At 72.6% G+C, this 41,876-nt stretch carries 39 protein-coding genes and 3 pseudogenes; 13 read left to right on the top strand and 29 right to left on the bottom strand.

What is annotated here, in order from left to right; translation table 11 throughout:
* From MB828_RS34220 to leuA, 5 genes and pseudogenes are all read right to left on the bottom strand, one after another.
* Positions 1 to 420, bottom strand: a pseudogene (locus tag MB828_RS34220) (hypothetical protein); the annotation flags it as partial.
* Positions 417 to 950 (bottom strand): SigE family RNA polymerase sigma factor, encoded by a 534-nt coding sequence (locus MB828_RS34215; RefSeq protein ID WP_301651568.1) that lies wholly within the window; start codon positions 948 to 950, stop codon positions 417 to 419. The gene MB828_RS34215 and the pseudogene MB828_RS34220, both read right to left, overlap by 4 nt.
* A 77-nt stretch (positions 951 to 1,027) precedes the next feature.
* Positions 1,028 to 2,206 (bottom strand): sialidase family protein, encoded by a 1,179-nt coding sequence (locus tag MB828_RS34210; protein ID WP_133022363.1) that lies wholly within the window; start codon positions 2,204 to 2,206, stop codon positions 1,028 to 1,030.
* Positions 2,207 to 2,315: 109 nt separating this feature from the next.
* Positions 2,316 to 3,011 carry a TerB family tellurite resistance protein gene (locus MB828_RS34205; RefSeq protein WP_046729848.1) on the bottom strand — a complete coding sequence of 232 codons (696 nt, stop codon included), beginning with the start codon at positions 3,009 to 3,011 and terminating at the stop codon, positions 2,316 to 2,318.
* 185 nt (positions 3,012 to 3,196) lie between these two features.
* Positions 3,197 to 4,918 carry a 2-isopropylmalate synthase gene (gene leuA, locus MB828_RS34200; protein ID WP_133021991.1) on the bottom strand — a complete coding sequence of 574 codons (1,722 nt, stop codon included), beginning with the start codon at positions 4,916 to 4,918 and terminating at the stop codon, positions 3,197 to 3,199.
* A 320-nt stretch (positions 4,919 to 5,238) separates the two neighbouring features.
* Between leuA and MB828_RS34195 the strand changes: the two genes are divergently transcribed.
* The 4 genes from MB828_RS34195 (at position 5,239) to MB828_RS34180 (ending at position 9,311) form a co-directional block, all read left to right on the top strand.
* On the top strand, positions 5,239 to 6,324 hold the full coding sequence (locus tag MB828_RS34195; RefSeq protein WP_301651567.1) for a M4 family metallopeptidase: 1,086 nt from the start codon (positions 5,239 to 5,241) through the stop codon (positions 6,322 to 6,324).
* Between the two features lie 21 nt (positions 6,325 to 6,345).
* Positions 6,346 to 6,612: a protealysin inhibitor emfourin gene (locus tag MB828_RS34190; protein ID WP_046729845.1), complete on the top strand. Its 267-nt coding sequence runs from the start codon at positions 6,346 to 6,348 to the stop codon at positions 6,610 to 6,612.
* A gap of 90 nt (positions 6,613 to 6,702) precedes the next feature.
* Positions 6,703 to 8,049, top strand: a complete 1,347-nt coding sequence (locus MB828_RS34185; RefSeq protein ID WP_430381470.1) for a GH1 family beta-glucosidase — start codon at positions 6,703 to 6,705, stop codon at positions 8,047 to 8,049.
* Entirely contained in the window at positions 8,046 to 9,311 is a 1,266-nt protein-coding gene (locus MB828_RS34180; protein WP_133021987.1) for an MFS transporter, read from the top strand. The genes MB828_RS34185 and MB828_RS34180 overlap by 4 nt, the downstream gene beginning before the upstream one ends.
* Before the next feature lie 32 nt (positions 9,312 to 9,343).
* Here MB828_RS34180 and MB828_RS34175 read toward each other — a convergent pair whose 3' ends face one another.
* The gene (locus MB828_RS34175; RefSeq protein WP_133021986.1) at positions 9,344 to 10,201 is read right to left on the bottom strand and encodes an NAD-dependent epimerase/dehydratase family protein; all 858 of its coding nucleotides are present in this window, start codon (positions 10,199 to 10,201) and stop codon (positions 9,344 to 9,346) included.
* Between the two features lie 122 nt (positions 10,202 to 10,323).
* Between MB828_RS34175 and MB828_RS34170 the strand changes: the two genes are divergently transcribed.
* Positions 10,324 to 11,172: a helix-turn-helix transcriptional regulator gene (locus tag MB828_RS34170; protein ID WP_301651565.1), complete on the top strand. Its 849-nt coding sequence runs from the start codon at positions 10,324 to 10,326 to the stop codon at positions 11,170 to 11,172.
* 138 nt (positions 11,173 to 11,310) lie between these two features.
* Here the strand turns inward: MB828_RS34170 and era are convergent, their stop codons facing one another.
* A complete protein-coding gene (era, locus tag MB828_RS34165) occupies positions 11,311 to 12,279 on the bottom strand; it encodes a GTPase Era (RefSeq protein WP_301651564.1) in 969 nt (322 codons plus the stop codon).
* Between the two features lie 142 nt (positions 12,280 to 12,421).
* On the opposite strand from era, the gene MB828_RS34160 reads away from it, so the two are divergent.
* The gene (locus tag MB828_RS34160; protein ID WP_301651563.1) at positions 12,422 to 13,732 is read left to right on the top strand and encodes an ammonium transporter; all 1,311 of its coding nucleotides are present in this window, start codon (positions 12,422 to 12,424) and stop codon (positions 13,730 to 13,732) included.
* Positions 13,729 to 14,067, top strand: a complete 339-nt coding sequence (locus MB828_RS34155) for a P-II family nitrogen regulator (protein ID WP_046729838.1) — start codon at positions 13,729 to 13,731, stop codon at positions 14,065 to 14,067. The genes MB828_RS34160 and MB828_RS34155 overlap by 4 nt, the downstream gene beginning before the upstream one ends.
* Here MB828_RS34155 and MB828_RS34150 read toward each other — a convergent pair.
* From MB828_RS34150 to MB828_RS34115, 8 genes are all read right to left on the bottom strand, one after another.
* Positions 13,961 to 15,031, bottom strand: coding sequence for a WxL protein peptidoglycan domain-containing protein (locus tag MB828_RS34150; protein ID WP_301651562.1), 1,071 nt, complete (start codon positions 15,029 to 15,031; stop codon positions 13,961 to 13,963). The genes MB828_RS34155 and MB828_RS34150 overlap by 107 nt on opposite strands.
* Positions 15,032 to 15,149: 118 nt before the next feature.
* Positions 15,150 to 16,484 carry a beta-xylosidase gene (locus MB828_RS34145; protein WP_301651561.1) on the bottom strand — a complete coding sequence of 445 codons (1,335 nt, stop codon included), beginning with the start codon at positions 16,482 to 16,484 and terminating at the stop codon, positions 15,150 to 15,152.
* 156 nt (positions 16,485 to 16,640) lie between these two features.
* Positions 16,641 to 17,108 (bottom strand): hypothetical protein, encoded by a 468-nt coding sequence (locus tag MB828_RS34140; RefSeq protein ID WP_207920470.1) that lies wholly within the window; start codon positions 17,106 to 17,108, stop codon positions 16,641 to 16,643.
* A gap of 578 nt (positions 17,109 to 17,686) precedes the next feature.
* Positions 17,687 to 18,037, bottom strand: coding sequence for a cytidine deaminase (locus tag MB828_RS34135; RefSeq protein ID WP_133021980.1), 351 nt, complete (start codon positions 18,035 to 18,037; stop codon positions 17,687 to 17,689).
* 95 nt (positions 18,038 to 18,132) lie between these two features.
* Positions 18,133 to 18,492: an MmcQ/YjbR family DNA-binding protein gene (locus MB828_RS34130; RefSeq protein ID WP_301651560.1), complete on the bottom strand. Its 360-nt coding sequence runs from the start codon at positions 18,490 to 18,492 to the stop codon at positions 18,133 to 18,135.
* The gene (locus MB828_RS34125; RefSeq protein WP_133021978.1) at positions 18,489 to 19,793 is read right to left on the bottom strand and encodes a hemolysin family protein; all 1,305 of its coding nucleotides are present in this window, start codon (positions 19,791 to 19,793) and stop codon (positions 18,489 to 18,491) included. The genes MB828_RS34130 and MB828_RS34125 overlap by 4 nt, the downstream gene beginning before the upstream one ends.
* 21 nt (positions 19,794 to 19,814) lie before the next feature.
* The gene (gene ybeY / locus MB828_RS34120) at positions 19,815 to 20,312 is read right to left on the bottom strand and encodes an rRNA maturation RNase YbeY (protein WP_046732884.1); all 498 of its coding nucleotides are present in this window, start codon (positions 20,310 to 20,312) and stop codon (positions 19,815 to 19,817) included.
* Positions 20,313 to 20,326: 14 nt separating this feature from the next.
* Positions 20,327 to 21,394, bottom strand: a complete 1,068-nt coding sequence (locus MB828_RS34115; RefSeq protein WP_301651559.1) for a PhoH family protein — start codon at positions 21,392 to 21,394, stop codon at positions 20,327 to 20,329.
* A gap of 275 nt (positions 21,395 to 21,669) precedes the next feature.
* Here MB828_RS34115 and MB828_RS34110 point away from each other — a divergent pair, with 275 nt between their 5' ends.
* Positions 21,670 to 22,359: an FAD binding domain-containing protein gene (locus MB828_RS34110; protein WP_301651558.1), complete on the top strand. Its 690-nt coding sequence runs from the start codon at positions 21,670 to 21,672 to the stop codon at positions 22,357 to 22,359.
* A 373-nt stretch (positions 22,360 to 22,732) separates the two neighbouring features.
* Here MB828_RS34110 and MB828_RS34105 read toward each other — a convergent pair whose 3' ends face one another.
* The 3 genes from MB828_RS34105 to MB828_RS34095 form a co-directional block, all read right to left on the bottom strand.
* The gene (locus MB828_RS34105; RefSeq protein WP_430381469.1) at positions 22,733 to 23,908 is read right to left on the bottom strand and encodes a carbohydrate kinase family protein; all 1,176 of its coding nucleotides are present in this window, start codon (positions 23,906 to 23,908) and stop codon (positions 22,733 to 22,735) included.
* 107 nt (positions 23,909 to 24,015) lie between these two features.
* Entirely contained in the window at positions 24,016 to 25,305 is a 1,290-nt protein-coding gene (locus tag MB828_RS34100) for a glucarate dehydratase family protein (protein ID WP_301651557.1), read from the bottom strand.
* On the bottom strand, positions 25,302 to 26,198 hold the full coding sequence (locus MB828_RS34095; RefSeq protein ID WP_430381471.1) for a 5-dehydro-4-deoxyglucarate dehydratase: 897 nt from the start codon (positions 26,196 to 26,198) through the stop codon (positions 25,302 to 25,304). Before MB828_RS34095 ends, MB828_RS34100 begins: the two co-directional genes overlap by 4 nt.
* A gap of 154 nt (positions 26,199 to 26,352) precedes the next feature.
* Here MB828_RS34095 and MB828_RS34090 point away from each other — a divergent pair, with 154 nt between their 5' ends.
* Positions 26,353 to 27,129: an IclR family transcriptional regulator gene (locus MB828_RS34090; protein WP_301651555.1), complete on the top strand. Its 777-nt coding sequence runs from the start codon at positions 26,353 to 26,355 to the stop codon at positions 27,127 to 27,129.
* Positions 27,130 to 27,417: 288 nt separating this feature from the next.
* The gene (locus tag MB828_RS34085) at positions 27,418 to 28,608 is read left to right on the top strand and encodes an MFS transporter (protein WP_301651554.1); all 1,191 of its coding nucleotides are present in this window, start codon (positions 27,418 to 27,420) and stop codon (positions 28,606 to 28,608) included.
* 18 nt (positions 28,609 to 28,626) lie between these two features.
* Here MB828_RS34085 and MB828_RS34080 read toward each other — a convergent pair whose 3' ends face one another.
* The 10 genes from MB828_RS34080 to hrcA all read right to left on the bottom strand — a co-directional run bounded on the left by MB828_RS34080 (position 28,627) and on the right by hrcA (position 39,496).
* Positions 28,627 to 29,631, bottom strand: a complete 1,005-nt coding sequence (locus MB828_RS34080) for an adenosine deaminase (protein ID WP_301651553.1) — start codon at positions 29,629 to 29,631, stop codon at positions 28,627 to 28,629.
* A 20-nt stretch (positions 29,632 to 29,651) separates the two neighbouring features.
* The gene (locus MB828_RS34075; RefSeq protein ID WP_301651552.1) at positions 29,652 to 30,566 is read right to left on the bottom strand and encodes a ribonuclease Z; all 915 of its coding nucleotides are present in this window, start codon (positions 30,564 to 30,566) and stop codon (positions 29,652 to 29,654) included.
* Between the two features lie 6 nt (positions 30,567 to 30,572).
* Positions 30,573 to 30,926: a histidine triad nucleotide-binding protein gene (locus MB828_RS34070; RefSeq protein ID WP_133021969.1), complete on the bottom strand. Its 354-nt coding sequence runs from the start codon at positions 30,924 to 30,926 to the stop codon at positions 30,573 to 30,575.
* A gap of 141 nt (positions 30,927 to 31,067) precedes the next feature.
* Positions 31,068 to 34,277, bottom strand: a complete 3,210-nt coding sequence (locus tag MB828_RS34065; protein ID WP_301651551.1) for a S41 family peptidase — start codon at positions 34,275 to 34,277, stop codon at positions 31,068 to 31,070.
* Between the two features lie 46 nt (positions 34,278 to 34,323).
* A complete protein-coding gene (locus tag MB828_RS34060; RefSeq protein WP_301651550.1) occupies positions 34,324 to 34,914 on the bottom strand; it encodes a hypothetical protein in 591 nt (196 codons plus the stop codon).
* Positions 34,915 to 34,990: 76 nt separating this feature from the next.
* Positions 34,991 to 35,383 carry a VOC family protein gene (locus tag MB828_RS34055; protein ID WP_301651549.1) on the bottom strand — a complete coding sequence of 131 codons (393 nt, stop codon included), beginning with the start codon at positions 35,381 to 35,383 and terminating at the stop codon, positions 34,991 to 34,993.
* Between the two features lie 39 nt (positions 35,384 to 35,422).
* On the bottom strand, positions 35,423 to 36,172 hold the full coding sequence (locus MB828_RS34050) for a 16S rRNA (uracil(1498)-N(3))-methyltransferase (protein ID WP_301651548.1): 750 nt from the start codon (positions 36,170 to 36,172) through the stop codon (positions 35,423 to 35,425).
* Positions 36,169 to 37,245 carry a nitronate monooxygenase gene (locus MB828_RS34045; protein WP_301651547.1) on the bottom strand — a complete coding sequence of 359 codons (1,077 nt, stop codon included), beginning with the start codon at positions 37,243 to 37,245 and terminating at the stop codon, positions 36,169 to 36,171. The genes MB828_RS34050 and MB828_RS34045 overlap by 4 nt, the downstream gene beginning before the upstream one ends.
* Before the next feature lie 97 nt (positions 37,246 to 37,342).
* Positions 37,343 to 38,479: a molecular chaperone DnaJ gene (gene dnaJ, locus MB828_RS34040; protein ID WP_133021964.1), complete on the bottom strand. Its 1,137-nt coding sequence runs from the start codon at positions 38,477 to 38,479 to the stop codon at positions 37,343 to 37,345.
* Positions 38,480 to 39,496 (bottom strand): heat-inducible transcriptional repressor HrcA, encoded by a 1,017-nt coding sequence (gene hrcA, locus MB828_RS34035; protein WP_046733195.1) that lies wholly within the window; start codon positions 39,494 to 39,496, stop codon positions 38,480 to 38,482.
* 191 nt (positions 39,497 to 39,687) lie between these two features.
* Between hrcA and MB828_RS34030 the strand changes: the two genes are divergently transcribed.
* Both MB828_RS34030 and MB828_RS34025 read left to right on the top strand, forming a co-directional pair.
* Positions 39,688 to 40,410: an MBL fold metallo-hydrolase gene (locus MB828_RS34030; RefSeq protein ID WP_301651546.1), complete on the top strand. Its 723-nt coding sequence runs from the start codon at positions 39,688 to 39,690 to the stop codon at positions 40,408 to 40,410.
* 34 nt (positions 40,411 to 40,444) lie between these two features.
* A complete protein-coding gene (locus MB828_RS34025; protein ID WP_301651545.1) occupies positions 40,445 to 41,260 on the top strand; it encodes a DUF3097 domain-containing protein in 816 nt (271 codons plus the stop codon).
* 266 nt (positions 41,261 to 41,526) lie between these two features.
* Here MB828_RS34025 and MB828_RS34020 read toward each other — a convergent pair.
* Positions 41,527 to 41,781: pseudogene (locus MB828_RS34020) on the bottom strand (radical SAM family heme chaperone HemW); the annotation flags it as partial.
* On the opposite strand from MB828_RS34020, the pseudogene MB828_RS34015 reads away from it, so the two are divergent.
* Positions 41,774 to 41,876, top strand: a pseudogene (locus MB828_RS34015) (serine hydrolase); the annotation flags it as partial. The pseudogenes MB828_RS34020 and MB828_RS34015 sit on opposite strands and share 8 nt — an antisense overlap.

Raw genomic sequence — 41,876 nt, 5'->3', positions numbered from 1 at the left:
GTCCAGCAGCTGGTGTGCCGCGGACGCCGGGCGGGCGGGGTTTGTCGGGGTCGCCACCGGTGCCGAGGTGGTCGGGGCCGGGGCGGTCGGGGTCGAGGCCGACGCGGTGGCCGGGCCGGTCGGGGTGGCCTGGCCGGTCGGGGCGGGGCGGGCGCTGGAGAGCACGGTGGGGGCGGGGCCGGCCGGGCCCGGAGCGGCGGTGCCGCCCAGCGCGTACGCGCCGACCGGGACCGCCGCCAGCGCCGCCAGCGCCGCCCCGGTCACGCCCCTCCGGCGGCGCCGCTCCACCAGGCCCCGCCGGCGGATCTCCGGGTACGGCACCGGCGACGGCCGTACCCGCGCCGCGTCCCCGGCCAGCAACCCCCGCAGGCGCTCCTCGAAGTCCGGCTCCGCTCCGCCGCCCTGCGTCTCTTCGCTCACCTGGTGCCTCCCTGCGCGGGCGTCGCGTGGCTCATGGCCTGCGCGAGCCCCGGAATCGTACGCAACTTGGCCAGGCCCTTGGACGCCTGGCTCTTCACGGTGCCCGGGGAGCAGCCGAGCACGTCGGCGACCTCCGCCTCGGACAGGTCCTCCCAGTACCGCAGCACCACCACCGCACGCTGCCTGGGCGGCAGTTGGGCCAGCGCGGCGAGCAGGGTGCCGCGCTCGTCGGCGCGGGTCACGGCGTCGTCGTACTGCGCGCGCTCCGGTGGCGCGGCGGTCAGCGCCTCGGTGACCCGGCGTTTGCGGAACCTGTCGCTGTTGCAGCTGACCAACATGCGGCGGACGTAGGCCTCCGGGCGGTCGGTCCGTGAGACGCGGCGCCATGACCGGTACGCCTTCGCCAGCGCGGTCTGCGTGAGGTCCTCCGCGTGGTGTGGATCTCCGGTGAGCAGATAGGCGGTCCGGACCAGATGGGTCCACCTCGCTCTGACGAATTCCTGGAACTGGGCCTCTAGTTCGGCCTGCATCGGGCCACCCCCTCGCCCTCCAGACCACCGGAGGCCCCGATTCGGTTGCCCTGCGGGCGGGGTGGCGCGGGCCGCCCCTAGGCGGGGGTTCTGAGCCGGCGGAACTCGATGGTGTCGTACGCCGTTCGCGTGCCCGTCTCGTACAGCACCCCCACCGTGCCCTTGGCCACCTCCACCAGGTCCGAGTAGGCCGCCTTGAGGCCGGAGAGGGTGGTGACCCGGTCGAAGGTGATGCCCTCGTCCGTGCTGGTCCACAGGGCCATGGCCTTGCGGGCCGTCGGCACCGAAGGGGCCGAGAACAGCAACGGTGCGTCGGTGCCCGGCAGTTGCAGGACCGATCCCTCGACCACGGGGACCTGCCGGAGCGTCGGCTGCACGGTGAACCCGGCGTCCAGGGTCTCGGCGCCGTCGCTGGACCAGGCGTTGAGCCGGTTGCCGGGGCTGGAGCCGTTCTGGTCACGGGCGTTGAAGTAGAGGCGGCCGTCGGGCAGCTCGGCGGCGGTGGTCTCGTTGGCGTTGTCGTGACCGCTGTAGGAGTCGTCGACGAACCCGAGGTGCCAGCTGCGGCCGTGGTCGTCGCTGTAGAGGGCGTGGCCGCCGTAGTACCTGGCCTCCCGGCCGGTGTCCGGGGAGCCGGCGCGCGGGGCGGCGGAGTGGTCGGCGGCGACCACCAGGCGGCCGCGGTGCGGTCCCCGGGTGAGTGCGACGGCGTGGCCGGGGCCGGTGGCGTACCAGCGCCAGCCGGCCGGTTTCACCTGGGCGGTGATCTCGTGCGGGCCGGTGAAGTGGCGTCCGTCGTCCCGGCTGCGCTGCACGAACACCCGGCGGCTCTGCTCCCTGGTGACCTGGCCGCGCATGATCTGGTCCTCGCTCACCGAGCCGTCGTTGTAGGAGGTCACGAGGACGACGTCGCCGCTGACCGGGTCGACGACGGGCGCCGGGTTGCCGCGGGTGTTCCCCTTGCCGTCGGCCACCACCCGCAGCGGGTCCCAGGTGCAGCCGCCGTCGGTGGAGCGTCTCAGTACGACGTCGATGTCACCGCTGTCACCGGTGGTGGAGTGCCGGCCCTCGGCGAAGGCGAGCAGGGTGCCGTGCCAGGTGCGGACGACGGCCGGGATGCGGTACTGGGCGTAGCCGTTCTCGCCGGAGACGTAGGGCACGGAGGACTCGCAGGTGGCCGCCCAGGCCCTGGGCCCGGCCGTGAACGCCCCGAGAAGCAGGGAGCCGGCCAGGGCGATTCGGCCGGCGCGGGTCACAGGAGACACATGGGTCACTCTTCCATGTTCCGCCCGCCCGCCTTCCCCGCACTCCCACAACGACCGAACGGGTCACGCGGTTTGGCGGCCCGTCAGGTCCGCCCGCCGGTCAGGAGGGGGTGCGGGCGGCGGCCAGCAGCCGGGTGACGTCGTCCGCGCAGATGGTGAGGGCCGCGCCGACCGTGCCGAGGACCTCGCGCTCCGGGTGGGTGTAGGGGCCGTCGGCGAGGGCGATCCGGGCGCCCTGGAGGAGCAGGGACTCGCGTCCCGCGGGGGCGAGATGCGGGGCCAGCGGGTCGAGTGCCTCGTGCAGCTCTATGGCGAGGCTCGCGCCGCCCGGCTGCTCGAAGACCCGGCCGGTGTCCGCGGCGAGGGCGTCCACGAGGGCGCCGAGCTGGTCCTCCGTGGCGTCCTCGAAACCGGCGGCGCGCACCGCGACCGCCGCCGCCTCCAGGGACGCACGGGAGCAGGTGCCGCCCGCGGCGAGCACGGCGAGGGCGACGGTGTGCACGGCGTCGCGGAGCATCGCCGAGAAGCGGGAGGTGGTGGGGTGGTCGAGGACGTCGGTGCCGTAGTGGTGGCGGCAGGCGGCGCACTCCACGACCGGGCCGGTGGTGCCGCGGGGCAGCACGGGCACGCCGAGCAGGGTGAAGCGGCGGCGGCCGGTGAGCCGCTGGTAGTTGCGGTCGCCCCCGCAGCCCGGGCAGAAGAACTCGCCGTCGCCCACGGGTGTCCATGCGGTGCGGGTGCCCAGAATGCGGGCAGGCCTGACGTCTCGGCCGTCTCGTCCCCGTACTGGCAGCACGTCGCACCTCCGTAACGCCGTGGCAACATCGCCACCGCTGGCGTGATGTTAGCCACAGGGAGGAGGTGGAGTCAGTACCGCGTACGAGACCTTTCCGTGATCTTCATGGCCGGATGGCCGAGAAACAGCGGGACCCTGATCGCCGTATGCGGTGATCAGGGTCCCTAAACCGCCGGTCAGGGGGGTTATCGTGCCGCGCGGTTGACGGCGGAGACGACCGCCTTCAGCGACGCACGCGTCGTGTTCGCGTCGATGCCGATTCCCCACAGAACCTTGCCGTCGATCGCGCATTCGATGTACGAGGCGGCCTGCGCGGAGGCGCCCTCGCTCATCGTGTGCTCCTGGTAGTCCAGCAGCCGTACGTCGATGCCCAGACCCTGCAACGCGTCGAAGAACGCGGAGATCGGGCCGTTGCCGGAGCCGGCCAGGACGGTGTCCTCGCCGTCGACGGTGGCCTCGACGGTCAGGGTGTCCACGCCGTCGGTGTCGGTGGTCGACTGGCCCGTCCTCACCTGGACCCGGCCCCAGGGGTTCTCCGGGTTGGGCAGGTACTCGTCCTGGAAGACCGACCAGATGTCGGAGCCGGTGACCTCGCCGCCCTCGGCGTCCGTCTTGGCCTGGATGATCTTCGAGAACTCGATCTGCATCCGGCGCGGCAGGTCCAGCTTGTGGTCGTTCTTCAGGACGTACGCGATACCGCCCTTGCCGGACTGCGAGTTGACCCGGATGACCGCCTCGTAGGAGCGGCCGACGTCCTTCGGGTCGATCGGCAGGTACGGCACCGCCCACTCGATGTCGTCGACGGTGACGCCCTTGGCGGCCGCGTCGGCCTCCATGGCGTCGAAGCCCTTCTTGATGGCGTCCTGGTGGGAGCCGGAGAAGGACGTGTAGACCAGGTCGCCCACGTACGGGTGGCGCGGGTGGACCTCCATCTGGTTGCAGTACTCCCACACCCGGCGGATCTCGTCGATGTCGGAGAAGTCGATCTGCGGGTCGACGCCCTGCGAGAACAGGTTCATGCCCAGCGTGACCAGGTCGACGTTGCCGGTGCGCTCACCCTGTCCGAACAGGCAGCCCTCGACGCGGTCGGCGCCGGCCATCAGCGCCAGCTCGGCGGCGGCGACGGCGGTGCCGCGGTCGTTGTGCGGGTGGACGGAGATGCAGACGTGCTCGCGGCGCGACAGGTTGCGGCCCATCCACTCGAAGCGGTCGGCGTGCGTGGACGGCGTCGAACGCTCCACCGTGGCCGGCAGGTTGAGGATGATCTCGCGGCCCGGACCCGGCTGGTAGACGTCCATGACCGCCTCGCAGACCTCCAGCGCGAAGTCCAGCTCGGTGTCGGTGAAGATCTCGGGGCTGTACTGGTAGCCGAACTCGGTCTCCGGACCCAGCAGCTTCTCCGCGTACTCCATCACCAGGCGGGTGCCGTCGACGGCGATCTGCTTGATGTCGTCCTTGGAGCCACGGAAGACCACCCGGCGGAAGACCGGGGCGGTGGCGTTGTACAGGTGCACGGTGGCCCGCCGGGCGCCCTTCAGCGACTCCACGGTCCGCTCGATCAGGTCCTCGCGGGCCTGGGTCAGTACGGAGATCGTCACGTCGTCCGGGATCGCGCCCTCTTCCTCGATGATCGAGCGCACGAAGTCGAAGTCGGTCTGGCCGGAGGCGGGGAAGCCGACCTCGATCTCCTTGTAGCCCATCTTGACCAGCTGGTCGAACATCCGGCGCTTGCGCTCGGGCGACATCGGGTCGATCAGGGCCTGGTTGCCGTCGCGCAGGTCGGTGGAGAGCCAGCGGGGAGCCTGGGTGATCCGCTTCCCGGGCCAGGTGCGGTCCGGGATGTCCACCTGCTCGTAGCGGCCGTACTTGTGGATCGGCATGGTGCTGGGCTGCTGGCGGTTCGCCATGATTGCGGGGCTCCTAGTGGGTGTCCGGAAGGACGGCCGACGACGCAACACGAAGCTCCGCGGGGAGGGAGTCGACCTGGACTACAGGCCCTCGCCGCGGCAGCTAAGAAGAAGCAGCCCGAAACGCATGATGCTCCGCATGCTAGTCGAGCCCCTTCGGACGCGGGGCGCCGTATCAGTATGCGGGACCGTGCGGAGAAATAGGACAAAACGTGCGCCATACCACCCTCCCTCACGGAGCGTGGTCAATTGTCACGGTATTTCACCAATCATGGTTGCAGGTAGTGACAGCCGTGTGACCCGGTGCGAAGGTGCGGTGCATGACGACCAACGGGGGCTCTGAGCCCGTCATCCGCCGCACGCCCGTCTTCTGCGGGATCGTGCCGCCGCACATCCTGGACCACCTCGCCCAGCACGAGGACCAGTCGCTCTCCGACGCGGCGCTGCGCACCCTGCAGCACGACGCCGCCGCCCGCACCCGCCGCCGCGTGACCGCGGTCCGCACCCTGGCGGCCGCCGCCGCCCCGGCTGCCGCCGACAGCACGCCCCACCGCACGATCTACGACGCCGGCCACCGCACCGACCTCCCCGGCACCGAGGTCCGCGCGGAGGGCTCCGAGCCCGGCCAGGACGCCACGGTCAACCGCGCCTACGCGGGCCTCGGCGCCACCTTCGACCTGTACCTGAAGGCGTACGCGCGCGACTCCATCGACGGCGAGGGCCTGCCGCTGAACGCGAGCGTCCACTACGACGTCGACTACGACAACGCCTTCTGGAACGGCGAACAGATGGTGTTCGGCGACGGCGACGGCGAGATCTTCACCGACTTCACCAGCTCCGTGGACGTCATCGGCCACGAGCTCACGCACGGCGTCACCCAGTACACCGCCAACCTGGAGTACTACGGGCAGTCCGGCGCCCTCAACGAGTCGGTCTCCGACGTCTTCGGCTCGCTCATCAAGCAGTACTCCCTCGGGCAGACCGCCGACCAGGCGGACTGGCTGATCGGCGAGGGCCTGCTCGCGCCCGGCGTGCACGGCGTGGCGCTGCGCTCGATGAAGGCCCCGGGCACGGCGTACGACGACCCGCGCCTCGGCAAGGACCCGCAGCCCGCGACCATGCGGCACTACGTGCGGACCAGCCGGGACAACGGCGGCGTGCACATCAACTCCGGCATCCCCAACCACGCCTTCTACCTGGTCGCCACCGCCCTCGGCGGCAACGCGTGGGAGAAGGCCGGGCAGATCTGGTACGACGTGCTCACGGGCGGCGAACTCGCCTCGGACGCCGACTTCGCGGACTTCGCGAAGCTCACCGTGGCGGCGGCCAAGGCCCGCTACCAGGACGGCGCGGAGACCAAGGCGGTGCTCGGCGCCTGGGCACAGGTGGGGGTGCCGACCGCCTGAATCCGTACTACACAGGGACCCATGCGTATTCAGGTGAGGCGTACGGGCGGGTTCGCGGGCATCGAGCGCCGGGCCGAGGTGGACACCTCCGGCCGGCCCGACGCCCATGAGTGGCAGGCCCTGGCCGAGCAGGCGCTCGCGGCCGGCCGGGGCACGCCACCGCCCGGGGTGCCGGACGGGTTCGCGTACGAGATCACGGTGGACGGGCGGACGGTGTACGCGGCCGACCCGCGGCTGACGGACGGACAACGCGAACTGATCTCACGGGTGCTGAAGGAAGGCGCGTGAACCGGTCGGGTAACGGGTAGGTCCCGCGCGGGTGTTGGCAGCATGCGACAGTTCACGCCAGGGCGTTGACTTCTGTTACCGGGGGTAAGGATGATCCCGGCCATGGCGACTGACGCGGTCCATCCGACCCCCTCCCTCCCCCGCTTCCCGGACGGCTTCCTCTGGGGTGTGTCGACCTCGGCCCATCAGATCGAGGGCGCGGCCGACGAACGCGAGCCGTCCGTGTGGGACGCGTTCGAGGCGGAGCCCGGCCGGATCAAGGACGGCTCGACGGCGGCGGTGGCCTGCGACCACGTCCACCGCCACCGCGAGGACGTGGCCCTGCTGGCCGGCCTCGGCGTGGACGCGTACCGCTTCTCCTTCTCCTGGCCCCGGGTGCGGACGGCGGGCGGCCTGGACTTCTACGACCGGCTCGTCGACGACCTGTGCGCGGCGGGCGTACGGCCGGTCCCCACCCTCTTCCACTGGGACCTGCCGTCCGCCCTGGAGGAGAAGGGCGGCTGGCTGGAACGGGACACCGCCGCCCGCTTCGCCGACCACGTCTCGACGGTCGCGGACCGGCTCGGCGACCGGGTCAAGAAGTGGATCACCCTCAACGAGCCCGCCGAACACACCTTGTTCGGCCACGCGCTGGGCGCCCACGCCCCCGGCAGGCGGCTGATGTTCGACGCCCTGCCGGTCGCCCACCACCAGCTTCTCGCGCACGGTCTGGCGGTACGGGCGCTGCGCGCGGCCGGCGCCGGCGACATCGGCATCGCCAACTCGCACGGCCCGACCTGGCCGGCCTCGCGGGAGCAGCCGGACCTGGAGGCGGCCGCCTTCTACGACCTCCTCCTCAACCGCCTGTTCGCCGAGCCGGTCCTGCTCGGCGAGTACCCCGACGGCATGGGCGACCTGATGCCCGGCGACGTCGCGGCCGACCTGAAGGTGATCGCCGAACCGCTGGACTGGTACGGCGTCAACTACTACTCCCCCACCAAGGTGGGCGCCCCGCAGGGCACCGAGATCGAGTTCGGCGGGCTCACCCTCCCCGCCGAACTCCCCTTCTCCGTACAGGACATCGAGGGCGTCCCGGTGACGGACTTCGGCTGGCCGGTGGTCCCCGAGGGCCTCACCGAACTCCTCACCGGCTTCCGCGACCGCTACGGCGACCGGCTCCCGCCCGTCGTCATCACCGAGAACGGCTGCTCGTACGAAGGCCTCGACGACCAGGACCGGATCGCCTACCTGGACGGCCACATCCGGGCGCTGCACAAGGCGATCGAGGCCGGGGTGGACGTGCGCGGCTACTTCGTCTGGTCGCTCCTCGACAACTTCGAGTGGGCGGAGGGCTACGAGCGCCGCTTCGGCCTGGTGCACGTCGACTACGCGACCCGGACGCGGACGCCGAAGTCGTCGTACGGCTGGTTCCGGGACGCGCTGCGGGCACAGAGATGACGACGACCCGCGACCCGGCCGGGGAGCCGGCCGCCCTGGCGGAGCCGGTGGCGCGGGTCGGCCGGTCCTGGACCTGGGCGCTGTGTCTCGCCAACGGGGCGATCTGGGTGGGCTGGTACGGCCCCCTGCAGATCCTGCTCGCCTCCCAGGCCGAGGACTTCGCGCCCGGCACGGGGATGTCCAAGGAGACGGTGCTGGCCTGGGTGACGGGCGCCGGCGCCGTGGTCTCCCTGCTGGCGAACCCGCTGTTCGGGGCGCTGTCGGACCGGACGACGTCCCGGTGGGGCCGGCGCACCCCGTGGATCGTCGCCGGTACGGCGGGCGGGGCGCTGTCCCTGCTGCTGCTCGCGGGCGCCGGCGGCACGGGGACGATGGTGCTCGGCTGGTGCCTGGTCCAGCTGACGCTGAACGCGGCGTTCGCGGCGGTGACGGCCGCGGTGCCGGACCGGGTGCCGCGGCTCCAGCGCGGCTCGGTGGGCGGCTGGCTGGGCGCCGCGCAGATCCTCGGGGTGGTCGGCGGCACCGGTCTCGCGACGGCCGCCGGAGGTGTCGCGGCGGGCTATGCGGCGTGCGCGGTGTTCACGGCGGTGGGCGTCCTGCCGTACGTGCTGCGCCACCCGGATCTGCGGCTGGCGCCGGCGGACCGGCCGCCCTGGTCCTGGCGGGGCTTCCTCACGGGCTTCTGGCTGAGCCCGCGCCGCCACCCGGACCTGGGCTGGGCCTGGCTGACCCGTTTCCTGATCAACCTCAGCAACGCGCTGGTGCTGCTGTACCTCCTGTACTACCTGCGGGACCGGCTGCACCACCACGACCCCGAACAGGGCGTGCTGGTCCTGACCGCGGTGAACGGGCTGACGCTGCTGGCGACCGTCGTGGTCGGCGGGGTCTGGTCGGACCGGGTGGGGCGGCGCAAGCCGTTCGTGGTCTGGTCGGGGATGCTGATGGCGGCGGCGACCGCGCTGCTGGCCGCATGGCAGACCTGGCCGGGCGCGATCGTCGCCGCGGCGCTGCTCGGCATCGGCTTCGGGGTGTTCACCTCCGTGGACTTCGCGCTGATGACGGACGTCCTGCCGAAGGCCCTGGACCGCGGCAAGGACCTCGGCGTGATCAACGTCGCCAACGCCCTGCCGCAGGTGGCGGCGCCCGCCCTCGCCGCGCCGATCGTGACGTACCTGGGCGGCTACCGGATGCTGTACTTGGTGGCGGCGGTGATCGGGCTGGCGGGGGCGGGACTGGTGGGGCGGATACGGGGGGTCGACTAGCCCCGAATACGGAGGGCGACCAGCCGCGAGTCCTACAGGGCTCCGGCGTCCCGGGCGGTCCAGACGCTGGGATAGATCGGCCGGAAGCCGAGGTCCCGGCGGATCCGCTGGTTCGACATGATCCCGAACCAGGGGTCGGGGTCGGTGCGGCCGTACAGGGCGGCGGGCACCTCGACGCCGTTGAGCCGGTGCAGCTCCACCGTCGTGACCGGGGCGTCGTCGGCGATGTTGTACACCGGGCCGTTCACCGCGGGCGCGTACAGCAGCCGCAGCAGCCCCTGCGCGACATCCGCGTGGTGGGCCATCTGGAGCCGCTGCGCGGGCGCCCAGTGCGCGGCCCAGTGCATGACGTTCGCGAGGTGCGGGTCGCCCTCGCCGTAGACGAAGGGCAGCCGTCCGATCCGTACCTCCATCTCCCCGCCGAGCGCGAGCAGTTCCCGCTCGGCGCTGATCTTGGACTCGGCGTAGGCGCCCCACATCTCGCCGCCGGGCCGGCTCTCGTCGTCCTCGGTCAGCGGACGGCCGCGTCCGGTGCCGTACACGTTCCCGGTGCTGACCTGCACGAACCGTCGTACCCCGGCGGCCCGGGCGGCCCGCCCCAGGGCCACGGCCGCGTCCCGGTTGACCGCCCAGGCCTCCTCGTCGGGAACGCCCCGGAAGGCGGCCGCCACGTTCACGACGGCGTCGGCCCCGGCCACCGCCTTGCCCAGCGCCTCCTCGTCCCGCAGGTCCCCGGCGACGACCTCGGCGCCCAGTGCCGCGAACGGCTCCCCGCGGGCCGCGTCCCGGACGAGGACCCGCACCTCCTCGCCCGGCTGCCGCTGTGCCAGCAGCCGGGGCACGAGCCGCCGCCCGACCTGTCCGGTGACACCGGTGACGAGAGTGATCATGGCCATCTCCTTCGTTCTGGTGCCACCACCCTCCGCCGCGCCGGCGGCCACCGGGAGAGACCTCCTGATCAGGGGATCGACGGTCCCTGGATAAGCCGGGCGCCCCGGGTCACCCTGGAGAGGTGAACCGTCCCGAACTCGCCGACTTCCTGCGCCGCGCCCGCACCCGCCTGGACCCCGCCGACGTGGGCCTCGCGCCCGGCGCCCGGCGGCGCACCCCCGGGCTGCGGCGCGAGGAGGTGGCCTCGCTGGCCGGCATGTCGGCCGACTACTACGCCCGTCTCGAACAGTCCCGGGGCCCGCGACCGTCCCGTCAGATGCTGACGGCACTGGCCCGCGCGCTGCGGCTGACCGAGGACGAACGGGACCACCTGTTCCACCTGGCCGGCGAGGAGCCACCGCGCCGGGCGGCGGCGAGCACCCATGTCGGCCCCGGTCTCCTCCTGGTCCTGGACCGGCTGCACGACACCCCGGCGCTGGTGACGACCGACTGCGGGGAGGTCCTGGCCCAGAACGCGCTGTCGCGGGCGCTGAGCGGGGACGTCCTGGCCCGGCCGCCGCGCGAGCGCAACCTGCTCCGCCGCTACTTCCTGGACCCGGCCTCCCGTGACCTCTTCCCGCCGGAGGACCGCCCGGCCCGGGCCCGCGAACACGTGGCGAACCTCCGCGCGGTGGCCGCGGCCCGCCCCACCGACCCCGCCCCGGCCGCCCTGGTCGCCGAACTCCGCTCCGGCAGCGAGGAGTTCGCGGAGCTCTGGGCCGCACACGAGGTGGCGGTGCGCCGCGCGACCAGGAAACGCTTCCTGCACCCCGCCGTCGGCCTCCTGGAACTCGACTGCGAGGTACTCCTCAACGCCGAGACCCACCAGCAACTCGTCATCCACACCGCCCGCCCGGGCACGGAGTCGCACGAACGCCTGCAACTGCTCAGGGTGATAGGCCTCCAGAACCTGACCCCCAGCCCCACCTGAAGGCAGCGAGGAGGCGGTACCCCGTGGGGACGCGTGGGGACGCAGGTGGACCGTGACCGGCAGATCCGCATCCGGGTCGGCGCCCCGTTCCGGGAGCCGTGACCGTCCGGACCGCGGGGCTGCCGGTCGGAGCCGTTCTCAGAACCCCAGGCGGCGCAGTTGCTTGGGGTCGCGCTGCCAGTCCTTGGCCACCTTCACGTGGAGGTCGAGGAAGACCGGGGTGCCGAGCAGGGCCTCGATCTGCTTGCGGCTCTTGATGCCGACCTCCTTCAGGCGCTTGCCCTTGGGGCCGATGATGATGCCCTTCTGGCTGGGGCGCTCGATGAACAGGTTGGCGTGGATGTCCAGGAGGGGCTTGTCCGCGGGGCGGTCCTCGCGCGGGAGCATCTCCTCGACGACGACGGCGATGGAGTGCGGGAGCTCGTCGCGGACGCCTTCGAGGGCCGCCTCGCGGATCAGCTCCGCGATCATGACCTGTTCGGGCTCGTCGGTGAGGTCGCCCTCCGGGTAGAGGGCCGGGCCCTCGGGCAGGAGCGGGACGAGCAGGTCGGCCAGCAGGCTCACCTGCTTGTCGCCGACCGCCGACACGGGGACGATCTCGGCCCACTCGAAGCCCAGCTCCTTGCCGAGCTGGTCGATCGCGATCAGCTGTTCGGCGAGGGTCTTGGAGTCGACGAGGTCGGTCTTGGTGACGACGGCGACCTTGGGGGTCTTCTTGATCCCCGCGAGTTCCTTCGCGATGAAACGGTCACCGGGACCGATCTTCTCGTTCGCCGGCAGGCAGAAGCCGATCACGTCGACCTCGGCCCAGGTGGTGCGGACCACGTCGTTCAGCCGCTCGCCGAGCAGCGTGCGCGGCTTGTGCAGGCCCGGGGTGTCCACGAGGATCAGCTGGGCGTCCTCCCGGTGCACGATCCCCCGGACCGTGTGCCGCGTGGTCTGCGGCTGGTTCGCGGTGATCGCCACCTTCTGCCCGACCAGAGCGTTCGTGAGGGTGGACTTGCCCGCGTTGGGGCGCCCGACGAAACAGGCGAAGCCCGCCCGGTGGACGGTCTCCGACGATTCCGACGGCTCGGCTGACTGGCTGCGAACGCTCATGCCCCCCATTCTCCCTGATCCACGACACCCCGCCGCACCGTGAGATCCCGGTAACCCGGACGCAACGAAACGTCACGGAAACACAGCCGTACGCGACCGGAAACGGGAACCGGTGACCCTCTGACGAGCCCCCACGACGTTGGAGACGCCCGTGTACCTCGCCGCCGCGCATGCCGACACCGGTGACACCGCCTGGCTGCTCGCCGCCACCGCCCTGGTCCTGCTGATGACCCCGGGCCTGGCCCTGTTCTACGGCGGTATGGTCCGCACCAAGAGCGTCCTCAACATGCTGATGATGAGCTTCGTGTCGATCGCCCTGGTCACGGTGGTGTGGCTGGCGGGCGGCTACTCGCTGGCCTTCGGGGACGACGCCTGGGCGGGGCTGATCGGCGGCCTGCGGCACGCGGGGATGAGCGGTCTCGGTCCTGACAGCGTCCAGGGCAGCGTCCCCACCCTCCTCTTCGCCACCTTCCAGCTCACCTTCGCGATCGTCACGGCCGCGCTGATCAGCGGCGCGGTCGCGGACCGGGCGAAGTTCGGGGCGTGGCTGGTGTTCGTGCCGGTGTGGGCGGTGCTCGTATACGTTCCCGTCGCGCACTGGGTGTGGGGCCCCGGCGGCTGGATCGTGCACCACCTGGGCGCCCTGGACTTCGCGGGCGGCCTGCCCGTCGAGATCACCTCGGGCGCCTCGGGTCTCGCGCTCTGCCTGGTCCTCGGCCCGCGGCTCGGGTTCAAGAAGGACGCGATGCGCCCGCACAACCTGCCGATGGTGATCCTGGGCGCCGGGCTGCTCTGGTTCGGCTGGTTCGGCTTCAACGCGGGCAGCGCGCTCGGCGCGAACGGTCTCGCCGCCGCCGCGTTCCTCAACACCATGGCGGCCGGCTGCACGGGCCTGCTGGGCTGGCTCTTCGTCGAGCAGAAGCGCGACGGCCACCCCACCACCCTGGGCGCGGCCTCCGGCGCGGTCGCGGGGCTGGTCGCGATCACCCCGTCCTGCGGCTCGGTCTCCCTGCTCGGCGCGCTCGTCGTCGGCCTCGCCGCGGGCGTGGTCTGCTCGTACGCCGTGTCCTGGAAGTTCAAGCTGGACTACGACGACTCGCTCGACGTCGTCGGCGTCCACCTGGTCGGCGGCGTCATCGGCACCCTCCTGATCGGCCTGTTCGCCGAGAAGGCGATGACCGGCGGCACCGAGGGTCTCCTCTACGGCGGCGGGCTCGCCCAGCTGGGCAGGCAGGCGGTGGCCGTCGTGGTCGTGGCCGGGTACGCCTTCACGGTGACGTACGGCATCGGCAGGCTGCTGGACCGGACGATGGGTTTCCGGGCCAGCCAGGAGCAGGAGCACACCGGCCTCGACCTTACGGTGCACGCCGAGACGGCTTACGATCACGGGGTCCTGGGCCATGGCGCCCCGGTCTCCCACTCCGTCCTCCCCGCCGCTCAGAAGGTCAGCACCCAGCCATGAAGCTCATCACCGCGATCGTCAAGCCCTACCGCCTCGACGCGGTGAAGACCGCGCTCCAGGAGCTCGGTGTGCACGGTCTGACCGTGACCGAGGCCAGCGGGTACGGCCGGCAGCGCGGCCACACCGAGGTGTACCGCGGCGCCGAGTACCGGGTCGACCTGGTGCCCAAGGTCCGCATCGAGGTCGTCGTCGAGGACGCCGACGCCGAACCGGTCATCGAGGCGGTGGTCAGGGCCGCGCAGACGGGGAAGATCGGGGACGGGAAGGTGTGGGCGCTGCCGGTGGAGACGGTCGTACGGGTGCGGACGGGCGAACGCGGCCCCGACGCGCTCTGAGACACCGGGCGGGCGACGGGAGGCCGCGGCCCCGGCGCAGCCGGGCGAAGAGCGTGCCCCCTGCCACCCCGGCGACGAACACCAGCGCCAGCACCAGCCACGGCAGGGCCAGGAAGGACGCGCTCGCCGACTCCGTGGTGCCGGTCGCGCTGGCCGTCAACGTCACCTTCCCCCAGTCCAGTTGGGGTGCGTCCGGCCAGGTGGCGGTGAGCCGGACCCGCTCCCCCGGCAGCAGTTCGGAGGGGACCTTGGTGAGGGTGCGGCTGAGCAGCGTACGGCCGAACAGTCCCTCCGCGCGCAGCCGCACCTTGGGGTTCAGGGTGACGTTCCCGGTGTTGTGCAGCGTGTAGGTGATGGTCGCCGTGCTGTCGCCGAGGCCGGGGACCAGCGGCTGGTGATGGCCGACGTGCACGTTCTCGACGGCGACGGCGGGCAGCGTCGGACCGTTCACCCGCAGGTAGACCCGGGCGCCGACGGCCCGCCGCACGCCGAGCGCGAGCGTGCCCGCGCCCGGGTCGACACGCTCGTCCAGGGCCACGATCGCACCCGGGTGGTCGCCGGGCTCCGCTCCCCGCGGCACCCGCAGCGTGAAGGGAACCGTCACCGTCCGGTGCGGGGGCACGGTGACCCGTGCCTTGGAGAGCTTCGCCCAGGCCCCCACCCCCCGCATCCTCTCCGTCACCGTGCGGACGGCGAAGCCACCGTCCCGCGCGGTGTTGTAGGCGTCGGCCGCGTACAGCCGGAAGGTCAGCGGCCTGCCGGTCTTGTTGGCGACGGCCACCTTGTCGGTGAGGGTCTGCCCGGGGTCGAGGGAGAGATAGAAGTACGGCCGCGCCGCGATCTTCGAGGCGACCGGGTAGACGGACCAGCTGCCGTTGTCGGCGGCGCGCGCGGGGGACGCCGTGAGGAGGGCGCCAAGGAGCAGGCTCAGGAGGAGGACATACGGCTTGGCGCGACGACGCATGGGTGCGGACCCCCGGTCGGAAGCGGTCGGAAGCGGCCGGAACGGCTGTGAGCGGGCGGTGGCCGGGTGGGTGGTGGCCGGGCGGGTGCGCGTCCGGCCATCACACGGTGGAGTCGGCTCAGGTGAGCGTCAGGGTGAGGACTCCGGAGTACGACCCCGGAGGCGTGAACGCCGGTACGTCCAGGGAGAGTCCGGCGTCGACGGTGAACTGGCCGCCGGTGAGCGCCCCGTCCGGGGCCGACGCGAGGGTCGCTCCGGAACCGCCGACGGTGCCCGCCGAACCGGCCGCGCAGGTGCTGGGGCTGCCCGCCTTGGTCGCGCAGGCGGGGGTCCAGCTGAGCCTGCCCGCGTCGATCTTGGCGCCGGGACCGGTGAAGTCGGTGACCTTGCCGGTGAGCGACCAGCCGGCCGGACCGCCACGGAAGTCCTTGACGGTGACGGTCCGCAACGCGCCGGTGGAGGCCCCGCCCTGACCGAAGTCGACCGCCGACAGCGCGACGGAGTCCCCGGCCTGGGACATGGACAGCGTCCCCGCCTTGACGGTGGTGGTCAGCTTCTGGCTGCCGTCCGGCACGGGGGTGGTGTCGTTCACGACGTAGGCGGCCGGCCCGGCCCCCAGGTCGTCGCTCCAGGCACTGCCCTCGTACGCCACGATCCCGGTCGTCGTCCTGTCGTTGACGACGAGGGGAGCGCTGAAACTGCCGTCGCTGCCCGCGGTGGCGGTCGCCGTGTCCGCGGTCTGGCCGGCGCCGGACCGCCCGGCGAGCGTCACGGTGGCGCCCGGGGTGAAGTTCTGCCCGCTGACGGTCACGCTGTCACCGGGGTTCCCGGAGGCCGAACCAAGGCTGATGGCACGGTTGTTGACCGGGGTGGTGGAGGTCGCCGTGACGGTCTCGGACACCGGGGCGGGCGGGTTGGTGACCGTGCACGGGGTGTCCAGCTCCAGGATGTAGCTGGTGTGGATGTTGTAGTCGCCGGGCGAGAGCGTGATGGCGCCCGGCGAGGTCACGGTGAACGTCCCGGTCATCGAGAACGACGGGAAGGTCCCGTAGCCGGGTACCGGGTCGTTCTTCTTCGGCCCGGTCACCGTCACGTCGCCCGTCTGCGCGCCGCCCAGGGTCACCTTGCCCGTCGGCGTCATGATGTCGGCCGGCAGGGCGAGGGCGGTGGGGTTGTTGGCGGCGGGCGTGACCACGGTGTAGGTCACGGTGACCGTGTCGCCGACCTTCGGGGCGGTGTTGTCCACCGCGATACTGGCGGTGGTGGTGCCGTCGATCGGCGGGAGGCCCGCGACGGCCGGCGGGATGCAGTGCGTGGCGAAGTCGACGTTCGTCCCGGCGGCACCGGCCGGGCAGGCCAGCGCGCCGCCCGCCGTGACCGCGAGCGCGGTCGCCCCGAACAGTGAGATCCAGCGCCACCGTCGGGATCTTCGTGATCCTGGGGGTGAACCCATCTTTGCCCCCTCCTGAGGGTTGCGGGCGCAGCGGCTCCTCTGCGCCGACAGGGGGCCATTGATGTGGAGGGCGCGTGAGAAGTCAATGGAGATGCCGCAGAAAACTGACGGTTCATCAGCTTCTGCGGCATCCGGAACGAACCCGTCAGCCGGCCGTCAGAAGACGAAGGGGCCGGGTGACTGGGCGGCGCTGGACGTACAGGTTACCGTCACGCCGAAGATGACCATCTTGAGCGAGCCGCCGTAGAAGTCGAGGCTGTCGCCGGAGGCCACGGTGCCGGGGAGCGGGCCGACGGTGACCGCGGAGCCGGCGGCCATGGCCGGGTTCACGGTGCCGCTGAAGACCCTGCTGGCTCCGGCCGAGTTGGACATGGTGAGCGTGGAGGCGATGGAGTTCGCCGACAGGGCCAGCGGGGTGGTGATCGCGCTGGAGGTGAGCGTGAGGGTGGCGGAGGTGCCGCTCTGGGTGGCCGTGAGGGTGGCCGCGCCACCGCCGAAGATGCCGCAGCTGGCGGTGACGGTCGCGGTGGTCGGGGTGACGGCGGCGGCCGAGGGCGCGAAGGCCAGCGCCGTTGCGGCGAGGGCCCCCGCCGCGAGTGCCGCACCGGTGGTGATTCGCTTCATGGGGACAGTGCTCCCTTCCCGTTGCAGGTTGCGTGGGAATGCCATGTGGGGATGGCGACGCCCCCGATTCGGGTGGATGCGGGCACACCGCGGGACGCCGTGTCCGACGCCCCGCCCAGATCTGACGGTCCGTCGGAACGTACGGTCCCCATTGATGCCCCAGCGCCACAGACCGACAAGGTTGAATTCCGGCCGACCTTTCCCCAGGGGGTGACCGAAGGGCACCGGGGCGCTGCGCGAAGGGGGGCGGCCGGAAGGGAGCGGCGGCGCCTTTACGGAGGGGCGGTTGCGGCGGTGGCGCGGCTGCGGGTGGGTGGGGGCTGGTCGCGCAGTTCCCCGCGCCCCTTGAGGTGGGACCAGTCGGAGTGGTTCGCAAACCGCTTGAGGTGGGACCAGTCGGAGTGGTTCGCAAGGGCTGCCGTCGGAGCGCGCGTGAGGGTCGAGCGACCACGACGGCGCCGCACCCGCCCGACACACCCTCACCCACCGGAGTCAACGAAGTCCCGCCCCTCCCCCGACGGAGTCAGCCGAGACCTCGCTGCCCGGCGGACCGAGTCGGGTGGGCGGGTGGAAAAGGACTAGGCAGGGACAGTGCGCCGAACCTCCCCGTCGGCCCCCGCCAGCAGCACCGGCGTCCCCGGCCCCCCGAGATCCCGCACCGCGGCCAGGTCCTCGGCGTCGATCTCCCCGGCCCCCGAGACGACCGCCGCCGCCTCCAGCGACTCCGCCCCCGACGCCACCGCCATCGCCACCGCCGTCCGCAGCGCGCTCAGCTTCAGCGAGGCCAACTCCACGGTCCCCGCCACATACGTACGGCCCGTGGAGTCCCGTACCGCCGCCCCCTCGGGCACCCCGTTGCGGGCCCGGGCCGAGCGGGCCAGGGTGACGATCTTGCGGTCCTCGGGGTCAAGCGCGTTGCTGTCGGTCATGCCCCCGAGCATACGAACCCCCCACTTGACCCGGTCAACCCGGAACCGACCCAGCCCGATCCGGTCCGCCCCTGTCCGACCCGGCCCGGTCCCGTTCACGGCCGGTCGAGACGCAGTCGCTCGGACCTCGGCAGTCCGGCCACGACGAGGTCGTATGAGTCCTCGATCAGTTCCCTCACCAGACGGTCGGGAAGCCCGCCGTCCACGGTCACCGTGTTCCAGTGCCGTTTGTTCATGTGGTAGCCGGGCGCGATCAGCCCCTCGTGGTCGGCGCGCAGCCGTACCGCGTCCTCGGGGTCGCACTTGAGGTTGACCTTGAGGGGCTTCGCGTCGATCCAGCTCAGCGCGAACATCTTGCCGAGCACCTTGAACACGGAGATGTCCGGGTTGAAGGGGAAGTCCTCCACGGCCGCGTTGAAGGACAGGCAGTGGGCGCGCAACTGGTCCGGGGTCACTCGGTGCCGTCCCCCTCCGGGTCGTCGGCCGCGGGCACCGGCTCCACCAGCACCGTCACGATCTTGTTCCGGCGGCCGGCGGCCGACTCCGCGGTCAGCGCCAGCTTGCGGCCGTCGGGGAGTTCGACCTGGGCGGAGGCCCCGGCGATCGGCACCCGGCCGAGCGCCTTGGCGAGCAGCCCGCCGACGGTCTCCACGTCCTCGTCGTCGTACTCGTCGAGCCCGTACAGCTCCCCGAGGTCGGTGATGTCGAGGCGGGCGGTGACCCGGTAGCGGTCCTCGCCGAGGTCGGTGACCGGCGGGAGCTCACGGTCGTACTCGTCGGTGATCTCGCCGACGATCTCCTCCAGGATGTCCTCGATGGTGACGATCCCGGCCGTGCCGCCGTACTCGTCGATGACGACGGCGACGTGGTTGCGTTCCTTCTGCATCTCGCGCAGCAGGTCGCCGGCGTTCTTGGTGTCGGGCACGAAGAACGCCGGCCGCATGGCGGTGGAGACCAGGTCGGACTCGGCGTCCCGGCTGATGTGCGTCTTGCGGACCAGGTCCTTCAGGTACACGATCCCGACGATGTCGTCCTCGCTCTCCCCGGTGACGGGGATCCGGGAGAACCCGGACCTGAGGGCGAGGGTGAGGGCCTGCCGGATGGTCTTGTACCGCTCGATGACGACGAGGTCGGTACGCGGCACCATGACCTCCCGCACCAGCGTGTCGCCCAGTTCGAAGACCGAGTGCACCATCCGGCGCTCGTCGTCCTCGATCAGCGACTCCTTCTCGGCGAGGTCGACCAGCGCGCGCAGTTCGGCCTCGGAGGCGAACGGCCCGCGCCGGAACCCCTTGCCGGGGGTGAGCGCGTTGCCGAGCAGGATGAGGAGATACGGGACCGGGCCCATGATCCTGGCCAGCGGCAGCAGCACGTACGCGGCGGCCGTGGCCGTGTTCAGCGGGTGCTGGCGGCCGATGGTGCGCGGCGAGACGCCGACGGCGACGTACGACACCAGGACCATCACGCCGATCGCGGCGAGCAGCGCCTGCCAGGTGGCGGGGATCTCCTGGAGGCAGGCGTAGGTGACGAGGGCCGCCGCCGCCATCTCGCAGGCGACCCGGACCAGCAGGGCCACGTTGAGGTAGCGGGTGGGGTCGGCGGCGACCTGGGCGAGCTTGGCGCTGCCGCGCCGCCCGGACTTCACCGCCTCCTCGGCGCGGAAGCTGGAGACACGGGCGATACCGGCCTCCGCGCAGGCGGCCAGCCAGGCCACGACGACCAGCGCGATCGCGCCGAGGACGATCTGCGGACTCATATGGATACGACCCGGCCCCGGTCAGGAGACGGTCGGCGCCGGGGACGGGCCGGTCAGGCCCTGCTCCGCGCGCCAGCCGTCCACGATGGCCGCCTGGAGGCCGAACATCTCGGCCTTCTCGTCGGGCTCCTCGTGGTCGTAGCCCAGCAGGTGCAGCACTCCGTGGACGGTGAGCAGCTGGAGCTCCTCGTCCATGGAGTGCTGGGTGTCGGCCTCGGCCCCCTGCTTGGCGGCGACCTCCGGGCAGAGCACGATGTCGCCGAGCAGCCCCTGCGGCGGCTCGTCGTCGTCCTTCGACGGCGGCCGCAGCTCGTCCATCGGGAACGACATCACGTCGGTCGGACCCGGCAGGTCCATCCACTGGATGTGCAGCTGCTCCATGGCGTCGGCGTCCACGACGATCACCGAGAGCTCGGAGAGCGGGTGGATGCGCATCCGTGCGAGTGCGTAGCGGGCGATGTCGAGGATCGCCTGCTCGTCGACCTCGGTTCCGGACTCGTTGTTGACGTCGATCGACATGGCGCGGTGCTTGTCTACTTCCCCTTGTGCCCGGACCTCGAGCGGCCGCCCTGGTGCGCGCCGTTCTCCGTGCCGTGCTTGCTGTCGTACTTCTCGTACGCGTCGACGATACGGCCCACCAGCTTGTGCCGTACGACATCGTGGGACGTGAGGCGGGAGAAGTGCACGTCCTCCAGGCCCTCCAGGATGTCCTGCACCTGGCGCAGACCGGACTTGGTGCCGTTCGGCAGGTCGACCTGGGTGACGTCACCCGTGATCACGATCTTCGATTCGAAGCCGAGGCGGGTCAGGAACATCTTCATCTGCTCGGGCGAGGTGTTCTGGGCCTCGTCGAGAATGATGAAGGCGTCGTTGAGGGTGCGGCCGCGCATGTAGGCGAGCGGCGCGACCTCGATCGTCCCGGCCGCCATCAGGCGCGGGATCGAGTCCGGGTCGAGCATGTCGTGCAGCGCGTCGTACAGGGGGCGCAGGTACGGGTCGATCTTCTCGTAGAGCGTGCCCGGCAGGAAGCCGAGCCGCTCCCCCGCCTCCACGGCCGGCCGGGTCAGGATGATGCGGTTGACCTGCTTGGACTGCAGGGCCTGCACCGCCTTCGCCATGGCCAGATACGTCTTGCCGGTACCGGCGGGGCCGATGCCGAAGACGATCGTGTGCTTGTCGATCGCGTCGACGTACCGCTTCTGGTTGAGGGTCTTGGGGCGGATGGTGCGGCCGCGCGAGGACAGGATGTTCTGGGTCAGAACCTGGGCCGGGGTCTCCTCCGGGCCCTCCCCGTTCTCACTCGCCCGCAGCATGGCGATCGAGCGTTCCACTGCGTCCTCCGTCATCGGCTGCCCGGTGCGGAGCACCAGCATCATCTCGTCGAACAGGCGCTGGACGAGGGCGACTTCGTGCGCCTCGCCGACCGCACTGATCTCATTGCCCCGGACGTGTATGTCGGCCGCCGGGAAGGCCTTCTCGATCACACGCAGCAGGGAGTCGCCGGATCCCAGCACGGTGACCATGGGGTGCTGGGCGGGAACCTCGAACTGAGCTCGGGCCTGCTGCTGCGCGGGAGAGTGAGCTGTGGGTGTCTGAGTCATGGGCCGGCGCTTAAGGCCTGCGGTTCCTCCTCATCACGGCCGCGTAGCTGAGGGCGGCCTCGCGGTATCAAGCGTACGACGCGGGACTGACAACGCCGTAGGCCTTTTCGCCGGGAAGGGCGCCCCCGTTGCCGCGATGAGCCCTGCATGCGCTCCGGCCCCCCAGGGCAGAATCCGAACGGCCGTCCGTATGTCCTGACAGATCCCTTCGGTGTTCTTCAGCGTTCTGGCGTGTTCTTCGGTGTTCTCCAGTGTTCTCAAGAAAGCAGGGAGCCGTGCAGCTGCGTCTGCCCACGTCGGTGTCCGAGGCCCGGGAGTGCCTGGCGGAGGGGGCGATACCCGTCGGCGGTGCGACCCTCGTGTGGGCCGCGTGGCAACGGGACGGCTTCCCGGAACAGGCGGTGTCCCTGCGGAAGGTGCCGGAGGCGACGGCGGTCGGGGGCGGGGTGCTGGGCGGCGCGGTGCTGCTGGGCCAGGTGGACGACCGGGTTCCGCGGGTGCTGCGGCAGGCGGCGAAGGGGGTCGGGACGGGGGCGGTGCGCCGGGCGGCGACGGTCGGTGGGAACATCGCCGGGTCCAGCCTGCGGGACCTGCTGCCGGCCGCGATGGTGCTGGACGCGCGGGCCGACGTGCTCACCGCGGACGGGGTGTACGAGGTGGAGCTGGCGGAGGTGGTGGCGAAGTCGCCGGTGCTGCTGGCGCTGCGCTGGCGGGAGCCGGTGGCCGGGGCGTACGCGAAGGTGCCGGACCCGGCGGGCGGGGAGGTGCCGAGCATCGTGGCGGCGGCGCTGGACACGGAGGGTGTGCTGCGGGTGGCGGTGCGCGAGGGGTACGCGGTGAGCGGGGGGAGTGTGGGGGCCGACGGGGGCGGGTTGGAGGAACTGTTCGCCGGTGAACTGTCGGGGGTGTCGGAGGCGGGGCGGCAGCTGGTGCGCGAGCAGGTCTCCAGGGTGCGGGGAGAGTAGGCAGGGGCGGCAAGGTCGTCACTCGGCTGCGGGCGGGTGGGGGCCGCCCGCGCAGTTCCCCGCGCCCCTGACGGGGCCCGTCCCACCCGCCCCACCTTTCAGCCCCCGTAGCTGCCGGCAGCCGTACCGCAGCACCTTCTCAGTCGCCGTGGCCGCGGTGCCTCCCCAGTCCGCGTAGCCGCGTGCCGGGGTGCCTTTTCAGTTGCCGTCGCCGCGGTGCCTCTGCGGTTCGCGTAGCCGCGGTCGCTTTCCAGTCGTCGTAGCCGCGGGCATGCGTGCCGCTGGGGGCGGCACGGGTGGGCGCGGCGGCACCCTGCCAGCGCCGGTAAGTGAAACCCCGCCCCCGCTCACCCGCACCCGCACCCGGCCCCGCTCACCCCGTTCCGCCGAAGCCGATCGTCGGTACCGCTCTTCGGAGGGGCCAGGGCCGTACCTGGTCCTCCTCGGGCACCAGGCCCTCCAGGAACGCGTACCGCCGCAGCGCCGCCGGGTCCTGCCCTGCCACCGACTGGACCTTCCGCCACCACGCCCCGATCTCCGACCAGCCCGGCGCGGACAGGGAACCGCCGAACTCCTGGACGGACAGCGCCGCCGTGAGGCCCGCGAAGGCGAGGCGGTCGGCGAGCGGCCAGTCGGCCAGCGTGCCGGTGACGAACCCGGCGACGAAGACATCGCCCGCGCCGGTCGGGTCGAGGGCCTCCACGGCGATCGCCGGGACCTGCGCGGACTCGCCGGTACGGCCGTCGACGGCGTACGCGCCCTCCGCGCCGAGGGTGACGACCGCGAGGGGCACGTACGCGGTGAGGGCGTGCGCGGCGGCCCGCGGGCAGTCGGCGCCGGTGTACCGCATCGCCTCCTCCGCGTTCGGCAGGAACGCCTCGCAGTGTTCGAGGTCGGCGAGCGCGCCCAGGTCCCACTCCCCGGTGTCGTCCCAGCCCACGTCGCCGAAGATGCGGGTGCCCTCGGCGGCGGCACGGGCGATCCACGGGTTGCGTTTGCCGGGCGTGAGGGAGGCGACCGCGGCACGCGCGTGCGCGGGGTGGCCGGGTGCGTTCTGCTGCCGGAACAGGGTGTCGGCGGGCGGCTCGTGCCCGTGGGAGACCATGGTCCGCTCCCCCTCGTAGGCCATGGAGACCGTCACCGGCGAGTGCCAGCCGCGCACCGTGCGGGACGGCGAGAGGTCGATGCCCTCGCCCTGGGCGAGCGTGTTCCAGCAGTACTCGCCGTAGTGGTCGTCGCCGAAGGCCGCCGCGAGGGACGTCTTCAGGCCGAGGCGGGCGAGGGCGGTGGCCATGTTGGCGATGCCGCCGGGGCTGGAACCCATCCCCCGGGCCCAGGACTCGGTGCCCCGGACCGGGGCGGAGCCCAGGCCGGTGAAGATGATGTCGAGGAAGACGGTGCCGGTGAGGTAGACGTCCCAGGGCGGGTCGCCGGGCGTGCGCAGGCCGGCCAGCGGGTCGACCTGTGCGGCGCAGTGCGGTGCTGTTGCTCCCCTGTCGTCGTCGAGGTACTCCGGTTCCTCTCCGGCGAACGCGTTGGACGCGGTCACGGTGCGCTCCCTGACGTGGTGCGGATCCGGCCAGTGTGCACCATGTCACGGGAGCGGCGGCCGTCCTCGTCGTACGCGCGCCCGAACGAGCACCCCGGTCCGCGCCGCTACCAGCGGGGCACGGCCGGTGTCGTCCACCCCGGTTCGGCCACCCGCATCGCCGCTGCGTCGTCGCGGTCGCGGAGCGTCCCGTCGTCGTCCAGCCAGCGCCGGTGCAGCCGTCGTACCTTCTCGTGGTCGAGTTCGACGCCCAGGCCGGGCGCGTCGGAGACGGTGACCCGGCCGGCGTCGAAGGTGAGGCGTTCGGTGAGGACGTCCTCGGTTTGCCAGGGGTAGTGGGAGTCGCAGGCGTGGTGCAGGTCGGGGACGGTCGCGGCCACGTGGGTCATCGCGGCGAGGCTGATCCCGAGGTGGGTGTTGGAGTGCATGGAGACACCGACGCCGAAGGTCCGGCAGACGGCGGCGAGTTGCTGGGTGTTGCGCAGCCCGCCCCAGTAGTGGTGGTCGGAGAGCACGACCTGGACGGCGCCCCGTGTGAACGCCTCCCGGATCTCGCCGAACGTCGTCACGCACATGTTGGTGGCGAGCGGGACGTCCGTGCCGGCGGCCACCTCGGCCATCGCCGGGGTGCCGAGCGCCGGGTCCTCCAGGTACTCGAGGACGTCCCCGAGTTCCTTCGCGACCTTCAGCGAGGTCTCCACCGACCAGGCGCCGTTCGGGTCCAGGCGCAGCGGGTGGCCGGGGAACGCCTCGGCGAGGGCCCGTACGGCCGCGATCTCCTCGTCGGGCGGGAAGACCCCGCCCTTGAGCTTGAAGGAGGTGAAGCCGTGGCGCTCGGTGAGGCGGCGGGCCTGTGCGACGACGCCCGCCGGGTCGAGCGCGGCCCCCCAGTCGTCGGTCTCGGCCGGCCGGCCCGCCGGATGCGCGGCCCACTTGTAGAACAGGTAGGCGCTGTACTCGACCGAGTCGCGGACCTTGCCGCCGAGCAGGGCGTGCACGGGCAGGCCGAGGGTCTTGCCGAGGGCGTCCAGGCAGGCCACCTCGAAGCCGGAGACCACGGACAGCCGCAGTTTGTCGGCGGTCTGCACGCCGCGCAGCCCGCCGACGTCGACCTGCCCGGAGACCCGGGCCGTGTCCACGGCGACCTCGTCGGCGACGGTGAACAGCCCGTTCAGGTCGCCGGCCTGACGCCCGCGCAGCCGCTCCGCGAACGGCCGGGCCAGCTCCAGGTACTTGGTGTCGCCGTAGGTCTCGCCGACGCCGACCACCCCGTCCGCGGTCTCCACCTCCACGATCAGGCGGGGCGTGTACGGCTGGTGGACGCCCTGGGTGTTCAGCAGCGGCGGGTCGGCGACCAGGACCGGGGTGAGCCGGACGTCGGTGATCGTGAGGTTCACAGGGAGGCTCCTACGAGGTCGAGTCCGGCGCCGAGCAGGGCCCCGAGGTCGGCGAGGTCGGCGGGCGAGGGGTCGGTGAGCGGGGCGCGCACCGGTCCCACCGGCCGGCCGCGCAGCCGGGCCGCGGCCTTCACGAGTGACACGGCGTACCCGGGGACCCGGTCACGGAGTTCGACGAACGGCACGTAGAAGTCGCGCAGCAGCTTGTCGACCGTGCCGTGCTCGCCGTCGCGGAGGGCGGCGAAGAAGGCGCCGGCGATCTCGGGGGCGAAGGCGTGCACGGCGGAGGAGTAGGCGGGGACGCCGACGGTGGCGTAGGCGCGGGCCTGGATCTCGGCGGTGGCGGCGCCGTTGAAGAAGAGGAAGCCGTCCGGGGCGGCGAGGGTGAGCCGCTGGAGCCGGTCGAGGTCGCTGTGCCCGTCCTTGAGCCCGATGACGCCGGGGATCCGGGCGATCCGCGTCAACGAGGCCGCCGTGTAGGCGACCTGGCCGCGCTGGTAGGCGACGAGCGGGAGCGGGGTCAGGGCCGCCAGCCGCTCCAGTTGCGCGACCAGTCCGTCCTGCGGGGCGGCCACGAGGTAGTGCGGCAGCACGAGCAGGGCGTCGGCGCCGGCCTCCTCGGCGACGCGCGCGAACCGGGCGGCCTGCGCCCAGCCGTACCCCACGCCGGCGACCACCGGCATCCGCCCCGCGGCCTCCTCGACCGCGACGGTCACGACCCGCCGGTACTCGTCCTCGTCCAGCGAGAAGAACTCCCCGGTGCCGCAGGCCGGGAAGAGGGCACCGGGCCCGGCGGCCAGCTGCCCGGCGACGTACTCCCGGAACCCCTCCACGTCGAGGGTCCCGTCGGGGTGGAACGAGGTGAGCGGGAACGACAGCACCCCGCCCGCCATCCCGTCCCGCAGCCCCCGCACCACGCTCTCCGGCTGTCCGGCCACCGCGTCCATCTCCCCATGTAGACGTCATACACGTATGAAGACAGAGACTAGATATGCGAACGCACCCCCGTCAACGGCGCACCCCGCCCCGCCCCCTTACGATCTGCACATGTCCGAGACAGCAGGCGTCCGCGAGGTGAAGTCCGCGGCGCGCACGGTGGAGCTGCTGGAGCTGCTCGCGGCCCGCGCCGACCGCCCGGCCCGCCTCCAGGAACTCGCCGACGAACTCGGCGTCCCGCGCAGCTCGATGTACGCGCTGCTGCAGACCCTGATCGCACGCGGCTGGGTCCGCACCGACAGCACCGGTTCCCTCTACGGCATCGGCATCCGCACCCTGCTGACCGGCACCAGCTACCTGGACTCCGACCCGCGCGTCCGCCTGGTCCGCCCCTATCTGGACGAGGCCTCCGAGGCGCTCGGCGAGACCATCCACCTGGCCCGCCTTGACGGCCGCGACGTGGCGTACCTGGCGACCCGGGAGTCCCACGAGTACCTGCGCACGATCAGCAGGGTGGGCCGCCGGCTCCCGGCCCACGCGGGCGCCCTCGGCAAGGCCCTGCTGGCGGAACGCCCCGACGCCGGCCTCCCCGAGGGCCCGTACGAGTCCCTGACCCCCCACACCCGTACGACCCGGGCCGCCCTCGCCGCCGACCTCGCCGGGGTCCGCGCCCGCGGCTACTCGGTCGACCGCGAGGAAGGCGTCACCGGCATCACCGGCTTCGGCTTCGCCCTGCGCTACGACACCCCACCCCAGGACGCCATCAGCTGCTCGGTACCGGTGACCCGCCTGACCCCGGAACACGAGGCCAGGATCGTCGAAGTGATGCAGGAAACCCGCACAAGAATCGAGTCAGCGACACCAGGCGGCACAGTCAACTGGCGCTGACAAAGCGCCCCGAAGGGGGCGCTGGGGGTACCCCCGGCCGAAGGCTGGGGGAGGAACTGCGCGAGCAACCACACCCAACCCGCACCCGCCAACGCACCGTCCCCGCACGGCGCGCGGCGCTCCTACCCCACCACCCGCCCCCGAAACAGAACATGACCCACATCACACCCCCCGCGCTTCTTCGATCCCCCCTCGCTTGATACAAATTGCCCGCGCGTTCCTGTCCCTCGACGGCCTGCGCCCAACCCCCTTTCTCCACCGCTCCTTTCGCATGCCCTGGGAACGCCCGTGTCCGCCCCCCGCACCACCCCCTGGCCCCTCGTCGCCCTTTTCACGGCCGGGTACCTCGCCCCGTACCTCCTGCCGACCACCGTCGGCAGACTCGACTCGGGGCTCCCCCTCACCCCCACCGAGGCCGGCGCCATCGGCAGCGCCCTGCTCCTGGCCTCCGCGGCCGCCGGCTTCCTGCTGGCGTCCCGCGTGGACCGCGTCGGCCCCCGCGCCCTCGCCCGGACCGGCCTGCTGCTCGCCGCCCTCGGCTACGGCGGCGCCGCCCTCACCCCCCACGTCCCCGCGGTCGTCGCCGGCGCGCTCGTCGGCGGCTTCGGCTCCGGCACGGTCACCGCCGTCGCCGCCACCGGGATCGCCGCCCAGAAGGACCCGCACCGCGTCACCACCCTCGGCCTGCTCGCCGTCTCCGCCCTGGCCGGTGCCGTCTACCTGACGGTCCCGCACCTCGGTCCTGGCCACGCGCAGCCCCTCGCCGCGATCGCGCTCACCGCACTCGCCGTCTGGCCGCTCACCGCGCGGCTCACCTCCCGTACCGCCCGGACCGTCGCCGTCACCGCCGGTCCACGCCTGCCCCACCTGCGGTCGGGTCTGCTGCTGGCCGCCGCGATGCCCTGCTGGTCGGCCGCGCAGAACTCGCTGTGGGGTGTGAGCGGCCGGATCGGCCTGTCCCAGGCGCACCTGAGCGAGGCGACCGTCGGCGCGGTGTTCGCCGTCGCGCTCGGCTTGGGCCTGCTGGGCGTGGTCGGCGCGGGTGCGCTCGGCCCGCGTCTCGGCCAGGCCCTGCCGATCGGCCTGGGCACCGTACTGATCGCGGGCTGTATCGCGCTGAGCGCGTCCGCCACCGACCTGACGACGTTCGCGTCCGGCGAGATCGCCTGGAACCTGCTCTACCCGGTGGTCCTGTCGTACGTCATCGGCCTGGCCGCCGCCCTGGACCCGCGGGGCCGCTGGGCCGTCCTGGTCGGCTCGGCGTCGTCGCTGGGGACGGCCGTCGGCCCGATGACCGGCAGCCTGCTGGCGGCCCGGGCGGGTTTCCCGGCGATGGGGGCGGTCCTCGCGGTGGGCCTGCTGGCGGTCGCGGTACCGCTGACGGCGGTGGCGCTGCGGCGCAGGACCACCACCGTCGCGGCCGGCCCGGCGCTCACCGACGCCGGCGAGGCGACGGTCCGGCTGGACGTGGCGGCCTAGAACAGCGCCCGGCGGACCCTACGCGGGTCCGGTGCCGAACTCGTAGGCGTCGACCTCGGCGAGGTAGCGGGCCCGCAGTTCCTCGTCGTCCTCCAGGAAGGACGCCAGGAAGGAGTTGCGGGCCAGCTCCCGCATCTGCTCCCGGGACAGGCCCAGGGTGTCGCGCACCGCGTGGTAGTTGTCGGCGACGTACCCGCCGAAGTACGCCGGGTCGTCGGAGTTGACCGTGCACAGCAGCCCGGCCTCGATCATGGCCGGAAGCGGGTGCTCGGCCAGCGCGTCGACCGCGCGCAGCCGCACGTTGGACAGCGGGCACAGGGTCAGCGGGATCCGCTCCCGCACCAGCCGCGCCACCAGTTCGGGGTCCTCCATGCAACGCAGCCCGTGGTCGACGCGTTCCACACCGAGCAGGTCCAGCGCCTCGGTGATGTAGGCCGGCGGCCCCTCCTCACCGGCGTGCGCCACCCGCCGCAGCCCGAGTGCGGCGGCGGCCTCGTACACCTCGCGGAACTTGACGGGCGGGTTCCCGACCTCGGCCGAGTCCAGTCCGACACCGGTGATCCGGTCGAGGTACGGCTTCGCCGCCTCCAGCGTCGCCATCGCCGACTCCGCGGACTCGTCCCGCAGGAAGCACATGATCAGGCGGGTGGAGATCCCGTGGTTCTCGGCGCTCCGGCCGAGCGCCCGCCACAGGCCCTCGACGACCGTCCCCATGTCCACGCCCCGCGCGAGGTGCGCCTGCGGGTCGAAGAAGATCTCGGCGTGCCGCACGCCCTGCGCGGCGGCCCGCGAGAGGTACGCGTCGGCGAGGTCGTCGAAGTCCCGCTCGGTGCGCAGGACGGCCATGAGCTCGTAGTACAGGTTCAGGAAGGACTGCAGGTCCTCGAACTGGTAGGCCTCGCGCAGCGCTTCGCTGTCCGCGTAGGGCAGCTCGACGCCGTTGCGCGCGGCCAGCATGAACGCCAGCTCGGGCTCCAGGGTGCCTTCGATGTGGAGGTGCAGTTCTGCTTTCGGGAGGGGCATCAAAGCATCGTACGGCCGCTTCACCTGCGCTTCGGTACCGGCACTCGGAGCAGGTCGTGGGCGACGGTCAGCTCGCCCTCGTAGCCGGCGGCCCGTGCCTGCCGTTCGAACTCCTCGGGGTTCGCGGGTTCGGGATAGCGCTGGCTGAAGTGGGTCAGCACCAGGTGCCGTACGCCCGCGTCCCGGGCGACGGCCGCCGCCTGCCCGGCGGTCAGGTGGCCGTGTTCCTCGGCGAGCCGGGCGTCCTCGTCGAGGAAGGTGGACTCGATGACGAGCAGGTCGCAGTCCGCCGCGAGGGCGTGCACGCCCTCGCACAGCCGGGTGTCCATGACGAACGCGAACCGCTGGCCGCGCCGCACCTCACTGACCTCCTCCAGAGTGACGTCCCCGAGGACGCCCGCGCGCTGGATCCGGCCGACGTCGGGGCCCTTGATGCCGTGCGCGGCGAGCAGTCCGGGCAGCATGCGGCGGCTGTCGGGTTCGACGAGCCGGTAGCCGTAGGACTCCACCGGGTGGGAGAGCCGGCGGGCCTGGAGCGTGTACGACCGGGTGGCGGCGACCTCGCCGTCCGCGTCGACGGGGACCTCGGTGATGCCGACGGTCTCGCGGTAGGCGGTGGCGTGGCGGAGCCGCTCGAAGAAGTGCTGCCCGGACCTCGGGTAGTGCGCGGTGACCGGGTGCGGGACCTTGTCGAGGTTGATCCGCTGGATCACGCCGGCGAGACCGAGGGAGTGGTCGCCGTGGAAGTGGGTGACACAGATCCGGTTCAGGTCGTGCGCGGCGACCCCGGCCCGCAGCATCTGCCGCTGGGTGCCCTCGCCGGGGTCGAAGAGGATGCCCTCGCCGTCCCACCGCAGCAGGTAGCCGTTGTGGTTGCGGTGCCGGGTGGGCACCTGGCTGGCCGTGCCGAGGACCACCAGTTCACGTACGGACACGGTGGCCTAGCCGGGCGGCCACTGGAGGCCGCGGCCGCCGAGGATGTGGGCATGGGTGTGCCAGACGGTCTGGCCCGCGCCGCTGCCGGTGTTGAAGACGATGCGGTAGCTCTCCAGCTTCTCGTCGTCGGCGACGGCCTGGGCCTCACGCAGTATGTCGGCGGCGATCGTGGGTTCGCCCTCGGCGAGTTCGGCCGCGTTCTTGTAGTGGACCCGGGGGATCACCAGGACGTGGGTGGGGGCCTGGGGGTTGATGTCCCGGAAGGCGACGGTGGTGTCCGTCTCCCGGACGATCGTCGCGGGGACGTGACCTGCGACGATCTTGCAGAAGAGGCAGTCGTCCTGGGGTTCCCCTGGCATGTTTTCTCCTCGCCCGGTGATCAGTTTCGGGGGCATCGTATCGTCGTCGGGCGCGGGTGCGTGGGGGTTGATCGCGCCCCCGCGGCGGAGCCGCATATCAAACGCAGCCCCGCGCCCCTGGACGGGACCCGGCGCCCCTTCCTACAGCGGCAACGTCGGCGGAGCCTTGGCCGGAGTCGTCTCAAGCGCCTCCAGCGCTATCCGCACCGCCTCGTCCAGTTGGGGGTCCCGGCCCGCGCCCCAGTCCTGCGGGGTCTGTACGACCTCCACGTCCGGGTCGACGCCGTGGTTCTCCACGCCCCAGCCGTAACCCTCCAGCCAGAACGCGTACTTCGGCTGGGTGACCAGCGTGCCGTCGACCAGGCGGTAGCGGCTGTCGATGCCGATGACGCCGCCCCAGGTGCGGGTGCCGACCACCGGGCCGATGCCCAGCGCCTTGATCGCCGCGTTGACGATGTCGCCGTCCGAACCGGAGAACTCGTTCGCCACGACGACCACCGGGCCCCGGGGCGCGTCCTTCGGGTAGCTGAGCGGGCGCATGCCGCGCGGCAGGTCCCAGCCGACGATACGGCGGGCCAGTTTCTCCACCACGAGCTGCGAGGTGTGCCCGCCGCGGTTCTCGCGGACGTCCACGACGATGCCCTCGCGGGCCATCTCCACGTTCAGGTCGCGGTGGATCTGGGCCCAGCCCGGCGCCTGCATGTCGGGCACGTGGAGGTAGCCGAGCCGGCCGCCGGACGCCGCGTGCACGTGGGCGCGGCGGTCGGCGACCCAGGCGTGGTAGCGCAGCGGTTCCTCGTCGGAGACCGGTACCACCACGGGGTGGCGTAGGTCGCCGCCGCCGGCCGGGGACACGGTCAGCTCGACCGCCTTGCCGGCGGTGCCGACGAGCAGCGGGCCGGGACCGGTCACCGGGTCGACGGGCCGGCCGGCGACGGCCACGATCGCGTCGCCGGGGCGTACCGCGGCGCCGGGTGCCGCCAGCGGGGAGCGGGCGCCGGGGTCGGACGTCTCGGTGGGCAGGATCCGGTCGATGCGCCAGCTGCCGTCCTCGTGACGGGAGATGTCGGCGCCGAGCAGTCCCTGGCGGGCGCCGCCGCCGTAGCCGCTGCGCGGGGTGACGTAGGCGTGCGAGGTGCCGAGTTCGCCCTGCACCTCCCAGAGCAGGTCGACGAGGTCGTCGTGGGTGGCGCACCGGTCGACGAGCGGACGGTAGCGGTCGAGGACGCCGGCCCAGTCGACGCCGCCGAGGTCGGGCCGCCAGAACTGGTCGCGCATGATGCGGCCGGTCTCGTCGAACATCTGCCGCCACTCGGCGGCCGGGTCGACGGTCCCCCGGACCCGGGACAGGTCGACGGTGATGTTGCTGTCGCTGTCGTCGTCGCCGGAGGCGCGGCGGTCGCTGGGTACCACCCTGAGCTTGCCGTCGGCCCACAGCAGGACGCGTTTGCCGTCGCCGCTGACCTCGAAGTGGTCGGCGTCGGAGGCGAGGTACTCGATGCGCTGCTGGGCGAGGTCGTAGCGCTCCAGCTCGGTCTTGGGCGCCGGGTCCTCGGGGTGGGCGCGGGAGGCGCCGAGCACGCCGCGCACCGGGTGGCGCAGCCACAGCACACCGTCCTTGGCGGCGCGCAGTCCGGAGTAGCGGCCGGCCTCCACGGGGAACGGCACGATCCGGTCGGCGAGGCCCTCCAGGTCGACGCGGGTGGCGGGGGTGCCCTCGGCGTCCGGGGTCTCGTCCTTGTCGGGGGTCTCGAAGGGGCGGCCGTGGCGCTGCGGGCCGAACGGCGACGGGGTGGTGGCCGCGAGCGTGATCAGGTGCGGGCGGTCGCCGACCACGAACGCCAGGTCGAAGACGTGCTCGTCGTAGACCGGGTCGAAGGAGCGGGTGGAGAGGAAGGCGAGGTGTTTGCCGTCGCGGGTGAAGACGGGGTCGTAGTCCCGGAACCGCAGGGGGGTGGCCTCGGTGACGGTGAGGTCGGTGGTGTGGGCGACGCGGAGCTGGCAGAGGCCGCCGGCGCCGGGGTGGGACCAGGCCAGCCAGCCCGAGTCCGGGGAGAAGGCGAGGCCCGACACGTCGCCGTCCTCGCTGCGGTCGACCTCGCGGACCTCGCCCGTCTCGCGTTCCACGAGGAGCAGCCGTCCGTCGTGCGCGGCGACCGCGACCCGGCCGCCGTCGGGGGCGACGGCGAGGTCCAGGACCCGGCCGAGCTGTCCGGCGGCGATCCGGCGCGGGGTCGAGCCGGGGGCGAGGCCGGTGGCGGGGGCGAACTCCAGGGCGTCCTCGCCCTCGGCGTCCGTCACCCACACCACCCATTCCTCCGCGTCCGCGCGGAAGGTGACGGGCAGCCGGGCCCGCACCCCGGGCCGGGCGGCGAGGGCGCGCGCCGGCCCGGACCGGTGGGTCACCCAGTGCACGCCGCCACGCACCAGGACGGCGCTGCCGCGCGCGGTGTGGTCGGGCGAGGCCGAGCCGAACCAGCGGGCCGCGTTGACCGGGTACGGCTGCCGGTCCACCCGCTGCCCGCCGAGCCGGACGTCCAGCGGGCGCGGCTCGGCGCCCTCCAGGTCGTCCAGGAGCCAGAGTTCACCGGCCGAGGCGTAGACGACCCGGGTGCCGTCGGTCGCCGCGTGCCGGGCGTAGAAACCGGCGAGCGGCGTGTGCCGGCGCAGGTCGGAGCCGTCGGCGAGGGAGGAGTACAGCGCTCCGGTGCCCTCGTGGTCGGAGAGGAACGAGATCCGGTCGCCGACCCACCCGGGGTACTCCAGGTTCCCGTCGAGTTCCTCGTGCAGCCGTACGAACTCGCCGTCCCCGGCCCGGTCGATCCACAGCTTCCCGGCGGTACCGCCCCGGTACCGCTTCCACCAGGCCGCCTCCCGTCCCATCGGCGCGGACAGCAGCACGGTGGCCGGGCCGTGGGCGACATGGCCGACGGGGCCGTACGGCAGGACGGTGGAGGGGCCGCCGTCGAGCGGGACCGTGTGCGCCCAGCTGCGCCGGAGGCTGGACTGGCCGTGGGTGGTGATCGCGAGGACCTGTCCGTCGTCGGTCCAGCCGCGCACCTGGGTACGGGAACTCCCCCAGTGCGTCAGGCGGGTCGAGGGGCCGCCGTCGACGGGGGCGATGTGGATCTCGGGCGCGCCGTCGCGGGTGGACGTCCAGGCGACGGTGGTGCCGTCGGGCGAGATCCGCGGCAGGGCCACCGGCATGTTGTCGGCGCTGACCCGCCAGGCCCGGCCGCCGTCGAGGGGCGCGAGCCACACGTCGTCCTCGGCGGTGAAGGCGATCAGATCGCCGTGGACGTGGGGAAATCGGAGGTAGGACCGCGGTCCTGTCGCTGCACCCTGAGTCACCCGCTCAGCCTATGCACCACGGCCCGTGCGCGGCGGCCGATTTCGATCACTTTCCCTGCACGGGGCGGCACCTGGGGTCGCTCTCGCACCAGATCGTCCTCGTCACGGTCACGGTGGGACCGGGCTGCTGCCCGTAGGTGGGCGGCCGGTAGGTGCTGTACGCGGGTCCGGGCGTGGCGTCGCAGTTCCCGAGGCCGTTCACCCGGAACCACTCCTTGCCGCCGACCTTCGCGACCAGGTTCCCGCGCACACAGGCCCCGCTGACCGCCTTGGTGACCCGCCCGGTGACGGTGATCGCCCGCCCGTCCTTGGTCCTGCCGTTGCAGTCGACGGAGACGACGGTGGTCTCGGTCGCCGAGGGCGTCTTCTGCGACGAGCCCGCCGAGCGGGTCGTGGCGGCCGAGCCGTAGCTGCCGTTGCAGGTGAGCCAACTGACGTCCACGTGCTGCCGTTTCAGCTCGGCGGTGGCCGTCTGGTCGGTGGTGTACGCGACGGTCGCGGTGTTCAGGTCGCCGGGCCGGCAGCCGGCCAGGCCGCCGGCGGCGACCACCGCGAGCGCCGCCACGGCCGCCGCCCTGCTGCCGAGCGGCCGGCTGCTGCCGAGCGGCCGGCGCCAAATCCGCCTCAATGCCCCCATGGAGGGCAGCCTGCCACCGTACCGGCCGTGGCGGTAGAGGGCTTACGGCCACTCACGTGTTCGGAACCGTCACCCGTCAGGTGCGCAGCAGCAGCCACTCCTGGAGTTCCACCAGGTTGCCCTCCGGGTCCTTGAGGTGGGCGACCCGCATCCGCTGCGTCATGGGCTCGGGCCCGTGCACCAGGACGGCGCCGCGTCCGGTGATCTGCTCGCAGTAGGCGTCGAGGTCGTCGACGCGGAGCACCACCAGCGAACGGTGCCCGGTGGCCACGTCGCCCAGTTCGCCCAGTATCTCGGCCATCATCGCCCGGTCCTGAAGGGCGATCCCGGCGGACCCGGCGTGCGGACTGAACTTCTCGTACGGTCCCTCGCCCGTCCCCGACTGCGGCCTGAGCCCGAGCACTTCGGCGTAGAAGCGGTAGCAGGCGGCGAAGTCGGTGACCAGGAGCCGGACTTGGGCGAGTTCCACGGCGCGTTCCCCCAGGGTGCGGTGCGGGTGTCGGGCGGGTCAGGACCAGCGGCCGGTGCGGCCCAGCAGCAGGGCCGCCGCCACGGTGCCGGCCGTCGACGTACGCATCACCGTAGGCCCCAGGGTGTACGCCCGCGCACCCGCCTCCTCGAACAACGCCAACTCGTCCCGGGCGACGCCCCCTTCGGGCCCGACGACCAGCACGATCTCGCCCCCGGCGGGCAGGTGGGCGGTGGCGAGCGGCGCGCTGTCGTGCTCGAAGTCCGAGTGGAGCACGGCGGCGAAGTCCGCTCCGGCGAGCAGAGCCGCGACCTGCTTGGTGGTCGCGGCGTCCGCGACCTCGGGGAAGCGCACCCGGCGGGACTGCTTCCCGGCCTCGCGGGCGGTGGCCCGCCACTTGGCGAGCGACCTGAGCCCCCGGTCGCCCTTCCACTGGGTGATGCAGCGGGCGGCCTGCCAGGGCACCACACCGTCGACGCCGACTTCGGTCATGGTCTCCACGGCGACCTCCCCGCGGTCGCCCTTGGGCAGTGCCTGCACCACGGTGATCCGGGGCGCGGGCACCGGCTCCTCGGCCACCGTGCCCAGGTGCACGACCAGCCGGTCCTTGCCCTCGGCGGCGATCACCTCGCACACGGCGTAGCGGCCGGCGCCGTCGGTGAGCACGACCTCCTCACCGGCCTCGAGCCGTTTCACGGAGACCGCGTGCCGCCCCTCGGGGCCGTCCAGCACGTACTGGCCGCCGCTTGCGGCAGGCAGCTGCTCCACGACGAACACGGGAGCTGTCATCGCCCCTCCTCCTTGGCGGACAACGCTGTCGAAGCGGCCGCGAGTTCTGCCACCAGAGTCTCCACCAGCCGGGCCGCGGGCAGTTCCCGGGCCAGCCGGTGGCCCTGCCCGGCCCACAGGGCCATGCCCTGGGCGTCCCCGGCACGGGCGGCGGCCTTGCGCAGCGGGGCGGTGAGGTGGTGGACCTCCGGGTAGGCGGCGGGCGCGTACGGGCCGTGCTCGCGCAGGAAACGGTTGACGAGACCGCGGGCGGGCCGCCCGGAGAACGCCCGGGTCAGCTCGGTGCGGGCGAACAGGGGATCGGTCAGGGCCTGCTTGTGCGGGCCGGCGGCGCCGGACTCCGGGGTGGCCAGGAAGGCCGTGCCCAGCTGCGCCGCGGTCGCCCCCGCCGCGAGCACGGCGGCCAGCTGACTGCCCCGCATGATCCCGCCCGCGGCCACCACCGGCAGGCTCACGGTCTCCCGTATCTGCGCGAGCAGCGCGAGCAGCCCGATCCCGGCGCCGTCGTTCTCGGGGACGTCCCGGTGGGTGCCCTGGTGTCCGCCGGCCTCGACGCCCTGCGCGATCACCGCGTCCGCGCCGGCCCGCTCGACGGCGCGGGCCTCCTCCGCGGTGGTCGCGGTGACCAGGGTGAAGGTGCCGGCCCGGCGCAGCGAGTCCAGCACCTCGGGGGTCGGCACGCCGAAGTGGAAGGAGACCGCGGCCACCGGGTCGTCGAGGAGCACGGCCAGCTTGGCGTCGTACCCGTCGTCCCGGCCGCTGTCCGGATCACCGAGCTCGGTCCCGTACCAGGAGGCCTCACCGGCCAGCTGGTGCGCGTAGAGGTCCACGGCCCCGGACTCCGCGTGCTCCGGCTGCGGCATGAACAGGTTGACCCCGAAGGGACGGCCGGTCAGCCCCCGCATCTGCTTGATCTCCTGGTACATCCCGTCGGCGGTCTTGTACCCGGCGGCCAGGAACCCCAGCGCGCCCGCCTCGGACACGGCGGCGGCGAGCTGCGGCACGGAGACCCCGCCCGCCATGGGGGCCTGCACGATCGGAAAGCGGCAGAGATCGGTCAGTGCGGAGGACATGACGGCATGTTGTCACGTCCTCCGAACAAGACCGAATCGGCCGCCCCTTTGGCACATGCCAGAAATGTCGCGCGCGGCCAGCGCCCGTCGAACGCGGTCAGCGCCCGTTGAACGCGTCCTTCAACCGGCTGAACAGACCCTGCTGACCGGGCTGGAACTGCCCCGTCGGCCGTTCCTCCCCGCGCAGCTTCGCCAGCTCCCGCAGCAACCGCTCCTGCTCGGGGTCGAGCTTCGTGGGAGTGGTCACCTCGACGTGCACGATCAGGTCGCCCCGGCCGCCGCCCCGCAGGTGCGTGACCCCGCGCCCGTGCAGCGGGATCGACTGCCCCGACTGGGTGCCCGGCCTGATGTCGACCTCCTCCATCCCGTCCAGCGTCTCCAGCGGCACCTTCGTACCGAGGGAAGCCGCCGTCATCGGGATGGTCACCGTGCAGTGCAGGTCGTCACCGCGCCGCTGGAACGTGGAGTGCGGCAACTCGTGGATCTCGACGTACAGGTCACCGGCGGGACCGCCGCCGGGCCCGACCTCGCCCTCACCGGCGAGCTGGATCCGCGTGCCGTTGTCGACGCCCGCCGGGATCTTCACGGTCAGCGTCCGCCGCGACCGCACCCGCCCGTCACCGGCGCACTCGGGGCACGGCGTCGGTACGACCGTCCCGAAGCCCTGGCACTGCGGACACGGCCGGGACGTCATGACCTGGCCCAGGAACGACCGCGTCACCTGCGAGACCTCACCACGGCCCCGGCACATGTCACACGTCTGGGCGGTGGTGCCCGGCGCCGCGCCCTCACCGTTGCAGGTGTTGCAGACGACCGCCGTGTCGACCTGGATGTCCTTGGTCGTACCGAAGGCCGCCTCGTCGAGCTCCACCTCGATCCGGATCATCGCGTCCTGGCCGCGCCGCGTCCGCGACCTCGGCCCACGCTGCGACGCCGTACCGAAGAACGCGTCCATGATGTCCGAGAAGTTCCCGAACCCGCCGGCGCCGAAGCCGCCCGCGCCCCCGCCGCCGCTCTGCGACAGCGGATCCCCGCCGAGGTCGTAGACCTGCTTCTTCTGCGGGTCGGAGAGCACCTCGTAAGCGGCGTTGATCTCCTTGAACCGCTCCTGGGTCTTCGGATCCGGGTTGACGTCCGGGTGCAGCTCGCGCGCGAGCCGACGGAAGGCCTTCTTGATCTCTTCCTGCGACGCGTCGCGGCGCACGCCGAGAACGGCGTAGTAGTCCGTGGCCACTTACGACTCCGCCAGGATCTGTCCGACGTACCGTGCCACCGCTCGTACCGCTCCCATCGTTCCCGGGTAATCCATGCGGGTCGGTCCGACCACGCCGAGCTTGGCGAGTGCCTCGCCGCCCGAACCGTAACCGACCGACACCACGGACGTGGAGTTGAGTCCCTCGTGGGCGTTCTCGTGACCGATGCGTACGGTCATGCCCGAATCCCCTGCCTCGCCCATGAGTTTGAGGAGGACGACATGCTCCTCCAGAGCCTCCAGGACGGGCCGGATCATGAGGGGGAAGTCATGCCCGAAGCGGGTGAGATTGGCGGTGCCGCCGATCACCAGCCGCTCCTCGTTCTCCTCGACGAGCGTCTCCAGCAGGGTGGAGAGCACCGCCGAGACCGCGCCGCGGTCCTCGGCCTCGAAGGCGTCCGGCAGGTCCTCCACCAGCCTGGGCACGTCCGAGAACCGGCGCCCCGCGACCCGGCTGTTCAGCCGCGCCCGCAGATCCGCCAGCGACGTCTCCCCGAACGGCGCCGGGCAGTCCACCAGCCGCTGCTCGACCCGCCCGGTGTCGGTGATCAGCACCAGCATCAGCCGCGCGGGGGCGAGCGCGAGCAGTTCCACGTGCCGCACGGTCGACCGTGTCAGCGACGGGTACTGCACCACGGCCACCTGCCGCGTCAGCTGGGCCAGCAGCCGGACCGTCCGCGCCACGACGTCGTCGAGGTCGACGGCGCCGTCGAGGAAGTTCTGGATGGCCCGCCGCTCGGGCGCGCTCATCGGTTTGACACCGGCCAGCTTGTCCACGAACAGCCGGTAGCCCTTGTCGGTGGGGATCCGCCCCGCACTGGTGTGCGGCTGGGCGATGTACCCCTCGTCCTCCAGGGCGGCCATGTCGTTGCGCACCGTCGCCGGCGAGACGCCGAGGTTGTGCCGCTCGGTCAGCGCCTTCGACCCGACCGGCTCCTCGGTCCCGACATAGTCCTGGACGATGGCGCGCAACACCTGGAGCCTGCGTTCACTCAGCATCCGCGCCACACCTCCAGAGAGTCGTCCCCGTGGCCTTTCGGGCCCTTCGAGTCTTTCGAGTCTTTCGTCTGGCACTCTGCGAGCCCGAGTGCCAGCGTCCCCGGCCCAGTGTACGGCCGTCGGGTACTGACTGGGCAAGGTCGGTACGGGGACGGTACGGACCCGCCGCGTGCTACGGCTAGCGTCGCGGTATGACGGTGACTTGGGAAGAGCTGGGCTGGGAGCGGCTGGCCGAGGGCGTCGGCCGGTGCCGGCTGCCCGGCTGGGACTGCACGGCGGGGCTGGTTCTCAGGCCGGGCACGGCCCTCATGGTGGACGCCGGATCGAGCCTCGCGGAGGGCGCGCGGTTGCGCACCGAGGCGCAGACACTCGCCGGCCGCCGTGTGACCCATCTCGCGCTCACCCACCCCCACTTCGATCACGTCCTCGGCGCGGCGGCCTTCGCGGGCACGGACCTGTACGCGGCGGTCGGCACGGAAACCGTCCTCGCCCACGGCCGTGAGGACCTGCGCCTGGACGCCGTCCGCAACGGCCTCCCAGCCCCCGAGGCGGAGGAGGCCGCCGACGCCCTCCCCCTCCCCCGGCACCTGGTCTCCGGCGAGTGGACCCTCGACCTCGGCGACGGCCGCCAGGCCCTGCTCGCCAACGTGGGCCCCGGCCACACCGCCCACGACCTCGCGGTCCTCGTCCCCGGCGACCCCGAGGTGGTCTTCTGCGGCGACCTGGTGGAGGAGTCCGGCGACCCGCAGGCCGGCCCCGACGCCGTACCGTCACGGTGGCCGGCCGCCCTGGACCGGCTGCTGGCGCTCGGCGGCGACCGCGCCCGGTACGTACCCGGTCACGGAGCGGTGGTGGACGCCGCGTTCGTACGGGCCCAGCGCGACGCCCTGGCAGCACGTTTCGGCGTGTCGTAGGCGCGCCGGATCCGCTTCTCCTATCGTCATCCGAATGCGCCAGTACTCGCCCGACCTGACTCCGCCCTGGAAGAAGCCGAAGCCGGTGCCCGAGGTGGCCGCCGAACCCGGCCTGGTCGTCGAGGAACCCGGCACCGGATTCTGCGGCGCGGTGATCCGCTGCGAGGCGGGCACGGTCACCCTGGAGGACCGCTTCGGCAAACACCGGGTCTTCCCGCTGGAGCCGCGCGGCTTCCTCCTGGAGGGCCGGGTGGTCACCCTCGTACGGCCCGCGTCCGCAGGCCCGGCACGCCCCTCCCGCACCGCCTCCGGCTCGGTCGCGGTCCCCGGCGCCCGCGCGCGTGTCGCCCGCGCCGGCCGTATCTACGTGGAGGGCCGCCACGACGCGGAACTCGTCGAGAAGGTGTGGGGCGACGACCTGCGCATCGAGGGCGTGGTCGTGGAGTACCTGGGAGGCGTCGACGACCTGCCGTCGATCGTGGCCGACTTCGCACCGGGCCCGGACGCCCGGCTCGGCGTACTGGTGGACCACCTGGTGCCGGGCACCAAGGAGTGGCGCATCGCGCGGTCCGTGACCGGCGACCACGCGCTGGTGGTCGGCCACCCGTACATCGACATCTGGGAGGCGGTGAAACCGTCGTCCGTGGGGATCGACGCCTGGCCCCGCGTCCCACACGGCCAGGACTGGAAGACGGGCGTCTGCAAGGCACTCGGCTGGCCCTCGGACAACACGGGCGCGGTGTGGCAGGCGATCCTCGCGCGCGTGAACTCCTACAAGGACCTGGAACCGGAACTGCTGGGACGCGTGGAAGAACTGATCGACTTCGTCACGGGCAACGGCGGGGCCTGACGTTCCCACAGGCGGCACCGGAACCGCCGAAGGGCCTCCCGGCCGGGGCGGGTGCCGCGCTCGGCCACCACGAGGGCAGGCCGAGCGCCGGTCTCGGCCGCCCCGAGATCAGGCCGAGCACCGGTCTCGGCCGGCCCGAGATCAGGCCGAGCGCCGGTCTCGGCCGCCTCGAGATCAGGCCGAGCGCCGCGCTCGGCCGCCCCGAGATCAGGCCGAGCGCCGCGCTCGGCCGCCTCGAGATCAGGCCGATTCACCCGCCCAAGTGATCAGTCCACCAGATCCCTGACCACCGCGTCCGCCAGCAGCCGTCCCCGCAGCGTCAGCACGGCCCGCCCCTCGTCGTACGCACCGCTCTCCAGCAGCCCCTCCCCGAGGGCCCGCCGCGAAGCCGCGAGGCCCGCCTCCTTCAGCAGCCCCAGTGGCACCCCCTCGCGCAGCCGCAGCTCCAGCAGGATCCGCTCCACCCGCCTGTCCTCGTCCGACAGGACCTCGCGCCCGGCCCCCGGCGACCGCCCGGGCGCCCGCACCACGCTGCCCTCCCCGCACGGCCGCGCCTACGCGACCGACGGCTCCGACGTGACCGAGCTGGACCCGCGCGTGGCCGGCGCGGCGGGTG

Origin of the sequence: Streptomyces arenae, from assembly GCF_022343545.1 — a bacterium.
GTDB classification, from domain to species: domain Bacteria; phylum Actinomycetota; class Actinomycetes; order Streptomycetales; family Streptomycetaceae; genus Streptomyces; species Streptomyces humi.
This window is presented reverse-complemented; position numbering and strand designations above follow the sequence as displayed.

Coding starts and splice junctions, on each gene's coding strand:
- MB828_RS34215 (WP_301651568.1), bottom strand. CDS start 950: ATGCAGGCCGAACTAGAGGCCCAGTTCCAGGAATTCGTCAGAGCGAGG.
- leuA (WP_133021991.1), bottom strand. CDS start 4,918: ATGGCGAACCGCCAGCAGCCCAGCACCATGCCGATCCACAAGTACGGC.
- MB828_RS34195 (WP_301651567.1), top strand. CDS start 5,239: ATGACGACCAACGGGGGCTCTGAGCCCGTCATCCGCCGCACGCCCGTC.
- MB828_RS34190 (WP_046729845.1), top strand. CDS start 6,346: ATGCGTATTCAGGTGAGGCGTACGGGCGGGTTCGCGGGCATCGAGCGC.
- MB828_RS34185 (WP_430381470.1), top strand. CDS start 6,703: ATGATCCCGGCCATGGCGACTGACGCGGTCCATCCGACCCCCTCCCTC.
- MB828_RS34180 (WP_133021987.1), top strand. CDS start 8,046: ATGACGACGACCCGCGACCCGGCCGGGGAGCCGGCCGCCCTGGCGGAG.
- MB828_RS34175 (WP_133021986.1), bottom strand. CDS start 10,201: ATGATCACTCTCGTCACCGGTGTCACCGGACAGGTCGGGCGGCGGCTC.
- era (WP_301651564.1), bottom strand. CDS start 12,279: ATGGGGGGCATGAGCGTTCGCAGCCAGTCAGCCGAGCCGTCGGAATCG.
- MB828_RS34155 (WP_046729838.1), top strand. CDS start 13,729: ATGAAGCTCATCACCGCGATCGTCAAGCCCTACCGCCTCGACGCGGTG.
- MB828_RS34150 (WP_301651562.1), bottom strand. CDS start 15,031: ATGCGTCGTCGCGCCAAGCCGTATGTCCTCCTCCTGAGCCTGCTCCTT.
- MB828_RS34145 (WP_301651561.1), bottom strand. CDS start 16,484: ATGGGTTCACCCCCAGGATCACGAAGATCCCGACGGTGGCGCTGGATC.
- MB828_RS34140 (WP_207920470.1), bottom strand. CDS start 17,108: ATGAAGCGAATCACCACCGGTGCGGCACTCGCGGCGGGGGCCCTCGCC.
- MB828_RS34135 (WP_133021980.1), bottom strand. CDS start 18,037: ATGACCGACAGCAACGCGCTTGACCCCGAGGACCGCAAGATCGTCACC.
- MB828_RS34125 (WP_133021978.1), bottom strand. CDS start 19,793: ATGAGTCCGCAGATCGTCCTCGGCGCGATCGCGCTGGTCGTCGTGGCC.
- ybeY (WP_046732884.1), bottom strand. CDS start 20,312: ATGTCGATCGACGTCAACAACGAGTCCGGAACCGAGGTCGACGAGCAG.
- MB828_RS34115 (WP_301651559.1), bottom strand. CDS start 21,394: ATGACTCAGACACCCACAGCTCACTCTCCCGCGCAGCAGCAGGCCCGA.
- MB828_RS34095 (WP_430381471.1), bottom strand. CDS start 26,198: ATGGCGGGCGGGGTGCTGTCGTTCCCGCTCACCTCGTTCCACCCCGAC.
- MB828_RS34090 (WP_301651555.1), top strand. CDS start 26,353: ATGTCCGAGACAGCAGGCGTCCGCGAGGTGAAGTCCGCGGCGCGCACG.
- MB828_RS34080 (WP_301651553.1), bottom strand. CDS start 29,631: ATGCCCCTCCCGAAAGCAGAACTGCACCTCCACATCGAAGGCACCCTG.
- MB828_RS34070 (WP_133021969.1), bottom strand. CDS start 30,926: ATGCCAGGGGAACCCCAGGACGACTGCCTCTTCTGCAAGATCGTCGCA.
- MB828_RS34060 (WP_301651550.1), bottom strand. CDS start 34,914: ATGGGGGCATTGAGGCGGATTTGGCGCCGGCCGCTCGGCAGCAGCCGG.
- MB828_RS34050 (WP_301651548.1), bottom strand. CDS start 36,172: ATGACAGCTCCCGTGTTCGTCGTGGAGCAGCTGCCTGCCGCAAGCGGC.
- MB828_RS34045 (WP_301651547.1), bottom strand. CDS start 37,245: ATGTCCTCCGCACTGACCGATCTCTGCCGCTTTCCGATCGTGCAGGCC.
- hrcA (WP_046733195.1), bottom strand. CDS start 39,496: ATGCTGAGTGAACGCAGGCTCCAGGTGTTGCGCGCCATCGTCCAGGAC.
- MB828_RS34030 (WP_301651546.1), top strand. CDS start 39,688: ATGACGGTGACTTGGGAAGAGCTGGGCTGGGAGCGGCTGGCCGAGGGC.
- MB828_RS34025 (WP_301651545.1), top strand. CDS start 40,445: ATGCGCCAGTACTCGCCCGACCTGACTCCGCCCTGGAAGAAGCCGAAG.